General features: G+C 58.7%; 62 protein-coding genes and 1 tRNA gene (1 of these 63 cut by a window edge). 14 read left to right on the top strand and 49 right to left on the bottom strand.

Features of this window, described 5'->3' with window-relative positions; translation table 11 throughout:
• Positions 1 to 75: 75 nt before the first annotated feature.
• Positions 76 to 1647 (bottom strand): sensor domain-containing diguanylate cyclase, encoded by a 1572-nt coding sequence (locus GN234_RS08320; protein WP_116831890.1) that lies wholly within the window; start codon positions 1645 to 1647, stop codon positions 76 to 78.
• A 211-nt stretch (positions 1648 to 1858) separates the two neighbouring features.
• Positions 1859 to 2518: a ribonuclease T2 family protein gene (locus GN234_RS08325; protein ID WP_176688257.1), complete on the bottom strand. Its 660-nt coding sequence runs from the start codon at positions 2516 to 2518 to the stop codon at positions 1859 to 1861.
• 178 nt (positions 2519 to 2696) lie between these two features.
• On the opposite strand from GN234_RS08325, the gene chrA reads away from it, so the two are divergent.
• The gene (gene chrA, locus GN234_RS08330) at positions 2697 to 4055 is read left to right on the top strand and encodes a chromate efflux transporter (RefSeq protein ID WP_176688258.1); all 1359 of its coding nucleotides are present in this window, start codon (positions 2697 to 2699) and stop codon (positions 4053 to 4055) included.
• Here chrA and arsN2 read toward each other — a convergent pair.
• Positions 4052 to 4483 carry an arsenic resistance N-acetyltransferase ArsN2 gene (gene arsN2 / locus GN234_RS08335; protein WP_176688259.1) on the bottom strand — a complete coding sequence of 144 codons (432 nt, stop codon included), beginning with the start codon at positions 4481 to 4483 and terminating at the stop codon, positions 4052 to 4054. The two genes, chrA and arsN2, sit on opposite strands and share 4 nt — an antisense overlap.
• A 130-nt stretch (positions 4484 to 4613) precedes the next feature.
• On the opposite strand from arsN2, the gene GN234_RS08340 reads away from it, so the two are divergent.
• The 3 genes from GN234_RS08340 (at position 4614) to GN234_RS08350 (ending at position 5847) form a co-directional block, all read left to right on the top strand.
• Positions 4614 to 4928: a type II toxin-antitoxin system RelE/ParE family toxin gene (locus tag GN234_RS08340; RefSeq protein ID WP_116831887.1), complete on the top strand. Its 315-nt coding sequence runs from the start codon at positions 4614 to 4616 to the stop codon at positions 4926 to 4928.
• A gap of 2 nt (positions 4929 to 4930) precedes the next feature.
• Positions 4931 to 5218, top strand: a complete 288-nt coding sequence (locus GN234_RS08345) for a helix-turn-helix domain-containing protein (RefSeq protein WP_058545613.1) — start codon at positions 4931 to 4933, stop codon at positions 5216 to 5218.
• A 143-nt stretch (positions 5219 to 5361) separates the two neighbouring features.
• Positions 5362 to 5847, top strand: a complete 486-nt coding sequence (locus GN234_RS08350; RefSeq protein WP_176688260.1) for a hypothetical protein — start codon at positions 5362 to 5364, stop codon at positions 5845 to 5847.
• A gap of 15 nt (positions 5848 to 5862) precedes the next feature.
• Here GN234_RS08350 and GN234_RS08355 read toward each other — a convergent pair whose 3' ends face one another.
• Positions 5863 to 6291 carry a winged helix-turn-helix transcriptional regulator gene (locus GN234_RS08355; RefSeq protein ID WP_233459536.1) on the bottom strand — a complete coding sequence of 143 codons (429 nt, stop codon included), beginning with the start codon at positions 6289 to 6291 and terminating at the stop codon, positions 5863 to 5865.
• A 57-nt stretch (positions 6292 to 6348) separates the two neighbouring features.
• Between GN234_RS08355 and GN234_RS08360 the strand changes: the two genes are divergently transcribed.
• Positions 6349 to 6756: a DoxX family protein gene (locus tag GN234_RS08360; protein ID WP_163854612.1), complete on the top strand. Its 408-nt coding sequence runs from the start codon at positions 6349 to 6351 to the stop codon at positions 6754 to 6756.
• Positions 6757 to 6767: 11 nt separating this feature from the next.
• Here GN234_RS08360 and GN234_RS08365 read toward each other — a convergent pair whose 3' ends face one another.
• Together GN234_RS08365 and GN234_RS08370 are read right to left on the bottom strand one after the other, a co-directional pair.
• Positions 6768 to 7985, bottom strand: a complete 1218-nt coding sequence (locus tag GN234_RS08365; protein WP_176688261.1) for an MFS transporter — start codon at positions 7983 to 7985, stop codon at positions 6768 to 6770.
• Between the two features lie 126 nt (positions 7986 to 8111).
• The gene (locus GN234_RS08370; RefSeq protein WP_176688262.1) at positions 8112 to 9161 is read right to left on the bottom strand and encodes an NAD(P)-dependent alcohol dehydrogenase; all 1050 of its coding nucleotides are present in this window, start codon (positions 9159 to 9161) and stop codon (positions 8112 to 8114) included.
• A gap of 186 nt (positions 9162 to 9347) precedes the next feature.
• On the opposite strand from GN234_RS08370, the gene GN234_RS08375 reads away from it, so the two are divergent.
• On the top strand, positions 9348 to 10256 hold the full coding sequence (locus GN234_RS08375; RefSeq protein WP_176688263.1) for an AraC family transcriptional regulator: 909 nt from the start codon (positions 9348 to 9350) through the stop codon (positions 10254 to 10256).
• Positions 10257 to 10322: 66 nt separating this feature from the next.
• Here GN234_RS08375 and cuyB read toward each other — a convergent pair whose 3' ends face one another.
• Positions 10323 to 11822, bottom strand: coding sequence for a cysteate racemase (gene cuyB / locus GN234_RS08380; protein WP_176688264.1), 1500 nt, complete (start codon positions 11820 to 11822; stop codon positions 10323 to 10325).
• A 10-nt stretch (positions 11823 to 11832) separates the two neighbouring features.
• Complete coding sequence (locus GN234_RS08385; RefSeq protein ID WP_176688265.1) at positions 11833 to 13128, bottom strand: dicarboxylate/amino acid:cation symporter; 1296 nt, start codon at positions 13126 to 13128, stop codon at positions 11833 to 11835.
• 227 nt (positions 13129 to 13355) lie between these two features.
• Here GN234_RS08385 and GN234_RS08390 point away from each other — a divergent pair, with 227 nt between their 5' ends.
• Complete coding sequence (locus tag GN234_RS08390; protein ID WP_109751610.1) at positions 13356 to 14303, top strand: LysR substrate-binding domain-containing protein; 948 nt, start codon at positions 13356 to 13358, stop codon at positions 14301 to 14303.
• 10 nt (positions 14304 to 14313) lie between these two features.
• On the opposite strand, the gene GN234_RS08395 is transcribed toward GN234_RS08390, so the two are convergent.
• From GN234_RS08395 to GN234_RS08410, 4 genes are all read right to left on the bottom strand, one after another.
• Positions 14314 to 15144: a nickel/cobalt efflux protein RcnA gene (locus GN234_RS08395; RefSeq protein WP_109751609.1), complete on the bottom strand. Its 831-nt coding sequence runs from the start codon at positions 15142 to 15144 to the stop codon at positions 14314 to 14316.
• Positions 15145 to 15151: 7 nt separating this feature from the next.
• Positions 15152 to 15439, bottom strand: a complete 288-nt coding sequence (locus GN234_RS08400; protein ID WP_109751608.1) for a metal-sensing transcriptional repressor — start codon at positions 15437 to 15439, stop codon at positions 15152 to 15154.
• Positions 15440 to 16520: 1081 nt separating this feature from the next.
• The gene (locus GN234_RS08405; protein ID WP_176688266.1) at positions 16521 to 17366 is read right to left on the bottom strand and encodes a TIGR03915 family putative DNA repair protein; all 846 of its coding nucleotides are present in this window, start codon (positions 17364 to 17366) and stop codon (positions 16521 to 16523) included.
• Complete coding sequence (locus tag GN234_RS08410) at positions 17366 to 18583, bottom strand: putative DNA modification/repair radical SAM protein (protein WP_116831880.1); 1218 nt, start codon at positions 18581 to 18583, stop codon at positions 17366 to 17368. The genes GN234_RS08405 and GN234_RS08410 overlap by 1 nt, the downstream gene beginning before the upstream one ends.
• Positions 18584 to 18749: 166 nt before the next feature.
• Here GN234_RS08410 and GN234_RS08415 point away from each other — a divergent pair, with 166 nt between their 5' ends.
• The 5 genes from GN234_RS08415 to GN234_RS08435 all read left to right on the top strand — a co-directional run bounded on the left by GN234_RS08415 (position 18750) and on the right by GN234_RS08435 (position 23777).
• Positions 18750 to 18920: a YhfG family protein gene (locus tag GN234_RS08415; RefSeq protein ID WP_109751605.1), complete on the top strand. Its 171-nt coding sequence runs from the start codon at positions 18750 to 18752 to the stop codon at positions 18918 to 18920.
• Positions 18920 to 19519, top strand: coding sequence for a putative adenosine monophosphate-protein transferase Fic (locus tag GN234_RS08420; protein ID WP_176688267.1), 600 nt, complete (start codon positions 18920 to 18922; stop codon positions 19517 to 19519). Before GN234_RS08415 ends, GN234_RS08420 begins: the two co-directional genes overlap by 1 nt.
• A 138-nt stretch (positions 19520 to 19657) precedes the next feature.
• Positions 19658 to 20329: a metallophosphoesterase gene (locus GN234_RS08425; RefSeq protein ID WP_233459537.1), complete on the top strand. Its 672-nt coding sequence runs from the start codon at positions 19658 to 19660 to the stop codon at positions 20327 to 20329.
• 929 nt (positions 20330 to 21258) lie between these two features.
• Positions 21259 to 22359 (top strand): DUF3800 domain-containing protein, encoded by a 1101-nt coding sequence (locus GN234_RS08430; protein ID WP_176688269.1) that lies wholly within the window; start codon positions 21259 to 21261, stop codon positions 22357 to 22359.
• Positions 22360 to 22463: 104 nt separating this feature from the next.
• Positions 22464 to 23777, top strand: a complete 1314-nt coding sequence (locus tag GN234_RS08435) for a KAP family P-loop NTPase fold protein (RefSeq protein WP_176688270.1) — start codon at positions 22464 to 22466, stop codon at positions 23775 to 23777.
• A 112-nt stretch (positions 23778 to 23889) separates the two neighbouring features.
• Here the strand turns inward: GN234_RS08435 and umuC are convergent, their stop codons facing one another.
• Positions 23890 to 25164, bottom strand: a complete 1275-nt coding sequence (gene umuC / locus GN234_RS08440; RefSeq protein WP_176688271.1) for a translesion error-prone DNA polymerase V subunit UmuC — start codon at positions 25162 to 25164, stop codon at positions 23890 to 23892.
• Entirely contained in the window at positions 25157 to 25582 is a 426-nt protein-coding gene (locus GN234_RS08445) for a LexA family protein (RefSeq protein ID WP_043041970.1), read from the bottom strand. The genes umuC and GN234_RS08445 overlap by 8 nt, the downstream gene beginning before the upstream one ends.
• A 98-nt stretch (positions 25583 to 25680) precedes the next feature.
• Here GN234_RS08445 and GN234_RS08450 point away from each other — a divergent pair, with 98 nt between their 5' ends.
• Positions 25681 to 26382 (top strand): SOS response-associated peptidase family protein, encoded by a 702-nt coding sequence (locus tag GN234_RS08450; protein WP_176688272.1) that lies wholly within the window; start codon positions 25681 to 25683, stop codon positions 26380 to 26382.
• On the opposite strand, the gene GN234_RS08455 is transcribed toward GN234_RS08450, so the two are convergent.
• The 35 genes from GN234_RS08455 to GN234_RS08625 all read right to left on the bottom strand — a co-directional run bounded on the left by GN234_RS08455 (position 26379) and on the right by GN234_RS08625 (position 54163).
• Entirely contained in the window at positions 26379 to 26570 is a 192-nt protein-coding gene (locus GN234_RS08455) for a hypothetical protein (RefSeq protein ID WP_176688273.1), read from the bottom strand. The two genes, GN234_RS08450 and GN234_RS08455, sit on opposite strands and share 4 nt — an antisense overlap.
• Before the next feature lie 83 nt (positions 26571 to 26653).
• Positions 26654 to 27448, bottom strand: coding sequence for a DNA adenine methylase (locus tag GN234_RS08460; RefSeq protein WP_176688274.1), 795 nt, complete (start codon positions 27446 to 27448; stop codon positions 26654 to 26656).
• A 281-nt stretch (positions 27449 to 27729) separates the two neighbouring features.
• Positions 27730 to 27811, bottom strand: a tRNA-Gly gene (locus GN234_RS08465).
• Positions 27812 to 27862: 51 nt separating this feature from the next.
• Positions 27863 to 28414 carry a lysis system i-spanin subunit Rz gene (locus GN234_RS08470; protein ID WP_176688275.1) on the bottom strand — a complete coding sequence of 184 codons (552 nt, stop codon included), beginning with the start codon at positions 28412 to 28414 and terminating at the stop codon, positions 27863 to 27865.
• Positions 28396 to 28959 (bottom strand): glycoside hydrolase family 19 protein, encoded by a 564-nt coding sequence (locus GN234_RS08475; protein WP_176688276.1) that lies wholly within the window; start codon positions 28957 to 28959, stop codon positions 28396 to 28398. Before GN234_RS08475 ends, GN234_RS08470 begins: the two co-directional genes overlap by 19 nt.
• 68 nt (positions 28960 to 29027) lie before the next feature.
• A complete protein-coding gene (locus GN234_RS08480; RefSeq protein ID WP_123351339.1) occupies positions 29028 to 30074 on the bottom strand; it encodes a phage late control D family protein in 1047 nt (348 codons plus the stop codon).
• Between the two features lie 63 nt (positions 30075 to 30137).
• Positions 30138 to 30344: a tail protein X gene (locus tag GN234_RS08485; protein WP_135846590.1), complete on the bottom strand. Its 207-nt coding sequence runs from the start codon at positions 30342 to 30344 to the stop codon at positions 30138 to 30140.
• Positions 30319 to 31164, bottom strand: a complete 846-nt coding sequence (locus GN234_RS08490; RefSeq protein WP_176688277.1) for a phage tail protein — start codon at positions 31162 to 31164, stop codon at positions 30319 to 30321. The genes GN234_RS08485 and GN234_RS08490 overlap by 26 nt, the downstream gene beginning before the upstream one ends.
• Positions 31165 to 31173: 9 nt before the next feature.
• Positions 31174 to 33753, bottom strand: a complete 2580-nt coding sequence (locus tag GN234_RS08495) for a phage tail tape measure protein (RefSeq protein WP_176688278.1) — start codon at positions 33751 to 33753, stop codon at positions 31174 to 31176.
• 99 nt (positions 33754 to 33852) lie between these two features.
• The gene (locus tag GN234_RS08500; RefSeq protein ID WP_176688279.1) at positions 33853 to 34179 is read right to left on the bottom strand and encodes a phage tail assembly protein; all 327 of its coding nucleotides are present in this window, start codon (positions 34177 to 34179) and stop codon (positions 33853 to 33855) included.
• A gap of 66 nt (positions 34180 to 34245) precedes the next feature.
• Positions 34246 to 34755, bottom strand: coding sequence for a phage major tail tube protein (locus GN234_RS08505; protein ID WP_176688280.1), 510 nt, complete (start codon positions 34753 to 34755; stop codon positions 34246 to 34248).
• A 12-nt stretch (positions 34756 to 34767) separates the two neighbouring features.
• Positions 34768 to 35931, bottom strand: a complete 1164-nt coding sequence (locus tag GN234_RS08510; protein WP_176688281.1) for a phage tail sheath subtilisin-like domain-containing protein — start codon at positions 35929 to 35931, stop codon at positions 34768 to 34770.
• Between the two features lie 87 nt (positions 35932 to 36018).
• Entirely contained in the window at positions 36019 to 36423 is a 405-nt protein-coding gene (locus GN234_RS08515; RefSeq protein WP_176688282.1) for a phage tail assembly chaperone, read from the bottom strand.
• An 11-nt stretch (positions 36424 to 36434) separates the two neighbouring features.
• Positions 36435 to 38597 carry a phage tail protein gene (locus GN234_RS30030; RefSeq protein WP_233459538.1) on the bottom strand — a complete coding sequence of 721 codons (2163 nt, stop codon included), beginning with the start codon at positions 38595 to 38597 and terminating at the stop codon, positions 36435 to 36437.
• On the bottom strand, positions 38597 to 39199 hold the full coding sequence (locus tag GN234_RS08525; protein WP_123351335.1) for a phage tail protein I: 603 nt from the start codon (positions 39197 to 39199) through the stop codon (positions 38597 to 38599). Before GN234_RS08525 ends, GN234_RS30030 begins: the two co-directional genes overlap by 1 nt.
• Entirely contained in the window at positions 39196 to 40080 is an 885-nt protein-coding gene (locus tag GN234_RS08530; protein ID WP_176688283.1) for a baseplate assembly protein, read from the bottom strand. The genes GN234_RS08525 and GN234_RS08530 overlap by 4 nt, the downstream gene beginning before the upstream one ends.
• On the bottom strand, positions 40077 to 40403 hold the full coding sequence (locus GN234_RS08535) for a GPW/gp25 family protein (protein WP_069971005.1): 327 nt from the start codon (positions 40401 to 40403) through the stop codon (positions 40077 to 40079). Before GN234_RS08535 ends, GN234_RS08530 begins: the two co-directional genes overlap by 4 nt.
• A gap of 4 nt (positions 40404 to 40407) precedes the next feature.
• Complete coding sequence (locus GN234_RS08540) at positions 40408 to 40656, bottom strand: hypothetical protein (RefSeq protein ID WP_176687556.1); 249 nt, start codon at positions 40654 to 40656, stop codon at positions 40408 to 40410.
• Between the two features lie 59 nt (positions 40657 to 40715).
• Positions 40716 to 41279 (bottom strand): phage baseplate assembly protein V, encoded by a 564-nt coding sequence (locus GN234_RS08545; protein ID WP_176688284.1) that lies wholly within the window; start codon positions 41277 to 41279, stop codon positions 40716 to 40718.
• On the bottom strand, positions 41276 to 41806 hold the full coding sequence (locus GN234_RS08550; RefSeq protein WP_176688285.1) for a hypothetical protein: 531 nt from the start codon (positions 41804 to 41806) through the stop codon (positions 41276 to 41278). The genes GN234_RS08545 and GN234_RS08550 overlap by 4 nt, the downstream gene beginning before the upstream one ends.
• The gene (locus tag GN234_RS08555) at positions 41799 to 42461 is read right to left on the bottom strand and encodes a hypothetical protein (RefSeq protein WP_176688286.1); all 663 of its coding nucleotides are present in this window, start codon (positions 42459 to 42461) and stop codon (positions 41799 to 41801) included. Before GN234_RS08555 ends, GN234_RS08550 begins: the two co-directional genes overlap by 8 nt.
• Positions 42458 to 42778 (bottom strand): head-tail joining protein, encoded by a 321-nt coding sequence (locus GN234_RS08560; RefSeq protein ID WP_176688287.1) that lies wholly within the window; start codon positions 42776 to 42778, stop codon positions 42458 to 42460. The genes GN234_RS08555 and GN234_RS08560 overlap by 4 nt, the downstream gene beginning before the upstream one ends.
• A complete protein-coding gene (locus tag GN234_RS08565) occupies positions 42778 to 42966 on the bottom strand; it encodes a hypothetical protein (RefSeq protein WP_176688288.1) in 189 nt (62 codons plus the stop codon). The genes GN234_RS08560 and GN234_RS08565 overlap by 1 nt, the downstream gene beginning before the upstream one ends.
• Position 42967: 1 nt before the next feature.
• A complete protein-coding gene (locus GN234_RS08570) occupies positions 42968 to 43999 on the bottom strand; it encodes a major capsid protein (RefSeq protein WP_176688289.1) in 1032 nt (343 codons plus the stop codon).
• Between the two features lie 12 nt (positions 44000 to 44011).
• Positions 44012 to 44362, bottom strand: coding sequence for a head decoration protein (locus GN234_RS08575; protein WP_176688290.1), 351 nt, complete (start codon positions 44360 to 44362; stop codon positions 44012 to 44014).
• A gap of 12 nt (positions 44363 to 44374) precedes the next feature.
• Positions 44375 to 45595 carry a S49 family peptidase gene (locus tag GN234_RS08580; protein ID WP_176688291.1) on the bottom strand — a complete coding sequence of 407 codons (1221 nt, stop codon included), beginning with the start codon at positions 45593 to 45595 and terminating at the stop codon, positions 44375 to 44377.
• 2 nt (positions 45596 to 45597) lie between these two features.
• Positions 45598 to 47205, bottom strand: a complete 1608-nt coding sequence (locus tag GN234_RS08585) for a phage portal protein (RefSeq protein WP_176688292.1) — start codon at positions 47203 to 47205, stop codon at positions 45598 to 45600.
• A 2-nt stretch (positions 47206 to 47207) separates the two neighbouring features.
• Positions 47208 to 47423 (bottom strand): hypothetical protein, encoded by a 216-nt coding sequence (locus tag GN234_RS08590; protein ID WP_135846607.1) that lies wholly within the window; start codon positions 47421 to 47423, stop codon positions 47208 to 47210.
• A gap of 11 nt (positions 47424 to 47434) precedes the next feature.
• Positions 47435 to 49387 (bottom strand): phage terminase large subunit family protein, encoded by a 1953-nt coding sequence (locus tag GN234_RS08595; RefSeq protein ID WP_325073141.1) that lies wholly within the window; start codon positions 49385 to 49387, stop codon positions 47435 to 47437.
• Positions 49368 to 49892, bottom strand: coding sequence for a terminase small subunit (locus GN234_RS08600; protein ID WP_176688293.1), 525 nt, complete (start codon positions 49890 to 49892; stop codon positions 49368 to 49370). The genes GN234_RS08595 and GN234_RS08600 overlap by 20 nt, the downstream gene beginning before the upstream one ends.
• 117 nt (positions 49893 to 50009) lie before the next feature.
• On the bottom strand, positions 50010 to 50351 hold the full coding sequence (locus GN234_RS08605) for a phage holin family protein (protein ID WP_149632524.1): 342 nt from the start codon (positions 50349 to 50351) through the stop codon (positions 50010 to 50012).
• 512 nt (positions 50352 to 50863) lie between these two features.
• Positions 50864 to 51223, bottom strand: coding sequence for a PA0613 family protein (locus GN234_RS08610; protein ID WP_134923546.1), 360 nt, complete (start codon positions 51221 to 51223; stop codon positions 50864 to 50866).
• On the bottom strand, positions 51216 to 53435 hold the full coding sequence (locus GN234_RS08615) for a VapE domain-containing protein (protein WP_176688294.1): 2220 nt from the start codon (positions 53433 to 53435) through the stop codon (positions 51216 to 51218). Before GN234_RS08615 ends, GN234_RS08610 begins: the two co-directional genes overlap by 8 nt.
• On the bottom strand, positions 53425 to 53652 hold the full coding sequence (locus GN234_RS08620) for a TraR/DksA family transcriptional regulator (protein ID WP_014339657.1): 228 nt from the start codon (positions 53650 to 53652) through the stop codon (positions 53425 to 53427). Before GN234_RS08620 ends, GN234_RS08615 begins: the two co-directional genes overlap by 11 nt.
• Entirely contained in the window at positions 53645 to 54163 is a 519-nt protein-coding gene (locus GN234_RS08625; RefSeq protein ID WP_072348342.1) for a phage regulatory CII family protein, read from the bottom strand. Before GN234_RS08625 ends, GN234_RS08620 begins: the two co-directional genes overlap by 8 nt.
• A gap of 675 nt (positions 54164 to 54838) precedes the next feature.
• Between GN234_RS08625 and GN234_RS08630 the strand changes: the two genes are divergently transcribed.
• Positions 54839 to 55015, top strand: the 5' portion of a protein-coding gene (locus tag GN234_RS08630; RefSeq protein WP_176689571.1) for a LexA family protein. The gene runs 555 nt beyond the window's last position; 177 of the gene's 732 nt are visible here — the first part of the coding sequence; its start codon is at positions 54839 to 54841; its stop codon lies beyond the right edge, outside the window.

Raw genomic sequence — 55015 nt, forward strand, 5'->3', positions numbered from 1 at the left:
GTGACCGACAACCGGACGCAGTGGTTGCACAGGTCTTCAGGAACCCGCGCCCCATCATCGAGATTCCAACCGATCTCAACGATCCGAGCGCGCCAGCGTATCGAGCCCACCTTCCGTCGATAGCACCGCCACGCGGTTGCGGCCGCTGTGCTTGGCCTGGTAAAGCGCCGCATCGGCCCGCTGGATGAAGATTTCGATGCTGTCCAGGCTGCTGGGGACAAAGGCATAGCAGCCCAGGCTTACCGTGAGGTAGCCGGTCGGGGAGCCGGAATGGGTGATGTGCCTGTCGATGACGCTGCGGCGAATCTGCTCGGCCAACGCCATGGCCCCCGAGAGATTGGTGTCGGGCAACAGCACCGCAAACTCTTCGCCACCATAACGTACCGCCAGATCGGCCTTGCGATGGCAACTGCTCTTGAGCACCTTGGCCACTTCCGCCAGGCAATGATCCCCGGCCACGTGTCCATAGGCGTCGTTGTAGCGTTTGAAAAAATCGATATCGAGCATGATCAGGCTCAAGGGGCTGCGCTGACGGGCGCCCCGGCCGAACTCGATGTCCAGGGCCCGCTCGAACAGGCGGCGGTTCGCCAGCCCGGTAAGGCTGTCGTGCGTGGCAATCAGCTCCAACGCTTCCTGGGCCTTGCGCAAGTCCGCCTCGATCCGTTCGCTATTACGTACCTGGCGCACGAATACCCAGCCGAACAAGCAAATGCCCAGCACCACCAGGCCGACAATGAGGCTGGACTGGAAAGCCCTGTCATGCCAGCCCGCCAGGATCGCCTCTTCGGATATCGCCGCGGTGACCACCAGTGGATAAGCCTGTAGATGTTGATGTCCATAAAGTCTGACGACACCATCGATGGCGGAACGGATGAGTGCATCGCCAGCCATGCCGCTGGCCAGGGCATGGTTGTAGATATGTTCCTCGGACAGCGGATGACCGATCCGTCCCTCATCGAAGGGACGCCGGGCCAAAAGCGTCCCGTCGGACAAAGCCAGGGCCATCTCGCCTTGATCATCCAGATTGAAGCTTTTGAAGAATCGGTCGAAGTACGACATTTTGACGCCGGCCATCAACACGCCCAGGAAGTTGCCATCCTGATCATTCAAGCGTCGGGAAACCGGGATGATCCAGTCGCCGTTTTGCCGACTGCGGATTGCCGGGCCGATATGGGCGACCAGGGAGGCGTTCTGTTGGTGGAAAGCAAAGTACTCCCGATCTGCCACCCCTGGCCCCCTGTGCAGGTTGTCAAAGGAGGTCACGACCCAGTGACCGTGCTTGTCGAACAGGAACAGGCCATGCAATTGCTCAAGCGACTGCACGCGTCGGGCAAAAGTTTGCTGCAAGCGTGGTTGTACCGCGGGGCCGAAGCCGTCGACTTGGATCCAATCCGTCAAACTGGCCAACACCAGATCAGCCTGGAGAAAGGTGTCCTGGGCCTGCTGGGCCATGGCCCGGGCAAGAGTGGCCGAGGCGATGCGGGCCGACTCCAGATCCTGGCTGCGAGACTGCTCCAATTGCAGGTAAAGCAAACCGCACAGGCACAGGCACACCGCCGCGATAAACGTCACCGCTGCCTTGAGCAACGGCAGGCGTTTCAAGGCACCGCCAGGGGCATGGAAAGGATCGAGAATAGGGATAGGCAAGCGAGTTCCTGAAGAGGGCAAAACATGAGCGAATTCGCTCAAAGCCCCCAATATTCGAGAGCTTAGCCTACCGCTTGTGAGGCGGCAATTTGCCTGTGCAGCGGCGCCGATGGGTGGCTTGAGTGGATCCAAAAACCAGCCTGACAGCCGATAAAAATGCCCTCTCCAGGGCCCAGAGTTTCCCGCACCAAAGGCCAGTGGTTTGGGGTGCTCACCGCACAGGCGGCACTCGGATTTCCCCAGCCCGGCACTGTGTCCTGACACCCTTGCCACACGCGGCGAACGCCAGGTCCTTGTCCATGCAAACCCGCACTTCCGACAGCTGCGGTCCGCTACAAATCACCGCAATGCCATCAGGCGCGATGCCTGGATTGTTTTGGCGGAACAGCCGGATGATCTCCTCGGCTTCAAAATAGTACGAGGAATTGAACGGTTGCAGCTGTGGTGGGATTTTCACTGCCCCCAGGGCTTTGTCGGCAACCTCCAGGTAGCCCATGGCGCCGAGGCCGCTGCAAGTACCATGCTTGGACCACTCATGCGCCATCAACTTGCGGGTAGGAAACAAGGTCAGGCCCTTCTTCTGCTCCTCTCTCGTCAAAGGCACCTGAGGCGCACAGGATTGCGGCCAGCCGCCCTTGATGTATTGCGGCCAGAGGCCATGGAGTACAAAGCCGTAGCCTTTACCGGAGCACTGTGCGTCATTCTGGTGAGTCAGGCAGAACGTCGGTGACCAGGACAGCGCCAGCAGGTAGTAATCGAACACTCCGGCCACGGATTGCGCCCGTGCATTGCCAGATTCGCGGGCATTGCCCACTCCCATGCAGCCCAGTGTCAATACGATCAGCACGGCCACGGCAAGACGTTGTTTCATTGACCCACTCCTTGGGGCGATTGTGCGAAGGCGGGATGATCCGGCGATGACTGTTTCAATTTGGTGTTTCAACTCTCTGGAGGGTTGTTTTTTTACAAGCAAACCTCGCCGGGGGCTATCTAAATTGCGTAACGCCCCATAACGTAGATCGCCTTTGACTTTTAAGTGCCCGTCGCCCATGAGCAAACCGATCCGCCCCCATGACGAACAGCCCCTGAGCAGACCCGACACCGTCAGCCTGCGCGAGGCCTTCTGGTTCTGGCTCAAGCTGGGCTTCATCAGTTTCGGCGGCCCGGCGGGGCAGATCTCGATCATGCACCAGGAGTTGGTGGAGCGCCGACGCTGGATTTCCGAGCGACGATTCCTGCATGCCCTTAATTACTGCATGTTGCTGCCGGGGCCAGAGGCCCAGCAACTGGCGACGTACCTGGGCTGGCTGATGCACCGAAGCTGGGGCGGGGTGATTGCCGGGGCGCTGTTCGTGCTGCCCTCGCTGTTCATCCTCATCGCGTTGTCCTGGCTGTACGTCGCCTTTGGCGAGGTGCCGATAGTGGCGGGCATTTTCTATGGCATCAAGCCGGCCGTGACAGCAATCGTGGCGCATGCAGCCCACCGGATCGGCTCCCGCGCACTGAAGAACAATTGGTTGTGGGCGATCGCCGCGGCATCGTTCACCGCGATATTCGCCTTTGATCTCCCCTTCCCTCTGATCGTCCTGGGTGCGGCTGTCATCGGTTATTTCGGTGGCCGCTGGGCACCGGGGAAATTCAGCCTGGGCGGTCACGATTCCCAGCACCAATCCTTCGGCCCCGCATTGATCGACAACGATACGCCGCCCCCGGAACACGCCCGGTTCAGCGCCGCCAGGTTGACCCGTCTGGCCGTCATCGGTGCCCTGCTATGGCTATTGCCGATGGGCCTGCTGACCGCCGTGTTTGGCTGGGGCGGCACGCTTACGCAAATGGCCTGGTTCTTTACCAAGGCCGCGTTGTTGACCTTCGGCGGCGCCTACGCGGTTTTGCCCTACGTGTACCAAGGGGCCGTCGGACACTTCGGCTGGCTGACGCCGACACAAATGATCGACGGCCTGGCCTTGGGCGAAACCACTCCCGGGCCGCTGATCATGGTCGTGGCCTTTGTCGGTTTCGTCGGCGGTTATGTGATGCAGGTGTTCGGTCCCGAACAGGCCTTTCTCGCCGGGGCCGTCGCCGCCACGCTGGTGACCTGGTTCACGTTCCTGCCTTCGTTCCTGTTCATCCTGGCCGGCGGCCCGCTAGTGGAATCGACGCACAACACGCTGAAATTCACCGCGCCGCTGACGGCGATTACCGCAGCGGTGGTCGGAGTGATCCTCAACCTGGCGTGCTTCTTCGGTTACCACGTGCTCTGGCCCAACGGTTTTGCAGGTGCCCTGGACTGGCCGTCGGCAATCATCGCCCTCTTGGCGGCCATTGCGCTGTTTCGCTACAAGCGCGGGGTGATCCAGGTGTTGCTGGCGTGCGGTCTGGCCGGGCTGGCGGTGCATTTGCTGCGCTAGACCAGGTGTTTGCTCAGGTACGTCGCCGAGGCCGGACACAAGGTCTTGAACTGGGCCGTCGCCCTGATCGGAGCGGGCGCCAACGAGCGATCCTGCACCTGATAGCCCTGGTCGGTAAAAAACGCGGCGGCGCTGTCGGTCAACAGGTGCAGCCGTTCTGCCCCCTCACGTTGCGCAAATGCTTCGATAGCGGCCAGCACCGCCGCACCAGTGCCCTTTCCCCGTTGCCCCTCAAGGACAACCAGCGAACGCAGCAACCGGTCGGCGCCCTCCCCCTCGATGCCACCAAACGCCACATCAACGCCTTGTTGGCTGAAGCTGAAGAACTGTCGACCGGGATACGTCAGGTCATCCACGGGTAGACCGGCCTGGGCGAGCGCATCGCGCAATGGTCCCAGGTCGTTATTGCTCAAAGCTGTCATTCGCATGGTTGATGCTCGCTGCAGTGTCCTGCCCTGATCATCGGGCACGCCCGAATTTGGTTACAACTCACCGGGTGCATCGGGGGACGGGGTTCAATAGGATTGCTCGAAAGTAAGCCACTGGCGTACATTAGCAATGATTTTTATTGAAACTCCAATTTTTACCCGTCGGGTCAAAGAACTGATGGATGACGATGATTTCGCTGTCCTACAGAAAATACTGGTCTGCAATCCTTCCGCTGGTGATGTCATGGAAGCCACCGGAGGGATCCGAAAGATTCGTATCGCAGCCAAAGGCCATGGCAAACGGGGTGGGGCCAGGGTGATCTACTACCACTTCGTCCATGCTTCGCGGATCGCATTACTGATGATATATCCGAAAAATGAACAGCAAGACTTGACCGTCGATCAACGCAAAGCATTGAAATTGATTGTCGAGCACTGGAGATAACCATGAGCAAATTTTTCGATGAGCTGATGGAAAGCGTACAACAGATGGATGAAATCGTCCGAGGCGAACGCCAGCCGTCACGGGAGTTCATCGTCGATGCGTTGCAAGTGAAGGAAATACGCAAGGCTACCGGCCTGACCCAAGCCAAGTTCGCAGCACTGATCGATGTCCAACTGGGCACGCTTCGCAACTGGGAGCAGGGACGACGCGAGCCTACCGGCCCCGCTAAAGCACTGCTGCGGGCGATTCATAATGATCCGAAACACGTGATCAGCGCCCTAGCCGTTTAAGCATTGCCGAAATGAACAGAACCTCTCAAGCACTGCTTCCATGGGCGAAGGTGCTCGCTCCCGACACCACCCCATGACCCAGCGCAAATGAACACCCCGCCCCATCAGCTAAGCTCAACCTATCATCACGACAGGGAATCGACATGAGCAAGGCAGACGAGCTAGCGGCCAAACTACGGAGAACCCAGCAAACCCGCGCCGATACCGACAACTGCGCCGACCTGGCGATCGAGCATTGGCCCGCCCAAGTCTACGAACTGTATCGCCAGATCGAAATCTGGCTGGCGCCGGTGTGCGAGGCTGGCCTGGACATTCGGCGCAATCCCACCCACGTGTTTGAAAGTCATTCCAGCGGTTCGACGTACAACTACGCCATCGATCAACTGGTGATCGAAGGCAATCATCGCCGCATTTCATTCGATCCGATTGCGCGTTTTTCTCCCCAGGGAGAAGGATGCATCGAGGTCCATATGAAGGGACAGGAGCACTGCATCGTGCGCACACTCGGCGAGCATGGGGAATCGCTATGGCATCTCCAGCCGCTTCGGTTGACCGGGCAACAACCTGACCCAGTGACACTGAACGAGGACGCCCTGCTCTCCCTGATAGAGGAAGGTCTCGGGCTATAACGCCAATGGGCGACCTTAAGGTCGCCCATTGTTGACGGGTTTACGCCCGCGTGGATTCGCCTTCACGGGCACGCTTTTCCCGTATTCATTCCACCACGCCGTCAGCGCCTCCATCGTCGGCCCGAGCCCACGGGCCTTTTGCGTGATCTCGTATTCAACCCGCGGCGGTACTTCGGCGAAGACAGTGCGCGACACCAGGCCATCCCTCTCCAGTTCACGAAGTTGCGCCGTCAGCATGTGCTGAGTAACGCCGGGAATGGCCTTGCGCAGCTCCCCGAAGCGATAGATCCGCTGATGCAGCAACCACATGATTTCCAGCTTCCACTTGCCCGAGAGCAACGCAAACGCACGGCGCATTTCCTCGTGCATGTTGACCTCGGCCTTTTCATTAGTCTGGTTTTCCATACTAACCATCACTTTTTCATCCTTCTTGCGGGCTTTCATGTTAGGCGACATTCTCGCTCTATGTCGATTCAACCCAGCCCACTCAGGAAAATACTCATGATTGAACACTCCCTCTATTGGATCAGTACGACGGCGCTGGCCCTGCTTTACCTGGCGTCCGCAACGCTATACGTCACCAAGAAGGCATGGGTAGGCCAGGCGCTGGCCGACCTCGGTTACCCCAGCTACCTGGTACCGATGCTCACCGTCCTGAAAATCCTCGGAGTAGTTGCCATTCTGTCGCGCACAAGCGTAGCGCTCAGCGACCTGGCCTATGCAGGCATGCTCTATCATTTGCTGCTGTCGGCGTCCGCGCACCTGAGTGTGCGCAAACCGCGCGGCGCCCTTCCGGCGGCAATAGGCATTCTGTTGCTGATCGCCTCCTTCCTGACCCAGAACACTGTCCGCGAAGTGCCGTCGCCCTATGCTCCTGGCGCGGCGCAGCACCAGGTCCTCCCCGACTGACGGACTTTGCCTCAACCCATCGTGCTATAGGGCGTTGCGTGCGAAGTCGATGAAGACTCCCGAACCGCTGACCGAGCGGCCAGCGCAGTAAGGACAGCGGCAACGCCCAGCACGGCCGCACTGGTTTCGAAGGTCGCACGATAGCCACTCAGATCAAACAGAACACCGCCCACTGTCGCGCCCGCCGCGATGGCGAGCTGGACGATCGCCACCATCAAGCCACCCCCGGCTTCGGCATCGTCCGGTAGCGTACGCGCCAGCCAGGTCCACCAGCCTACGGGAGCCGCGGTGGCCACCAGGCCCCAGAGGCCGAGCAACAGGGCCGTGATCGTCACTGAACCGCCGAACCAAACAAGGGCAATGGCGATGACGGCCATCAACAGGGGAATGACGACGAGCGTCCGATACAGACCGTTTTTCAGGAATGCGCCGATCAGGAATGTTCCCAGGAAGCCTGCCACCCCGATCACCAGCAACAGGATGGAAAGCATGGACACACTCACCTGTGTCACCGTTTCAAGGAACGGTCGCAGATACGTGAACAGCATGAACTGGCCCATGAAAAATGTGCTGACCGCCAGCATGCCCAGCGCGACCGGAGCCCGGGTCATCAACCTGAAGACATTGGTACTGCCCTGCTTCGCCTGCGAAGGCATGGCCGGCAGGCGTAACAGCAGCCAGACCAGAGCGACGGCAGCAACGGGCACAATGCAGAAAAACGCGCCACGCCAACCGATGATCGCCCCAAGGAAGCTGCCCAGCGGCGCAGCAATCACGGTTGCCAGGGCATTGCCACCATTGACGACGGCCAGTGCCTGCGGAACCTGGTTGTCCGGCACCAACCGCATGGCCGTGGCCGCCGACAGCGACCAGAAGCCACCAATCGCAACACCGATCAACGCGCGCGCCACCATGAATGTGGCGTAGTTGGGCGCCAGTGCGGCCACCGTTCCAGAAACGATCATCAACAGGGTCAATCCTGACAGTAACCACTTACGGTCGACCCGGGCGGCAATCGAAGCAATGAACAGACTGGTGATCAGGGCAAAGGCACCAGAGACGGCAATGCCTTGGCCGGCCTGCCCTTCGCTGACCTGCAGAGCAGCCGCGACCGGCGTCAGCAGGCTGACTGGCATGAACTCCGAAGCAACGAGCACGAACGCGGCAAGGGCCATGGCAAATACCGCGCCCCAGGCGGGCTGGCCTTGTGGCAATGAGTTATCGGTCATTGGGAGAAAATCCTGTGTTTCTTGTGTGGTAGCGAGCCTGCTCGCGATGACGAGGGGCACAACCGACATCACCGTCTCAGGCAGGCCGCTTTCGCAAGCAGTTGGCGAGCGGTCCGGCGGCTGTCTTCAGCCGGCCAAGGTCGCGTTATCGATCACGAAGCGATACTGGACGTCGCCCTTGAGCATGCGCTCGTAGGACTCGTTGATCTGGTCGGCGCGCACCAACTCAATGTCGGCGACGATGCCGTGTTGCGCGCAAAAATCGAGCATCTCCTGGGTCTCGGGGATGCCGCCGATCATCGACCCCGCGAGGGTGCGTCGCTTCATGATCAGGTTGAAGACATTCGGCGAAGGATGCGCAGTGGCCGGGGCGCCCACCAGGGTCATCGTGCCGTCACGCTTGAGCAACACCAGCAACGCGTCGAGATCGTGAGGAGCCGCCACGGTGTTCAGGATGAGATCGAAGCTCTTGGTGTGCGCGGCCATTTCTTCGACATTGCGCGACATGACAACTTCGTCAGCCCCCAACTGTTTGGCCGCCTCGCGCTTGGACTCGGAAGTGGTGAACGCCACGACATAAGCGCCCATCGCATGAGCAATCTTGATGCCCATGTGACCTAGCCCACCGATGCCGACCACACCGATCTTCTTGCCCGGCCCTGCGTTCCAATGGCGCAGCGGCGAATAGGTGGTGATGCCGGCGCAGAGCAGTGGCGCAACGGCGGCCAGTTGCTCTTCGGGGTGACGAATGCGCAACACATAGCGCTCATGCACCACGATATTTTGCGAATAGCCCCCCAGCGTCCAGCCGGGCTCATCCGGGGTCGGAAAATTGTAGGTCCCGATCATCCCGTCACAGTAGTTTTCCAGGCCGCTGTCGCAGTCGTCGCAGTGCTTGCAACTGTCGACGATGCAGCCGACGCCGACCAGGTCGCCGGTCTTGAAGCCGGACACGTGGGCACCGACCGCTGCTACCCGGCCGACGATCTCGTGGCCCGGCACGCAAGGGAATTGGGTACCCGCCCACTCGGCACGCACCTGGTGCAGGTCCGAATGGCAGATGCCACAGAACGCGATATCGATCTGGATGTCGTGCGCGCCCGGCGTGCGACGAGTGATCTGCAGGGGTTCAAGGGGCTTGTCGCCCGCGTGGGCGCCATAGGCTTGTACACGCATCATAAGACTCCATGCTGGATTGAGTGAGGTTCCATCTTCAGGGCCCAGCCTGGCCAACCAGTAGTGCATTACGCTGAGATGCTTGCCTGATCCTATGAGTTCTTCCTTCGCGCGTAGGCAGCGCTTCGTTTGGCAGGTTAATGTTCTGCCTATAGCGCTTGAACCGAGATGACACCCGGACCCGACATGGCCACCCAACGCAGATCCGTACAAGAGACACTGGCGGCCATCATTGGCGCTCGGACCCCACACCCGGGCGACGTTGAAACGCCCATCGCCGGCCTCGCCTTCTTTCGACGGGAAGCGCCGGCCGCACCGGTCATTTGCATGATCGAACCGAGCATCGTGCTGGTGGCCCAGGGCGTGAAGCAGGTATGGATCGGTGGCGAGGCCTATGGCTACGACCCCGGACGATTCCTCATGACCTCCCTGGACATCCCGGCCAATTCCGAAGTGCTGCAGGCAAGCGCGGAACAGCCTTGCCTGGGTCTGGTCCTGAGACTCGACCTGCGCATGGTGGCCGATCTGATCGCCCAGGGCGGCCTGTCGCCGCCCCGTGATCGAGCGGTGGGGATCGGCGCAGGGATCGGCACCGCGACGCCTGACCTGCTGGCGCCGTTCGCGCGCCTGCTGGCGTTGCTGGATGAACCCGAAGCGATTCCCATACTGGCACCGTTGATCCAGCGTGAGATTCACTACCGACTGTTGCTCAGCGACCAGGCGGCCCGGCTGCGGCAGATTTCCTCGGTCGATAGCCAGGGTTACCGGATCGCCAAGGCTATCGACTGGTTGAAATTGAACTACACCGAGCCCGTGCGCGTAGACGACCTCGCGGCGCGGGTGCAAATGAGCACGCCGACGTTTCACCACCACTTCCGTCAGCTCACGGCGATGAGCCCGCTGCAATACCAGAAGTGGCTGCGGTTGAACGAAGCCAAGCGCCTGATGCTCAACGAGCATGTGGACGTGGCGAGTGCAGCCTACAAAGTGGGCTATGAAAGCCCTTCCCAGTTCAGCCGCGAATACGCCCGTTTGTTTGGCCTGTCGCCCAAACGGGACATCGCCGCGTTGCGCGAGCCAGCCAAGGCTGTTTGATTCATCAGTGGGAGCAAAGCTTGCTCGCGATGCAGGCACCTTGGCCTTCGGGAGACCGCGTCGGCTTCATCGCGGGCAAGCCTTGCTCCCACAGAGCTGTGCCTTCTGCGCCAACGCCACACACTTCAACGCCAGGATCATCGTCGGGTCAACAAGCGCCACCGTGTGCCCATTGATATCGAACGCCTCGCAATGCGCCAGTACCAGCGGCAACTCTGTACACCCCAGGATCAATACCCCCGCCCCCAACTCGCACAGGTGCTCAGCCGCCAGCAACAATTGCTCCCTGCAGAGCCCTTGCGTGAAGCCAGCCTTGATACCCCTCGGCCCGTAGATAACGTCCATCACCATCGCCTGGTAATCGACACCTGGCGTAAGGAGCTGGAGCCCGGCGTGGCGCGCCGCCTGATGATAGACCTGGCTCTGCACCGTACCGGAAGTCGCCAGCAGGCCAATCGCCTTGCCCGAACCGTACTTGTGCACAATCCACTCCACCGTCTCACTCAACATGTTCACGATGGGCACCCTCAGGTGCGCCTGGATACGCTCGACGAAGGCGTGGGCGGTGTTGCAAGGAATCGCGATGGCATTGGCACCGGCGCTTTCAAGGCGCTTGCAGGTGGCGTACATCGCCATTGTCGGATCGGTTTCATCCCGTAGCAGGTTCGCCGTCCGGTCCGGTATCTGCGGGTTTTGCTCGACCACCATCTTGATGTGATCCTGGTCCTTTCCCGCTGGTGTATTGGCCACTACCTTGGCCATGAAATCTACCGTAGCGGCAGGACCGACACCGCCGACGATGCCCAATTTGAACGGCGGGCGCCTGGGCTGCTGCTGATCCAGCGTCGCGAAATCGGCGTAGATCTCGTTGATGTCCAGCACGGTTATCCCGCGGCGCTGCAAGTCGGCACAGACCAGGGAAAGCTCGGTCATGCCGGGCAGGATCAACGTCGCCCCCTGGGCCTGCAACGAGAGGCATGCCTGGTAGACCGCTTCAAGCGGCATGCCTTCGAGATGGCCGTCCTTGATGCCGTTGACGCCGTACATCGCCTCCATCAATCCTGCTTGAGCTTCTGGGTCGGGATAAACAATCTGGAAGTGCTGCCCAAAATGTTGTTCGAACAATCCGCAGTGGCGCACGAAGTCGGAGGCAATCACCCCCAACGTCGTCCGGGGCAGCACCGTTTGGCTGACGTACCGGGTCAAGGCGGCCATCATGTCCAGCACGGGAATGCCCAATTCCTCCTCGATTTCAGCGCGAAAGGTATGGCTGGCGAAGCATGGGAGCATCACCGCATCGAAGCCACTTTCCTCGAACGACTTGCACACCTGGAACACATAAAACTTGCGCGACGTCATGCTCGCCCCCTGGTCCAGTGGCAGCAGCACATCCTTGAACGGGTGCTGCTCGAACAGGAAGTGATAGCGGCCCTGGTCCTCGAGCACCGCCCGGGACTTGATCAACTTGTAGAACAGATCGCCTCCGGCCAGTGAGCCAAGCCCACCGACGATGCCCAATTTGCGCACAACAGAAGCCTTGTGGCTCGACTTCACTTTAGCCTTCATGACCCTCTCCTCAAGCCACCGGCACCGGCTCGGATCGCGACCGAACGGGGGAATGTGCCCCCTCGTCCTCGGCGGCTTCTTCGTGTGGTTCGGACTTGGCGACAACCGCCGTCGCAATGCTGTTCCCCACCACGTTGGTGGCCGTGCGGGCCATGTCGAGGAACTGGTCGATACCGATGATCAACAGCAGCCCCGCCTCGGGAAGATTGAACATCGGCAACGTGGCCGCGACCACGACCACCGAGGCCCGCGCGACACCGGCCATGCCCTTGCTAGTGATCATCAACGTCAGAAGAATCAGAATCTGCTGCGTGAAACTCAAATCAATGTTGTAGGCCTGGGCGATGAACAGGATGGCGAACGCCTGGTACATCATGGAGCCGTCGAGGTTGAACGAGTAACCCAGGGGCAACACGAAGCTGGACACCCGTTTTGGCGCACCGAACTTCTCCAGCGCCTCAATGGTTTTCGGGTAGGCGGACTCGCTGCTGGCGGTGGAAAAGGCCAGGAGAATCGGTTCGCGAATAAGCTTGCCGAGCTGGAAAACAGAGCGACCGAGAAACAGGTAGCCGGCGCCGAACAGCAGCGCCCAGAGGATCAGGATCCCCAGGTAGAACTCGGCAATCAGCTTGCCGTAATCCACCAGCAAGCCAAGCCCCTGGGTGGTAATGGCCGAGGCGATAGCGGCAAAAACCCCAATCGGCGCGAAGGCCATGACGTAGTCGGTGATCTTGAACATCACCTTTGCCAGTTCTTCGATGGAATCGGTGATCCGCGTGTAACCCGCCCGTTTCACGCCCGCCAGCGCAAAGCCGAAAAACAATGAAAACACCACGATCTGCAGGATCTCGTTGTTGGCCATCGCTTCGGCAATGCTGCGCGGAAACACGTGGCCGATGAACGCCTTGAGACTGAAATCGCCGGTATTGACCGGCACAGCCGCCGTTGCGTGCTGGGCCACGTCCATATTCAGCCCGGCACCGGGTTGAAACAGGTTGACCAAGCCCATTCCGATCAGCAGCGATACCACCGAAGCGGTAACGAACCAGGCCATCGCCCGAGCACCAATCCTGCCTACGGAACGGGAGTTACCCATGCTGGCGATACCACCGACCAGCGTCGCAAAGACCAGCGGCGCGATGATCATCTTGATCATGCGCAGGAAAATATCAGTGACCATCGAGAAGTAACCGGCGATCTCTTTGGCACTTTGCTCGCTCCCTGCGAAATGGTGACACGCCCAACCCACCAGCACGCCCAGGGCGATACCCATTGCAATTCGACGTGGGAGCTTATTCTTCTTCACGGTGCTGTCCTCAAGTAGTTATTGGAGTTTTTTACTTGGCAGGGATCAAGTGGATGTACCGATACTCTTGGCGGCATGGGTACTACGGTAATGATTCTAAGGAGCGGATCCGGGGAGATGATGAGTAATCCTGCTAGCTCCATGCGCTTTTGGAATAGTTAACGAAAAGCCGCGCTGGGCCGGGGAGTTGCGACATAAAATGGCGCTCTCACAGCGGGGATCCTGATATGCAACTCAAGTGGCTGGACGATCTACTGGCGATCGCCGAATGGAAAAACTTCTCCCGCGCCGCCGAAGTCCGCTGCGTGACGCAATCGGCCTTGTCGCGCCGAATCCAGTGCCTCGAGGAATGGGTGGGGGTCAAGTTGGTGGACCGGGGCACTTATCCCGTCCAGCTCACTGCCGCAGGCATCACCTTCTGCGACGAAAGCAGAGAAGCCCTCGCCGGCTTACTGAGATTGCGCTCGATGCTGCGTGACGTAGAACGGATGCCGGGACGCTCCATCCAGATCACCGCAGGTCACAGTCTCTCGATGACCTTTCTGCCGAAATGGCTCTCGCAGTTCCAGCAAAACACCGAGCAGTTCAACGCTCGAGTGGTCGCCGCCAATATTCATGACGCCGTTATCGCGCTGGAGGAAGGCAGTTGCGATTTGATGATGGTCTACCACCATCCGCTGGCACCGATCCTGCTGGACGCCGAGCGCTTCGGCAGCCTGACCCTCGGCCACGACGCGTTCATCCCCCTATGTGCACCCAACCCTAAAGGCGAACCGCTGTTCCCCTTGCCGGGCCGCTCCGGCAAACCCGTCCCTTACCTGGCCTACACGGCCACGACATTCCTGGGCCGCGTGGCCGATATCGTCATCAAGAACGGCCCGGCACCGACTGCGCTGGAGCGTTGCTATGAAGCCGACATGGCGATGCTGCTGATGCGCATGGCCATCGAGGGCTACGGCGTGGCCTGGCTGCCGCAAAGCGCGGTGGCCGATGAGTTGGAGCGTGGGTTGCTGGTTCGGGCTGGCAGCGAGGAATGGAGCACGCGGCTGGAGATTCGCTCGTATTGTGCGATTGCCAATCGGAATCCGACGATGCGCAAGCTGTGGAAGACGTTGGAGGGGGCTTCGTTGCATCGCTCGGGCAGCGTACCCGCTGCGCCAGAAGGTACGAACTGATCTTTGAAGGCTATGCGTACAAACCGATCCAGCCGTGGATACCCACGTAGAGACCGACGCCGATGATCAACACGCTGGACAAATAAGGTGCCCGACGCGCCACAGTGCTCAGCCAAGGCCAGCGATTGGAAGCCTGCCTTGCACCCATGGCCGCCGCAGCCCCCACGGTCACCAGGGTAATCGCCAGGCCGATGCTGAAGCACAGGACAAGCAGGCCGCCCAGCGCGACCTCTTTGACCTGCAGGCACAACAGCAGGACGGTAATGGCCGCAGGACAAGGAATCAGCCCGCCCGTCAGGCCGAACAGGATGATCTGGCCCGTGGAGACCTCCCGATTGGTGAAGCGCTTGCGGATGTCGTCGGCATGCGCCTGTTCGTGGGCATCCTGATAGCCCTCCAGCGACAGGCCTTTGGATTCGGGATGCTCGTGGTCGTGTTTGTGGTGATGATCGTGATGATGGTGGTGGTCATGACCTTGCGCGAATCTGAACATCTGCTCGCCACGCCAGGTACGCCACAGCATCCACAGCGCGATGGCAATGATCAGCGCGGAAGACGCCAGTTGGAAATAAGGCTCGGTGGTTTCGGCGTCCAACCCCTGGCCCAGATACATGCCACCCACGGCGACGAGCCACACCACGGCGGTGTGGGAAAGGGTCGCCGCCAAACCCAGCAACACCGCTTGTTTGACCGATCCCCGAATCGCCACGATAAACGCCGCCATCATGGTTTTTGAATGGCCCGGTTCAAGGCCATGCAAGGCGCCCAGCAAGATAGCGCTGGGGAAATACAGCCAGGCGTGAGCGCCACCCTGTTGCAGCAATTCAGCAAAATTGGGCATGTCTGGCCTAGAGGTACTTGGTGATTTGTTTGAAGGCTTCCAGCGGCGCGCGCTCACCCTTGTCCAGCGCCGAAACGGTGTCTTCCAGGCAGTGATCGATATGATCCTGGATCAACGTGCGCTTGGCCTGGCACACCGCTTTCTCCACCGCATGCAACTGCTGGGCGATATCCACGCACTCACGCCCTTCTTCAATCATGGCGATGATGCTGCGCAAATGGCCGTCCGCGCGCTTGAGACGCTTGATGATCGCCACATGGCTTTGGTGGGGATGTTCGTGGTCGTGCTCACTCATGACTTGAGCCCTGGATTTCGGTGAATCAACACCGCCATCCTATCCCCCCAGAGGGGATACAAGCAAACCCATCGAAACGCTGATTAACCTGTGGGAGCGAGCCTGCTCGCGATGACCGCAGCACATCCGACATTTTCATCAAATGACCCACCGCTATCGCGAGCAGGCTCACTCCCACAGAGGATTGAGGGTGTACGCAACATTTGTGTACCCACCAAACCCTGTGGGAGCGGGCTTGCTCGCGAAGGCGTCGGCACGGCCAGCATCCTGCAAACTGACACACCGCTTTCGCGAGCAAGCCCGCTCCCACAAATCGCTGCCTGCAAGGGATGGTGAGTCAGGCAGGAGACCTTATGAGATCACCCACTTCCCTTACGACGCCAAAACCTGTGCCTGCAATCGCCGCCCGATCACATCCAGCAAATCACACCCGTCGCGCAGGGGGATCGCTAGCACTTGGGCGAAATCATGGAGTACCACCGCGTCCGTACTGTGTCGATCAGGAGCGCGTGGAAATTATTTTCGATACCGGTGATGGGCATGTAGCGAGACATGAGGGGTTACTCCTGCGGGGATGGAAAGTCAGTGGCGGATTGAAGGACCGCTGATGGAGGGGCCGAATCCGGATTCGGAGCTCGAGGATTGAGCAGGAGGTTGGAATTGATAGATTGGGTGAGGCTGGACGAGAGCCGCTTTTGATTGACTGCGGTACTCGGAGGATTAGGTGTGATCTTCTTCATTGGCAAACTTCCTGAGTTATAGAACGATCTGCCGACATCACTTCCACATGATGGGTGGCAGCTGCACGCGGGTGTGGAAGACCAGCACTCAGGATACCGGCGCGCCCTAGGACGCCCCGCGTACAGCCGCCATAATTTAACAGCAGACATAAGAAAAGCGCCTGCTTTAAATTTTGCGGCGCTACGCGCCTGAGAAGATAAGGGCTTCCACACCCTGTCGCTGAATTTGCAGCGACGGAGAGAACTTAGCGCACGGGTGATTGGGTGGATAGTCAGCGGGGAACGACACAGCGTGAGGGAAACTTCCGATGGGAATGTCCGGCGATGGATTCAGAACTTGTTTAATCCTCAACAACAGCACCAACAACTATCCGCTTACCCACTTGCGCCCCTACCTCCAACGCCTGCCCATCCCGCTGCTTGCCCCGCCGCGCCAAACCCACCAGTCGAGGAATCAATTCTCCCTCCGGCAAGTGCTGCCAGAATCGCCCCGGCATGTGCTGACGCAACGCCAGGGGATTGAGCCGCGCCGGGTTGAAGATGTGCTTGTAATAAGTTCGCCACAGCTCAGCGCCAGGATCTTCGGCGTGACGTGCCCAGTGCTGCCATTGCTCGGGACAACGTCGCTGGTAATCCAGCGACTGTCCATCAAAACGGATGCCGTCGCGCGGCGTTGCGATCAGCCAGCGTTGCTGTCCCAACCGCTCGGCAAAATGGCCACTGGCGCTTTCGAGGATGTCATGGGCCGGCTGGTGAAAGGCGACCAGGTCCAGCTGCAATCGCTCGGCCAATGCTCGCGGCAGAGGAATGAAGCGCACGAAGGCATGCAGGTGATGAGCCTCGCGTTGGACCTGCTTGATCCGCCGCTGCAACTCACTGCCGAGTCGGTCGCCCGCAAGCATGGCCGTGCGGTCGCCATGGGCAACCCGCCAAAGCACTTCGTACAGCAGGTTCCAACGCTGTTCGCCCTGGTAACGGCCAGCCTGTTCGAGCAGGGTCAGCAAGGCCGCGGGGACCCGTGTACGAAACGGACCCGGCCCTTGAGGCAGCGGCGTCGGCATGGCCAACAGGTCGGCCATCGGACCTTGGGCCCAGGTGACATCGCTCGGGTCGATGCCGTGGCCAAGCAGCGTTCGAGCCTGATCGCGCCAGGTGGAGAAATCATCCTCACAATCCAGGGCAATCATCACCAAAGCCCCATTTGCACCGGACGTTGGGGATCACGCAACCGCGCCCGCAGCAGGCCACTGCGCACCTGATCGTCGGCCGGCCGGTAATCGCTGGTGACAATAAACGGTCGCGCCTTCTCCAGCACGCACCGCAACTGCACCAGGTCGTCATAACGCACCCGCCGCTCTCGGCGCAGTGCAACCAGACGTTGCACGCTACGCAGGCCGATACCCGGAATACGCGCCAGCAATGCGGGTTCGGCGCGATTGACGTCCAGCGGGAATACCTCACGATTGGCCAACGCCCACGCCAGCTTGGGGTCGATGTCCAAGTCCAGGTTGTGGGTTTCGCTCAACAGCTCGCCTGCCTTGTAGCCGTATCCACGCATGAGAAAATCGGCCTGATAGAGCCGGTGCTCGCGCAGCAACGGCGGTGCCGCCAGGGGCACGCTGGCGGGGCTGTCGGGAATCGGGCTGAACGCTGAATAGTAAACCCGTCGCAAACCGTACCCCAGGTAGAGCGACTCGGCGTTGCTCAGGATGGCGTGATCATCAGTTGCATCGGCCCCCACAATCACCTGCGTGCTCTGCCCGGCCGGGGCGAAGCGAGGCGCCCGCGGCTCACCGGCCACCGCCTGTTGCCCCTGGTGGATGGTGCCCATGGCCTGGCGGATGGTCGACAACTGCTTTTCCGGTGCCAGACGCTTGAGGCTGATGTCGGAGGACAACTCGATATTCACACTCAAGCGATCAGCCAACCGCCCCGCCTCCTCGATCAACAGCGGATCGGCATCGGGAATGGTCTTGAGGTGAATATAGCCACGAAACTGGTGCTCCTCGCGCAACAACCGCGCCACCCGTATCAACTGCTCCATGGTGTAATCGGCCGAGCGAATGATGCCGGAACTCAAAAACAGCCCACTGATGCAGTTGCGACGATAGAAATCCAAAGTCAGCCGCACCACCTCCTCCGGCGTAAAACGCGCCCTTGGCACATTGCTGGAACGACGGTTGACGCAATACTGGCAGTCGTACAGGCAAAAGTTGGTCAGCAGCACCTTCAGCAACGAGACGCAACGCCCATCCGGCGTATAGCTATGGCAAATGCCCATGCCATCGGTGGCCCCCAGCCCCTCACGGCCTCGGGAGCTACGCTTGGGCGCACCGCTGCTGGCGCAGGAGGCGTCATACTTGGCAGCGTCGGCAAGAATGCCGAGCTTGGCGATAAGCTGCATGAAGTGATCTCGAGTACTGGATATAAACACAGTATTTTGAGACGCGCCGCGATGCAAGCGCCATTGGTCAAATTCAATGCCTTATATGAGTCGCCAGGCCACGACGTAGGCCATGCCAACGGGATGGGCTATAATCGGCCAATCAACGCGATTGAGGTCCAGCCCCATGGGCAATGTCAGCCTTGAAACCAAAAAGGCCTATGCCGCCAGGACGCGCAGATCCAACTACGCGGCCAGCCTTCGCCTGGAAGGCTTCAAAGTGACCTTCGCGGACGGCGAACGCAAAATGCCAACCCGTGAGGAGGTCTTGAAGGCCTTCACCCAGACCCGAACCTGATGCCTGACAAATATGGGGTCGGCGAGGACGCTTATTGCTATCCCGGCTCCACGGTCCTTCACAACAAACTCGACATCCATGACGAAGCGACCCTAAGCGAAGCCGAACAACAACTCTCGGCCATCGCAGCGGACAACGTCGAATTCAGCCCTCCCCCCTACAGCCTGGCTTACCTTCAAAACATTCATCGAATTCTCTTTTCTGACCTGTTCGAATGGGCCGGAGAGCTGCGCACCGTCGGCATGTCCAAACAAGCCACCCGTTTTTGCCAACCCGAATACATGGAGAAAGAAGCCAGCAAGATCTTCACGGCCATGGCCGCGGCAAACTGGTTCGAGGGCATGGAACGGGCTGAGCTGATAGCTGCTGTGGCAGAGGCCTATTCCGACATCAACGTCGTATACCCCTTCCGCGAAGGCAATGGCCGTGCGCAACGCATCCTGTTTGAACACCTCATCATGAATGCCGGGTTTGAAATCAGCTGGTGGGGGATTGAGAAAGACGAGTGGATTTTTGCCAACATTGCGGCTTACAACTGCGTCATGGAACCTATGGAACAGGTTTTTGAGAAGTGCATCGGGCAGATGATTCAACCTTGACCCCATGACGGCACGCTCAGCGCCTTACGGTTTATTTCGCCAAGTGATACAGTCGCCGTCAATTAACGTCTGCTAAAGCCGCTGAAAATGTACAGGACGAAATCATTCCCATCTAACAAGGAAGGTCGAGACTTTGTGGTGGGCGACATTCATGGGCATTTCAAACTTCTAACAACGGCCTTATACAAACTAGACTTTAACACCGAACTGGATCGTATTTTTTCCGTGGGAGACCTCATCGACCGAGGCCCTGACTCCATAGACGTATTGAGTTGGCTTGAGAAGCCGTGGTTCCACGCCGTGCGCGGTAATCATGAGCAGATGCTTATTGACTGTCTCTCCGGCCATGGGGACATACCTCGACATATCCGAAACGGTGGAGCCTGGCTCTACGACTTACAACCACCCATCCAACACGAACTTTTGAAAGCCTTGCAAGCACTCCCATTGATCATTGAAATCAATTTATCAAGCGATCAAACAATTGGAATAGTCCATGCCGAAGCCCCTGTCATCAGGAGTGACGATGGCTGGCAGGAAGCCAAAGACGCTATCACTGGAAGTTTTGGAGAGCAACATCAGCGGCAAGCCTTGAAAACTGCACTGTATTCAAGAGAGAAAATCGAGCAACAAGATCACACTTCCATTAAAGGAATAGACCGACTCTATGTAGGGCACTCTTCAGTACCCGGTGTTATACGCTTGGGCAATGTTGTCTATATCGACACCGGCTGCTCATTTTCTGATGGTGCGTTAAGCTTGGTAGAAATTCAAACCGAAACCATTATTAGTTTAAGCATGAGCCAGTGACGTAAGGACCAGTTTGTTATTTTGCCTCCCGACGCGAGATCAGTCGCGTTCACTCCATCCCATACCTGATAAACTGTGCCCCCTCCGCAATTTGCATCCCTGATCTCCCATGCCTCTACAAAAAACTCCACCTCAGCCCATCTCTCGACGTTTCTCCGTCGCGCCGATGATGGATTGGACGGATTAACCGCTGCGCCTCCCGCTTTGCTTGTTTACAAGCGCTTTTTAAGTCTCTCTTGTAGCAAATATTCAGCAAACCGATTTGGCTTCCTTAACCGTTGCGCCGTAGGGCGAGAATCACACCGCTATGTGGGGTGGGTTCTGCTTGGTGTTTAGAGGTAATAAAGTCGGTTTTTTTGTGCTCAGCGCTACCTGATTTCTCTCATCACGACGCAACCATTGATACGGAAATTGGTACTAGAATGCATGCACCCTAGAGCCCCATGTCGGCTGCAACGACCCGGGGCTTTTTCGTAGCTGGAGCCCCCTTCTCCCTCACTCGGTAGCCTTTCGGTCGATGCTGTCGAAACCAGTTGACCATGGCATCCATGGCAGTGGCGATCAAAAATGGGAGCAGTACGCAGGATAATGTCCGAACAAAAATACGGAGAACCATGTCATGGCAATGCGCACATACGACTACTTTGCTTGCCCAAACGGCCACCAGGGCGAAGAGAAAACAACCGAGAACGACCAGCCGTATTCCAAATCCTGGGAACGCGTATCGACCAAGGGCCTCAGAAGCGGTCCAAATGGCACCTATTTTGTGTGAAGTTTGTGGCTTGCCAATGTCCCGAGTGCCAAAGCCACAGCCCTAGACCATCTCGGCTAGTCAACAGCCTCACTCACGTCTCCATTTTTGAAGTACTTGACGTAACCTCTTTCACACCGTATTGATGGCAGTAAGCCATGGAGAGGGAGCCTTGTCGATGAACCTACAAGTCGAGTTCGAGGGAGATGAAGGGCAAGAAGACGCTGTCCTAGCTGTCAAAGCACGGAACGAAGCCGAGAAAATCCGCATCCTTTCTGCAATCGCGGGCAATAGCCCCAGCAGATTAATCGATAGAGTCGCGTGGATTCTGAATCACTACCCACAAGCACGAGACTCCGACGTTAAATGCCAGCTGCTTTATTGGAAAACCTTCCAACAAGATTTGTACAGCGGCGGTGACATTTCAATTGATAATTACCCCAACCTCGAACGCCTTCCTTCCATTGCCCGTGCTCGAGCCTTTATTCAGAATACGCACGGATTATTCATTGCCTCCCCCGAAGTTAGGCGCACCCGAGGAAAACTTGAGGAGGAAGAAAAACAAAGAATCCTGGATGCTAGGCCTGCTCATCCTGTGTATTGTATTTATGCAGATGAAAGTGGCAAAACCAGCAAATATCTTTTAGTTGGGAGTTTATGGGTTCTACGAAGCTATGACACCATGAAAATTACCCGTGCCATCAACCAAAGGAAGGACGAATTAAACTTTAAAGGTGAAATGCACTTCAAGGATATAAATAATGGAAACCTTGAAACCTACCTCGAATTACTTGGATCCATTGTAAAAAACTCTGAAGCCGTTTCCTTCAAAGGCTTAGCCGTCGAGCGCCGGGGCCTTAAAAACATTGACGACACTCTCGACAAGCTTTTTTATCACATGATAATTCAGGGAATTCATGAGGAAAACAAGTCAGGTCGAGCCGTACTTCCTAGAAATTTACAATTCCGAAAGGACTCAGAGGAAGAATCTAAAGATAAGCTCTCAATAATGGAGATTGAGCTTCAGTTAAAAAATGCTGCAAAAAATATTTTTAATGACAACGTTTATATTGACATTGTTGAATCCGAAGACTCTTCGATATCGCCCCTCATGCAAATAGCGGACTTATTTGTAAGCTCCATTTCGCGAGTGTTAAACAAAGAAGAAGGAAAAGAGGGACCTAAAGATATCTTCGCCAAGAAGTTTCTAGCATCGTTCGGAGTTAGCACTTTGAACACCGAGCTCGATATCTTTGGTGACTGTGTACGTTTCTCTTGAGCGCGAGACTGTCCCACGTCGACCTTCAGCATACATACTTTCATACACCCATTGTGCTGGGGTATGGGGTACCCATAGAAACCGCACAGAGCGTTGATATAATCATGAAGTTACTGGTAGAACCTCATCAAATTTCGGAAGATGGATTCGGCTCGGACTTGTTCGGTCGAAAAAATTTTGGTATTGCGCTCAGAAATATCGTAAAAAACTCGGCGGACCCTTTGGTAATAAGTCTTGACGGAAACTGGGGGGAAGGAAAATCAACCTTTGTCAAAATGTGGCAAAAAATATTATCCGACGAGAAAATCCCAAGCATTTATATAGATGCATTTGCTTCTGACTATGTTGATGATGCGTTCATGGTAGTTGCCGGAGCAATAACCGACTTTGTTTCAGCGAATGCGACTCCCAAGCACTCAAAAGCATTCATCGACAAAGCTAAAAACGTTGGAGCAAATGTTTTATCCCTAGGTGCAAAAATTGGCATTCGCGCCGTTTCTGCTGGCCTGATAAAAGAAACTGACTTTGAAGACCTAGGAAATATTGGAGAGGACATTACTAAAGACATAAGCAACAGCGCTGAAAAGTATATAAAGGAGCGGCTTATCAACCATAAAGCCGAGCGTCTATCTATAGAAAACTTTAGAAGCTTTCTTTCAACCATCCCATCAAAACTGAAAGCCCCGTCAGAATTCCCGCTCACCATCATAATTGATGAACTGGATCGATGCCGCCCTTCTTTTGCTGTAGAAATGTTAGAAAAAATAAAACACCTATTCTCAGTACCCAACATAAATTTCTTGTTAGTAATCAACAAAACACAACTACAAGAATCAATTAGATCCACTTATGGATTAAACATAGACTCGCACGCTTACTTACAAAAATTTATCAACATCGAGGCAACGCTACCTAAAAGAACCGGACGCAACAACGACGTTGAAAAATATTGCAAACATCTATCAAACTTATACAAACTTAAAGATAGTGACTGGGCAGATTGCTTCACTGCTCTTGGCACCCAGTTAAATTGCTCTCTACGAGAGCTCGAAAGAATTTACTCGAATTTAGCTATAATGCTACTAACTGAACGAGAAGATGCGCAACTCAATTCAGCGCTCATCTCAGCGATATGCGTTTTCAAAGTCATGCGCCCGGCACTATTTTCTCGTCTCAGCGACGAAGACTTAAGAATAGATGACTTTTACGAAGCACTTAAACACAAGCCAAACCCAAAGAGCGAAAAGTACACCCTAGATCACATCATTGAGTGGCTACACATTTGCTTGATGCCTGAGGCGGAGTTTGCGTCACTTGATCATAACGATGAATTCAGGCGAAAAGCTCGATACTTCCAACAGCGAAATAAAGTTATCGGCATACTAGCACAAAAACTCAACAGCTTTTCTGTTGGTTAGTGCTCCGCTCCGGAACATTATAGAAACACCCAAATTAACAACATCGATTCATTAAGAAGCCTAAGCCCCCTGTAGGTTGGGCTTCTTAAGTTGTAGGAATGAAATCCATATATTAAGAATAAACCCTCCACAGCTGATCTAGCCTCGTAGTGTAGCTATGGCTCATCAATTCTCGCCGCATACCCCAATCTGGATCTTCAGGCACGCTGGCTGATCGGAGTGTTCCCCTTCCCCATCGCCCGTTGATCTGGTCCAGCACTGCCATCAGCTTCGTGGCGTCGGCTGACTGAGAGGTAGCGAATAGATCGTCGGTGTATTCCCCTTGCTGACAGAGGCTCATCAATAGCACCTCAGCCTTGCTGTATTTGAAGCCAGGCCGGAAGACCCGGTCGAGCGCGTCCACCGCAGCCTTAGTCAGCAACCGCACATCGTCGGTAGGGTACGGCATGTCAATCAGCACGCCATTGGCATACTTCGCCTCCTCCGGATTGAACATGCCCGTGCGGATGCTGACGCGAATCTTCTTGCACAGCGACTTCTGCGCCCTGAGCTTTTCCGAGGCACGCATCATGTAGGTGGCCACCGCTTCCTTGATTGGTGCGAGCTCCGTGAGCCGCTTACCGAACATCCGGCTACAGCAAATCTCTTGCTTCGGCGGGTCCGGCTCGTCCAGCTCCAGGCACGGCGTGCCACCCAACTCGCGGGCGGTCTTCTCGATCACCACGCTGAATTTATTGCGTAGCGTCCACGGGTCGGCCTGCGCCAGGTCCATAGCTGTCTTGATGCCCATGGCGTCCAGGTGAAGTTTCATCTTGCGACCGACTCCCCAGACTTCGGACACGTCGGTATTACGCAGCACCCAGTCGCGCTTGAACGGGTCGCAGATGTCGACCACGCCGCCCGTTTGCACCTGGAGCCGCTTGGCGGTGTGATTCGCCAGCTTCGCCAGGGTCTTGGTGTGAGCAATCCCTACCCCGACGGGAATGCCGGTGCAGCGCAGCACATGGCTGCGGATCTTGCGGCCGAGGGCATCCCGACCGTCGATACCGGTCAGATCCGCGAAGGCTTCGTCGATGCTGTAGACCTCGACGGCAGGGACCATTGATTCAATGAGGGTCATCACGCGTTCGCTCATGTCACCGTAGAGCGCGTAATTCGACGAGAACGGGACGATGCCGTGTTTCTTCAGCTTGTGCTTAATCTGGAAATACGGCTCACCCATTTTCACGTAGGGTTTGGCGTCGTAGCTGCGAGCGATCACACAGCCGTCGTTGTTGCTCAGCACCACAATGGGCACGCGGCCTAGGTCCGGGCGGAACACTCTTTCGCAACTGGCGTAGAAGCTGTTGCAGTCGATCAGGGCGAAAACGGGCTGGGCTTTAGACATGGCTGCGCACGCTGCAGGTGATGACGCCCCAGATGACCAGCTCGTCGCCCTCGAGCACGTACCTCGGTGGGTACTTTGGGTTCTCCGACAGGAGAATCACCTCCTTCCCACGAATGCAAAGGCGTTTGCATACGGGTTCGTTGTTCAGCAGCGCCACGACGATGTGGCCATGTGCAGGTTCCATCGCACGATCCACAACGGCTAGATCCCCTTCAAAGATCCCAGCGCCTTGCATGCTCTCCCCGGCGATGGAAACCAGGTAGACATGCGGGGCGCGAATGTTCAGAACCTCATCCAATGAGATGTGCGCTTCGATGTGGTCCGCCGCCGGGGACGGAAACCCGGCGGGGACTCGAAACGAACACAAGGGCAGCTTCAAGCCACCCTCAGCAATAGGGCCTAGAATTGAAAAGCTCATGACGCACGACTTCCAAAACACTGTACGAACGTACAGTTAACTTTGTACAAGTTTCTCGGTCAATTTGTATAGGAAAAATCTGACAGGCGGGACAGCCCATGTGTGGAAGATTCGTGCAATACGAGGGGATGGCGGTGTTTATGGAGGAGCTTGGACCTCAGCTGCCATTGTTCGGCGGGTACGACGCGGAGCCAATCAGCCGGTACAACGTGACTCCGACGACCCGTGTGCAGATCCTGCACAGCACAGAGGCAGGCATTCACATCACGCCAGTGAGGTGGGGATGGGCGCCCTTTTGGGCGAAGGGGAAACGTCCGGATCCGATTAATGCCAGGATCGAGACTGTTACGACGGGAAAGTTTTTCAAGCAGCTTTGGCCCGCCGGGCGCGCACTGGTGCCCAGCGAAGGCTGGTATGAGTGGGTTAAAGATCCAAATGATCCGAAGAAAAAACAACCCTATTTCATCCGGCTGAAGGATCAGAAGCCAATGTTCTTCGGGGCGCTCGCACAGGCCCGCCCAGGTCTGGACGAGCAAGACGGCGATGGCTTCGTAATCATTACCGCATCCTGCGATCAGGGTATGGTGGATATCCATGATCGCCGCCCGCTGGTGTTATCACCTGAAGAAGCCAGGCAATGGCTGGATCCAGATCTCAGTCCAGCGCAGGCAGAGGAAATAGCTAGAAACCGTTCCCGGCCGGAAACGGATTTCGAATGGTATGCCGTGGGCAAAGAGGTGGGGAACGTCAAAAACCAGGGAGCACAGTTGTTGCTCCCCTGGAGTTCGGAAGAAAATTAAGCCTGACTACGTTGGTCCTGCAGGCGGGCCGCCTCTGGGAATCCCACCCAGCGTGCATCCTGGTCCAACCCCCGCCCAGCCAGCACCACGCCGGCCCAGTGATTCAGATCTACCGCTCCGCGTGCTACCGCTGCAAGCAGAGCGGAGGGAAAGATATTCAAGTATTTGTCAGCGGTTTCGGTTTCCATGGTCTTGGTCCTTCGTTTGTGTGACCACAGTAACGCTCCAGCGTAATCACATAGCAAGCGGATCTGATCGAGCGCGACAACCATTAAAACAGCCCTCCCAACGCTGCCGGCTCCCAGTTCATGATCACCAGTTCACCACTGACCTCGGCCTTGCCCTGACGCTGGTTCGTGTTGCTGTACCGAATGTCCAGCATCTCGAAGTGAAAGCCTTCGAACGCACGCCGAATGTCCGGATGGTCGTTGATGCTGACCATGACCTTGCCCTTGCAGCGACGCATAAAGTCCGCCATCCGTTCGTAATTCTCGAACGGGAAATCCACGCCATATCCAGCGGTCTGCCAGTACGGCGGGTCCATGTAGTGGAAGGTATGAGCGCGGTCGTAGCGCTCAGCACAATCAAGCCAGGGGAGGTTTTCGACGTAAGTGCCGGACAGTCGCTGCCACGCGGCCGAGAGGTTCTCCTCGATCCGCAGCAGGTTGATGGCCGGGCCAGTGGTCGCGGTGCCGAACGTCTGCCCGGTGACCTTGCCGGCGAAGGCATGGTGCTGCAGGTAGAAGAACCGGGCGGCGCGCTGGATGTCGGTAAGGGTTTCGGGACGGGTCATTTTCTGCCACTCAAACACCTGGCGGGAGCTGAGCGCCCACTTGAACTGGCGCACGAATTCTTCCAGGTGGTTCTGCACGACACGATAGAGCGTCACCAAGTCGCCGTTGATGTCGTTCAGGACTTCAACGGGAGCGGCCTGGGGTCGCATGAAGTAAAGCGCGGCACCGCCGGCAAAGACTTCGACATAGCATTCGTGAGGCGGAAAAAGCGGAATGAGGCGGTCGGCTAGGCGGCGCTTGCCGCCCATCCAAGGAATGATGGGTGAAGTCATTAGAGCAAGACCTTTACTGTATGGATAAACAGGTGCTAGGCTCGCCGCGCTTTGTGCACGGAGCAGGAGCCTTGGCTGGACTTGCAGGGATGTTCTGCAGGGACGGCGACCGGGGTGGATGTTGGCGCATCCGCCACGGTCGCTCCTTTATTTCGACGGATTTTTCTAACGTGGTAAGACGAAGCCTCCCCCAAGAAGGATCGCTATGAGTTGAGCAGATATTTGATGCTTAATTTTTGGCGAAAAAAAACCTTCGCAATGCGAAGGTTTTTTATGAGGGATAGGGGGGACGGGACTCGAACCCGCACGCCTTTCGGCACCGATTTGGTAAAACGGCGTGTCTACCAATTCCACCACCCCATTGATGACCTCATAAAAACATGGCACAAAGCCACCCGTCAATATTTTTAATGCTTAATCAGCGTGTCCGCCGGAACGCAGCTCATCAACGTACGACTGGCACGCCTTCAATGCGATCAGTCCTCTGTCCCCATCGACGGTGATGCCGATAATTCGTTGAGCATGCGCCGGGTCAAGTCGGGCGCGTGTGGCTCCATGAACCACGCCGCTGGGGCTGGTGGCGGCTGGCACTGCACAGCCGTTGGTGGTATCGGTGGCGTCGAGTAGGACTGACAGCCGGACATCAGCAGTAGCGAGGCGATCACGTAGGCGATCCTGATCACGTTGGGCATCGGTAAGGGCTCGATAGTGGGTTTGATCATTGACGGCCAGCCGCTGCTCTAGGGCCAGGCGCTTGTCCTGCTCGGTGCGCTGCAGCGCGGTCGAGGCCAGGGTTATTTGGTTGAGGGTTTCGGTGTGGAGCCGGGCTTGTTTTTCCAGCTGCTGACCGTATCGCCAGCCTTGGACGGTCCAGGCGATGGCCGCCGAAGCGGCGACCAAAGCGCACAGTAGAAACCCGGCGACCAGCACGCGGTATTGCAGCGGGATCAGGTCGACGAGACGCATAACACCGCCCTCGCCCGCTCCCACAACTGCAGACGATCTGCCAAGCCGTTGAGCCCGCCGTTGATTTTCCGGGTGATCGTTTCAAACTCATCACGATCAGCCAGCACGTTCAGTTCCCTGACCCACCAGAACCATGCAGCCGACTCGGCCGCCCATTGGGGCAGCTCCAGCAGTTCGGGCGTGCGCAACAGGCGCTCGTCACCGAACAGCGCCAAGCTGCAGCGTAGGTAGTTGTGGGCACCGGTAACCTGGATTAAGCCGCGACCACGATAGCGCTGACCATCGCCGTCGGGCTCGGGAGTGTTGCCGAGTTTCGAAGCCAGCGAACCGGTGTCGTATTTGCTGAGGTACTGATCGCCGCCCAGCTCCCGCACGTACTGCAGTTGGCCGGACTCATGCCCAACCTGGGCCAGGAATGCCGCCTGCCGCTTGGGCGTATCGATCTGTCGGTGTGCCATGGCGGCGTTCAGGGCCGATACGAAAACGCCCGCTTGGCGGCGGGCGTTGGGCATGATGCGCTGTAGTTGCTGCTCAGTGAGTGGCATGGGGGCTCCAAAAAAAATCCCGCTCGATGGCGGGTTGCGGTTGTGTTTGAGAGTGGTGCTTGGCGCGTCTAAAGCTGGACAACCTTGACCGGCTTGGCTTCCTTCTTCTTTTTCTTACCCTTGGCGTTGGCCTTGCCCTTCTTGCCGCCGTTGCACTCGACGGTGGTGGTCCAGCCGCTGGAGGTGAACAACTGCTCCACCGCCTCTGCCAGGTATTCACCGTCAAGCCCGGGCTTGATGCCCTGGACAATGATGGAGCGCTCGGCAAATACATCGGTACGCCCGGCCATTTCCAGGCGAACCCCGGCGCTGCTGCGATTGAACGCAGCCAAGCGCGCCTTGGCGGCCTGCTCTGCGGCTGACTTGTTGGGGTAGATATGCCGGTCGGTATGGACCGCTGGTAGGCCGTTCGGCAGGTCGTCGTTGTCCAGCTCGACCACCTTAAGCGCGCCGGATTTTTTATCCTGATGCTTGGTGCGTACGGCCTTTTGCGTATTGCGGTCGCCGAGGCGGAATTGATAGCGGCTCAGATCCGCACGCCTCAAAACTACAGGGCTCAGGTTCTTGCCGCTCGCGGTCTGGCCGCCCTGCCGAGGCATGACCAACAGCTTGCCGTCGGCCAGCTTGGCCGTGCAGTCATATTGTTTGGCAAGGCGAGTGATGAAGTTGTAATCCGACTCGTTGAGTTGGTCGACTCGAGGCACTTTTGTTTGCACCGGACACACCGGCTGCCAACCATTGCGGGCTGCCACGTCGCGGACAATCTGCTGCAGGGGCACGTTTTCCCAGGACCCGCTGCGCACGGTCTTGCCGCTGCCACGCATGTCACTGGCTTTACCCCGGATCACCATCGTGTCAGGCGGCCCCGACAACTCGATCTCGTCGACGGTGTAGCGCCCAAGGCGGGTCAGGGCCTGGCCGGTATATCCCAGGTAAACCTCGATACCCGCCCCACGCGTAGGCAGCGCAACCGCTTGATCACGATCATCGATCCTCAACTCAAAGTCGTCCGAATCCATGCCCGGCTTATCCGAGGTGCGCAGACTCAATAACCGGTCATTGATCAACGCGGTGATGTCCTTGCCGTCCGCAACGATGCGATAGGTCGGCTTCATGGTGACACTCCAGAAAAAAGAAACCCCGCACGGGGCGGGGCTTATGAGGTGTAACGGTGTTGTTTAATCCCACAGCTGGATATCCTCCAGCGTCTGCGCCGGCAGATCCGGCAGCACGATGATCACCCCAGCGCGAAACGGTTGAGGCTCATCGGCTAGGCCTTGATTGGCGGCAAGCACAGCCTCCACCGTGCCATTCAGATGGCCGTAGTAGTGATGACAGACGGTGTCCAACAAATCCCCGTCAGACGTTCTGCAGGTCGTCGCCATAGCTCACAAACTCCAGTGAAAAGGACTGCTTACGCGGAATGCCACCCGCGAGCAGGTTGCTTTGATCTTCCTCGATGTTGAGCAGGCACCAGGTGCCGAGCACTTCGCCGTAGCCGGTGGTCAGGTTCACCGGCTGCAGACGTCGCCCGATGGTGCGCAAGGTGTCCATTTGTTTGAGCCCACCTTTGAAGCCCGGAAAAATCACGCCCTTGAGGCTGATTTTGTCCTCTCCCTGGCCGACTGCCTGCTGGGCGATGCTACGTGTCAGACGTTCCTGACCAGCCCAACGAAACGACGTCTGCCGACGTAGTTCCTCGAAAGCCGCCGTATCCAGGTTGAAGTAGTACGGCTGCGCGTTCGGCTCCAGAGGCTGCATGATCAGCAGATGCGGGAACGGCTTCACCGCCTCGGCCGCTGGTGTCAGCTGTGGAGCAAATGAACCCGTGGGCATGATGTTGCTCAGCGAGGGGCTCACCTGGCCGGCGATGCGATTAATCGCTGCTCCCGCCTTGCCTGCCTGTTCCTTGAGCGAACCCAGCCGCTCCTGGACTTGGCCGGCAGCGGTGACCGCTTGGTTGTACTTCGCCGCCACCTGGCCCACGGTGGACTGCGCCGCGTTGATTGCCCGCATGGTCCGTTGCATCTTGGCGCCGATGGCCGGCCCAATGAAGGGCACCCCCTCCAGCTCCGAGGCGGCGCCCGTCATGTCGCTGATTGCGCCATTAAGCGGGCCCAGCATACCGTCGAGACTGGTACGGCCAGCCTCCCCCGCTGCGAGCAGTGATTTGAACACCGATTGCAGTTGCTCCATGTAGGCCATGGCACCTCCTTAAACGTGAGGGGAATCGAACAGCTGACTCGACGCCTGGCGGGCAGCCACCTCGCGGGAAAAGGCTTCCATTTGCTGACGTAGGTGCGGCTCCAGCTCCCGTGCCAACTGCGCAGGATCCTTCACATCGCCTTGAACGGTAATCGAGACACTTGGCGCGAAACTGAAAGCCTGCTCAACCTTGGGTGGCACTGGCGGCGTTGGTTCTGCTGGCTTGGTAACTTCGGGAGGCTTGGCCTCTTCGGCCTTACCATCACTGCCAAACCAGGACTTACCCAAGAAGCCGCCGATACTCTCGCCACCCAGGCCGCCCAAAGCGGCACCAATTGCTCCCCCGATGGCGGTCCCAATGATCGGCACCACCGAACCAATAGCCGCACCGGCCGCACCGCCAGCCAGGGCGCCTGCCAAACCACCGGCGGCGCCGCCATAGCCCTCGGCTTTTTCGTCTTGGGTCGTGGCGTTGAGCGCGGTATCCAAGACCCCCACCCCTGCATCAAGTACGTTACCGCCGGGGATACGTTTGGTGGCTCGGGTGACGCCCCTGATCGACTGAACCGCACGGCCGAGCGAGCCACCGGACGCTGCCTCCGCCGCAGCAGCCATAGGCGCAGCAGCCAACAGCCCCACCTTTGGCATGACAGACACAGCGGCAGGGGGTGACACGGCCGGAGGGCTGGGCACCCGGACGGGTAATCGCCGACGCGGGGTGGTCCCAATACCGGTACGGCGACCTCGTCGGCCACGCTGACGCCTGCCGGAACCGCCGCCAGGATCTGCACCTGGACCAGAACCAGCCCGGCCTATTGCATCAGCATTGACGACAAACACACGTTGCGGCTCATTGCTGCTCCCTGCTGCCGGATCGTTGCCGGCCCCCATCAACTTACCGAGGACTCCCAGCCCCTTGTCCACCGTTTTGATACCGGTTTTCGGAGCCTTGGCAGCGGCATCACCCAGGGCACCCACGCCTCGTTCCATCGCCCGGCCACGCGATATGTTGTACAGCCCCTTGCCAATCTTCACCGCGCTGGCAGCTGTCTTGAGGGCCAACAGGCCGGCGGTGATGCCAGCAATGCCAAGCACCACCGGTTGCGAGCCATCCGAAAGCTTGGTCAGCCCACGTACAATTGAGGTCAGGCCCTGGGCGACCGCGTCGGTCGCCGGGCGGATGGCGTCCCCCACGCTGCGCATGCCATCGCTAACCGCCTGGCCCAGCTCGTCCCACATCTGTTTCGACGTTTCGCGCCGCTCGGCCAGGTTCTTATCGAGGATCCCGCCAGAAGACTGCGAATCCTTTTTCAGTTGCTCATACAGCGACTTGTTTTGCGAGTAGGCAGTGAGCGCTGCCTTGACCTGCATGTCGGCGAAGAGGTCACCGGTACGCAGGGATTTCTCCAGCGCATCGAGCGCCGCCTTGGCCTTCTCCGGATCTGTCTCCTTGCTGATCTTGGCCTGGGCCTCGGCCATCTTCGCGGCTTTCGCCGGATCGGTGGCCTGGATGTATTTCATCGCCAGGGCGAAGCTGGATTCCAGGGTCGACATGCCCTTCTGAATGCCAGTGTTCAGGGAGCCTTGATAGTCAATGCCGGCGTCCTTGTACGCCTTGACCACGTCACCCGAACCGATTTTCTCCATCCAGTTTTTCAGGTTGTTGGCCGCTTCGTCCGAGCCGCCGGCCGTTTTCATCTGGACTTGAAGCATCGCGCCCAAGGAGCTGACCGCTTCCATGCCAGTGCTGCCGTTCTTCTCCATGCTGGCCAGCAATTGAGGGAACCACCGGGCCATATCGCTGGCCTCGAAGCTCCCCGCCTGCCCCTGATAGGCAATGGCTTCCAGGGCCTGCTGCATCACCTTGGGGTCGGTGATCTTGGCGTTCTGCTGCAGCGCCATGATCATGCTGGCCGTGTCGACGCCGGACGCACTCTGGCCGATGGAAAACTTCGCCGCCGTCGGTGCGTAGGCCATGGCCTGCTTGAGGTCCATGCCGGCACCGACCAGCTGGTTTACCAGATCTGCCACGTCGTTACGGGCCATACCCGCATCGCGAGAAGTCTGGATCACCGTCTGAGTAAGTTGCGTTTCTTGTGGCTTGTTAGCCACGTCCGCCTTGATCGCGATATCGCGGATAATCGCCTGATAGTCTGCACTGACTTTGGTTGGAATCGCCGCAAAACCGGTAGCGACAACACCTTGACCAATGCTCGACGTGAGTCCTTTCTTGCCGGCATCGAGCTGCTGGTGCCCCTTGAGCTGTAGATCGGCAGCCTTGGCCGCCCGACCGAGCCGCTGGTATTCCTGGCCGAGCCGGCCCACCTCCACACCTTGCTTGCGCAGGGCATCAAGGTTGCCGTTGAGCTTGCGCAACAGGCCATCCGCCGAAGCGGCGCCGCTGTCGTGCGCCCGCTTCCATTCATCGCGCAGGCGGATGGTTTCGCTAATGGTGCTCTTGAGCACCTTGGCCTTGTTGCCTTTGTCCTCCAGCTTTTTGATGTGGCCTTCGACCGTGCGGAAGGCAGACGCCATCGTCGAACTGACGGCGCCGCCAATCACTAGCGATAACGCCAGTTTGCTAGCCATCGTCTACCCCTTGTTCAGTCCGAGAGCCACCAGACCATGTCGGAGAACGGCATGGTCTGGATCTCTGCTGCGGAAAAGTTCAGCTCAGCGGCTAAACGCTTAGCGAGTTGTTTCTGCACTGTCGGGCTGAAGTTCATCTTCGCGCACCAGGCGAAAATAGCCGGCCTGTACACGGTAGTAGTCCTTCAAAGGCAAGCCATCCAGATCCTTGGGACTGACTTCAGCCAGGGAGGCGAACAAATTCAGGTCTTGCTGCTCTTCATCATTGGGCGCTGTTTGGCGAGCGATGCGAAGGTCACGCACGGTGGGTGTTCGCAAGCTAAGCGTGTCGACGCGTACGCTGTTGGCTTCAAACGGTACGGTCAATTTCACGGTGACGCGGTCAGCGGCCAGGGTCATCCAGCTTGGAATTGCGGTACTGCTCATAGAGGTGTGTCCTTAAAAAGAGGAAGCGCCGCCCGGGAGACTCGCCAGGCGGGGTATCAAAGGGAATTAGAGGCCCAATGCGGAACGCTGGGCGGCAAGTTGATCAACGCCATTGATGACGCGGCGCATGCCGATGGGGTCGATCTCGTAGACGGTTCGACCGTCCACTTCGAGCTTGTAGTACGTCAGCCCGATGGAGTGCTTGATCTCGGCCTTGTCGCCCGATTTCCAGTCGCCCATGTCGACCTCTTTCAGCGTGCCGCGCAGGGTGACGATGACCGGCGTGACTTTGCCTTTGAGCCCTTTGTAGGCCCCTCGGAACGTACCGTTAAACGCCGTGCCATCGGCCAAGCCAAAGAACTTCAACGACTCACGGCGTACCCCAGTGGTAGTAAAGTTCGCTTCCTGTTTTTCCATACCCATGTCCAGCTCGACCGGCGCATCCATGCCGCCGCCGCGATGCTCTTCCATCTTGAGCGTGAGCTTGGGGAGCGTCAGGCTCGGCACATCGCCCTGAAAGCTGACGCCGTCGGCGAACAAGTTCAGGTTCGCCAGGGTTTCGGGAATCATTGCCATTGGGGTCGCTCCTTAAGCGGCGGTGTCGAGGACTTCGGTCAGCCATTGGTTGGTGACTTCTACGCGAAAGTTGGGGTTTTCTGCCGGCGGAACGTCGGTGAAGCGGATGTTCCAATACACCTTGCCCTGCTCCAGCTGGCTGGCCGTGTTCAGCTCCGGGTCGGCAAACACCTCGAAGTTGATGATTGCGCCTTGGGCTTTCAGGTCGCGCATGAACGCTTGGAGGCCTTCGGTCACGTCCTTGATGTACGTCGCAGTGATGGAACGGTCGACTGCCCATTTGTGGCCGTAGAGGATCGCGTCCATGACGATGTCCATCGTCCGTACGCGAGTGACGAACGCCCACTTCGGATCGCTCGACAGGGTGCGGTTGCCCCACAGGCGGAAGCCGTCATCACGGATGATCGTGGTGATGTTGGCGTTGTTGAGCAGGTTGGCCCGGCAGGTTTCGTCACCGTCCAGAAATTCAATGGGCCGCGTGGTACCGGTGATGCCGACAAATTCCTTGTTCGAAGGCGAAGCCCAAAAGCCGTATTCGCTGTCGGTCCAGGCGAACAACCCCGCCACCCAGGCAGAGCCCGGTGCGTCGACCGTTGCATCCACCGTGGTGTCCCAATACTGCACGCCTGGATCAACCAGGTACGACCGCCTGGCGCCGAAGTTCTCGGCGTAGGCCATCACCGCCTCATCGGTGGTGTTCGGACCGTCGAGGATGGCGAGCCCTCGCAGTTTGTCCGCCAGCGCGACCAGCGCGGTACCGACAGCCAGGGTCGCGCTGTGCTTGGGAGTCACCAACAGCCGCGGCTGCGCGTTGAACCGGCTCTTGCCGTCCAGCAGCGCCTGCAGGCCGGTACGCTTGCCGTCAGCCAGAACGCCGCCGATGATTGCCGAGGTCTGTGCGGCCGGATCGGCCAACTGGGCCACACCACAGGCGACGATCACCGCCTTGGCCCGGGTGTAAATGGCCTTGCAGGCTTTGGTAATCGCCGAGTCGGCGCCGAAGGCAGCCACCGCCTCACGCTCATTGGTGATCACCACCAGGTCATTCGGCTGCGCGCTGTAGGCCGGCGCCGGTACAAAGGTGTCAACCAGTCCAATGATTGATGACGAAGGCAACGCAATGACACGAGCGCCGGTGTCGACGTTCGTGGTGGTAACGCCGTGAAAGAAGCTCATAGGTTCTCCAGATACGAAAAAGCCCCGCAGTGCGGGGCCTTGTTTGTGGTGAAGCAGAAAAGAAAACGCCCCTTCAATGCGGGGCGTTTATTGAGTTTGTTCGGCGATCCAGGGCGGCGCTAGGGGACGGTACTGGCTATCAGGAAAGCGCTCGGACTGAGGCCAGTCTCGAAGCGCTTTCCGATATCCCAACAGTTCGGAAAACTGCTCCATCGTCAACGTGGTGTCTTGGGCCAAATCCTGCTCATCACGATGGCGGGTGATCAGCCACTCGGTGGATAGCAACTCAGTGTTGCGCCACACCCGCTCAGCGTCGGCTCGCTCAGAAGGCGGCGACTCCGAGAGAGCAACAAACTCACCATCTATTAATACCCAGCCTGGCCGGACGTCCACGGGGCAGCTTTGCCAAAATAGATCCGGATGGAAACGTTCGTCGGGGTCAATGTCGGTGGTTTCTACTACCGCTCCGTTCTCAACTCTTGCCCACTGCATAAAGTCCCCCCTCAGTACGTGATAAAGACACAGCCATCAGCCCCGGCCTGCGATCTACTTGCGATTCGTCCGCCTCCGCCCATCCCGGGCTGTGTGAGCGGGGTAGTGTCGTTGGCTGCGAAAATGCTCTCGCCACCTCCACCTGCCCCACCATTTGCACCGTTGGAAGCCGCGTTGCGCACTGGAGGGTTGCCGGCTCCTAAAGTCCCGTTGAAATCCCCCCCTGAACCATAACCTCCGCCGGCGCCACCGGAAACCAACCCGCCGCCGCCACCAGTGGCTGAGCAGTGAGTGCCGAATGAAGAGGTACCGCCCGCGTTACCTGCTGCGTTGACAGTTGTCACATACGCACCACCTGCACCCACGGTCACCGTAATTACAGAGCCAGGCGTAACAGAAACCAGTCGTGTACTAAGTCCACCAGCTCCTCCCCCACCGGCACCAGTCTCCAAGGCTCCGAAAGCCCCACTACCGCCCCCGCCCCGCACCTCAACAAATACCTTCCAAACATTCGCCGGAACTGTCCATTGGTAAACACCAGCGGTTCTGTAGAGGGCCTTGCCGCGATAGGGCAAATGGGCTGTTTGACCCAGCTCGCTCCAATACGGCTGTGTTCCCGTTGCAGTCTTGTGTCCGATGTAAACCCGCGTTGGACTGTTCGCCGTGTTGTTGATGATCGCCAGAAAAGTCTTGTACCCGGCGGTGATGTACCCACCGCCGACAAGAACAGTCATTGAAGTGCCGCCTTGTGTGCCGGAGTCTGGCGGCCCACCAATAGCCGCATTCGGATGCTCCAACGTAAACGCTCGATAAAGACCAGGTTTGATGTCAGTCGAAAAGTCCGCGATCAGGGGGATTTTCGCAGCGTCCGTTCCAAGTCCGAAAATATCAAGGATTGAACGTACCCCTCCGTTGAAGGCAGTAGACAGCACGTTGGGAATCGATCCGTTTTCGGCATACCAAGTGATGCCTGCACCGGTCGATAGAGTGATGGTGTCCAATGTTTTGAGCACGAGCTGATTCGCGGCGATGCCCGCCACATAATCAGTGCCCTGTAGGATGATTGTCGCGGTTCCGGTCGAGACGTTCACCAGCGTGATGGTGCCGCCGTTGAATCCGGTACTTGCCTTGGGCAAGGTGATATTGACCGGGTTAACGGAGTTGATAATGAAAGCTTTCCCGAAAGCATCGGCCGTCAGCACAGTGCTGACGTCCAGGCCGCCAACGCTTGAATGGTTGCCGAGGGCTCGCTGAACAAACGCAGTATTGGCGAGCAGTTGGCTACTGTTATTGAGCGGCGCAGTTGGGGCTGTTGGGCTTCCCAGAAAGGCCGGGGAATTGATGGTTGCAAACCCCTGGGTGATGTTCTGAAAAGTCAGCGACGTGGTGCCCAGGACAATTGCCCCATCCGTCACCAACTGCCAGCGAGTGTCAGCCAGCGTAGCGCCTTGCTCGACGGACAAGATCATCGCCGAGGTGACTTCAGCACTGCTATCAGCATCCGGCGCACGCTGCCAAGCCGCTACACCAACGATGTAGATGCCGTTGTCTTTAGAGGCTGCTTGATTCTTTACCAACACCCGGTCGCCCGCGAGCAGGCTTACACCATCGATGGTCTGAACCCCAGTCAACGCGATATTGGCCGTAGTCGCTGCTCGCACTGACTGCTTGCTGTCGAACTTGAACAGTTCTTCAAGAATCCGCCGCTCGACGTATTCCCGTGTTGCTAACACCACTGACGGGTCAATCTTAAGCGTGATGTTGCCCGTGCTACTAACAATGAAGTTCATCCGAACAACTTGGGTCCTGCCCGAGCCCTGCGACATGATCGGCTTAAAACTCGGCGGGCAGTTCGCGACCGCCACCAGGTCCCCGTCAGCGTCGTACAGACCGATTTCACGAATCCAGTATCCACCCTCATCGGCCGGAATCACTTGCTCGGCGACAATCACCGCCGGATTGACTGGGTCAATAAAAAGCTGATTCAGCGGTCGGCGGCGCCATTCGTTGATAAGAGACGTTTGCGCAGCGCTTGGAACCGGGTCGGTGCCGTTGGCGTCACCCACGCCCATTTCGGTAAGTTTCCACGGAACGCCAAGGGCATCGGCGTTCGCCTGTTTCGCCGTTCCCACGTTCGTGAGAATCGCGAAAAATTGCGAGGTCTGATCAATCATTAATAAACGTCCAAGGTGTCTATGGTGTGTTCGCGCCCTACCACGCCGATGGATCCGGTGACTTCAATGTCACGCATGATCGGCGGGTACACGTCGATTTCGTCGCCCTCATACAGGGCAACACCGATGTTCAATTTCCCTCGGGTTTCGAGGCTGATCGCCAATCCGGTCATGTGGCGACTGACCGGCCGGGCGTCATCGATCAGCCACGTCAGTTCCTGATAGGTTTCTTCGCTGATGCCTTCATCGGAAACACCGATCTTCAAGGCGAACGTTCCCGGCACCCCCATAGGTTGAGTCTTGAACCACTCCACTACCTCGATGAGATAGCCGAACGGCTCCACCACACGGCGCAAGGCGCCTATGGTGCCCTTGTGGGCATGGACGTAGAACGAAGAGCGAATCACCGAGCGCTTGACCTCTTCGGGCCAGGCCTCGTCCCAGCGGTCCACGGACCAAGCCCAAGCCAATTGGTAAAGCAGGTGCGCCGGGCAGGTGTCCGGGTTGTATAGGGTTCTGAGCGGTATCTCCGTTGTTTCGTCGATAGCCGCCTCAATGGCCCGCTCAAGCTGAGTGCTGTTGAGGGGAAGCAAACTTTTCATTTACCACCCCGCTTTATGGTGAACCCCGTGCACCACGCTGCCTGGGCCTTGGTTGGACGGATGTCTACCCATCCAGGGATCTCCACTCGGGCCACACCGCTGACGTGGATCTGTGCATCAATCGCCGAACGGGCCACCTCAACGCCCAAGCGGCGCCGGGGGTTAATCCAGGCCTGCAAGCGCGCATTGCACTCTGCAAGTGCTGCCTCGTTTTCTGGTCCAGTACCGGCCATGTACACCACGGCATCGATTCGATAAGGCAGGATCTCGGCGCCCTGCACTGTCAGCCGATCAGCAACAGGCCGCCGATCTTCGTCATTGAGGTGAGTGTCCACTTCGGCCAACAACTCGGGGCTGGCCGTACCATCGCCCTCCAGGGACAGCACCGTCACGACCACCTCGGCCGGCGCCGGGCTTTCGGCCGTGGCGTCTGCCACCAGGCCCGAGGCGTTACGGGCATGCAGGATGTAGCTGTTTCGTGGCCCGGCTGTGGTCAGCCCCTCATACCTAAGTTGCACCCGCTCGCGCAGCGCGTCGTAACTCTCCAGCACCGCCGGTACTGGGGGCACGGCGGTTGAGTCTTCAGCCTGGATGACCAAGCGTTGCAGGTTCACGTTGGCGGCCAACTGCTCCAGGTCGGCACCCGTGGCATGAGCCAGAAATAGTGCCTTGGCCGCGTCGTTGACCCTCGCCCGATTCTGCATGCGTCGATAAGCACCCAACTCCAGCAGCTTGGTCACCGGGTCGCTTTCAAGGAAAGCGGTCCAGTTATCGCCCATGTACTCGCGGAACGTTGCCAGCTCGCCCTGATACAACTCTTCAAAATCCAGACTCTCCAGCACCTGTGGAGCCGGCAACGCCGAAAGGTCGATAGTGCTCATGCGTTCACCTCCAGCACCACGCCATCGCCAATGTAGGAGCCCGTCAGTTGCAAGGTGATTTGTCCATCCACCACCGCAATGACCCGAACACGCTCCAGCTTCAAACGGGGTTCCCAACGACCGAGGGCACGAGCGACTTCAGCCTGCACCGCGCTTTTCCAACCTTCGTTAACTGGCAGGTCGACATAGCGACGCATTTGGCTGCCGTACTCCGGCCGCATGCGGCGGCTGCCGACAGGCGTGCTCAGAATGTCCTCAATGGACTGCCGCAAATGCGCCTGGCCGGACAGCGGCTGCCCCGTGCGACGGTCCACTCCGATCATGGAATTACTCCGTCAGCAGTTGCATATCCGGGTGCGCCTTGAGGAAGGCGTACTGATCATCGCCGCACGCTGTGACCTGGCCGGCGATGACCGGCAAGGTGCTGCCGTCTGGCATGATCAGCGTGCGTGAGGTGTACCGGGTGTCGCGGAACATTCGCGCCGGTCCGATGGGTGCCGGCGACTCGGTTTGGACTGGCTCAGGCAGCGCCGCGACGGCCGTTGGCCGCTCGGTGTCTGTTCGCGTTTTGCTCATTTGGGTTGCTCCAGAAATGCAAAAGCCCGCACGCGGCGGGCTGTGAATAAATGTTGGAGTCAGTGTTTATGGTTCGGCGTGTTGCCGGTTGTGTCGATGATGCGGCCGCCGCCGTGGATATCGCCCGTTACCTTTAACGGGCCGTTGATCTGCACATTGCCGGTCAGGGTGATATCGCCTGCCGTGGCGTTGATCGCACTGTCGGTAACAACCACTTCGGTTCCGCCGACTTTGATAGTCACGGTACCGCTTGGCACGGTGATGGTGTAGGTGCTGGCCTGCCAGTCGTAGACCAGCGAGCCACCATCATCGAAACGCCACACCTCGACGTGGTCGCGGTTGTCTGGCGGCGCCCCGGCATTGCCATACAGACCGGGGATGAACGTGCCTTGCGCCACTTCCCCGCTGGCACTGACCAGGGTTCCTTGCTCGCCGAGGCTAGGCGCTCGCCAATGACGTGCCTTGCCGGCCGCGATACTGTGCCATCGTACCCAGGCACTGACCCAGTCCCCATCCGACACCCGACATACGGGCGGCGAAGCGGTCAGATCCAACGCCACCACATAACAATCCTTGACCAAGCCGGCCAGCATGCGGTCATGCTGCGCACTGGGGTAGCTCATGCCATCTCCTCCGGAGGCAGGTAGCTACCTTCGCTACCAGGCCCCGTATCAGGGCTGAAGCCCCAGAGTAAGGTACCCGGTGGCTGGTTCGGCCACGGCCACTCTTCCTTGCCCAAGTAAATACCCTGGGTCCATTCGACAACCCACACCGCGTAGCTGTCGAGCTCCGGCCGGGTCCAGTCCTGTGACGCCTGGATAAACTCAGCAGGCTCGACCGCCAATCCCCACGTCTGCATGCGCAGCAAAATAATCAACTGAGCCGCGATGAATGCGGCCACCTGCTGACAGCGTTCGTGATCGCTGCCGACAATGATGCGCGCTTCGAAACGTGCCTCGACTCCAACTTCGCCAGTGCCAGGATCACGGCCGGGCTCTAGCTCGACCAGCTCAAGTACAACAGCAGGAATGGGCACGTGCTGCAACATGTCGGGCATGGTGCAGATGTAAGCCAAGCCGGGGATGGCCTGGGCGATCTGCTCTTCAATGGCTGAGTAAAGCTGGTCAAGAGGAATGATGGGCTCAGACATGGGCTGATTTCCTCAAGTATTTTTGCAGCTCGAAATTCATCTCCTGCTCCAGGATCTCAAGCAATCGCTGATGCGCACGACGCGACCATTCCTCAAAGTGAGGACGCACGTCGTCGAGCGATATCTTGGCCTTGGCCAGTGGATAGCGGCTACCGTTCTCGGCAATCCAGCCCGAACTTGGCCCACCGCCGCCTGACACATCACTGTCGGGATAGTCGCTTGCTCTGAAGTGTTTACTGGCGGTACGAATCCAGATGTCAGGCGCGCTGCCATACACGGTCTTGTAGAACGCCCCCTGATACTTGCGACCCGCGACAGAGACGCCAGAGCGGCCCTGTCGTACTCGACCTGCGCGACTGGCCTCAATGGGATTGACGCCAAACCACAACTTGGCTTGCTCGTTGGAGTTGACCGGGTAAGCCTTTAACCGTTGACGCACGGCAGCGATAGCGATTCGAGCTTGCCGGCCTACCGCTCGTGCAATGTGCGTGCGCAACCAACGCAGCGTCTTATTCAGGGCTCGCCGTTGAGCTGCACGGGCGGCTTGTGGAACAAGAGCGGCAAAGTCGGAGAACGCATCCTTATCGGTTTGAGCCAATTGCAGCGTGAACAGACCGGAACTGGCCGAGGATTTGACATGACCGCCGACACTCATCGCACCTCCCGAAGGATCAAATTGACCCAGCCTGTGCCATCCGGCTCACGTCTGACGATGACATAACGCCCGCCACCGTCTTCTGGCGTGAGCTGGACAGTGATTAACTGGCCATCAGAAATGAGATGGGCCTCAACAATACGGACGGCGAACACTGGTTCGCGTATACCGGTGTTGATCCTTCCCACCTTTGGCTGCAACCAGGGCGCCGAGAAAAATCCCGGCACCGGCAAGTCACGACCGTCGACCAGAGCCTCGTCGCCCAGGACATCCAGCAACTGCGCATCCATCGCTGCCACCTGGTCACGAAAAGCCATCAGCTATCACCGTCATCCGAGGCGTCGGATCCAGACTCCAGCTTGCCGCGCTTGGCGATGACACCTTCTTCGAGCAACAGATCCCGAATCTCAGTGCTAGGCGGAACATACACTTTGCCTTTTCGCACCAGGTTGACACCGTCTTGCACACAGCCTTCGATCACTACGTACTCAACTTTGGCAGCCATATCACACCACCTTTGCAAAGACGAAAGCGTTAGGCTCCAGCATCCCGGCCAGGGCAGCGCTTTGCAGCTTCAACCACCGTGCGCTTGGATCCTGAGTCACCCAACTTTTTGGAAAACGGGCAGCTTCGACCAGGCCGCTTTCAATCGCCTCGATGTCCTTGATCGCGCCGTAAAGCATCGCGTTTCGAGTCGAAGTCGAGCCCAACATCAAGCCGCCGCTTGGCACCATCTGCTGCTCGTCACCGTCATCGTCCAGGTACCACTCGTCGTAGACGTACAGGTCGATGCCGGGGTCGTTCAGATAGCCAAGATAGGTCACGCCATCTGGCAGCTCTTCAGGCTTGATTACGCCCATGTCCACCCGGCGAGAGTTGAGCTGCTTCAACACTGTCTCGTTGCGCTGGAAAGCATCCTGGGCTTCACCACTGAGCACAGCGACGTTGCCGGTGCGCCCGGAATCCTTAGCAATCTGGCGCTTCCACTGCCGCAAGTTGGCAATAGGGTCGGAGTCCGCCGTGTTCCAACGCCCTGCCCCCAGCACGATTTTGTGGCTGTCCTCCATCAGAAAATCGATGGTGTCATCGACGCCATCGCCCAGCACCCGAACGCGCCCAGTGCTCAGCGCCTGAGCGCACATCCACTCTTCGCGGCGAGTGATCTCGTCGTCCAGGTCGATCAGGTCGCGTCCCAACTGCTCGCCCGCTCGCTCCAGCGGAGTTCGCGAGGAGAATGGGTTATCGCCGGCTGCACGCTTGAGGATTTGTTCTGCCCGCGTCTCGCGCTTGGGCTGGATGTAGGGTGGCTTGTACGTTTCAGAACTGAAGCCGTTGCGCAGCGAGACACTGCCGGGCAGCGATGGGTGTACGAAAGGCGCCATCTTGCGCTGGCCCTTGATGATGTCGATGGTCACCGCCTCGGTGCCGAAGGTAACGGGGTTGCCGCCGTTGAAGAAAGTGTTCATCAGGAAGCGACGAGGCGTGTTCATCTGCTCGACGGCTTCGAGCATGGTGAGGGTGTCAAAAATGTCGGTCATCAGGTGCTCCGGTCAGCGGATGAAAATGCAGAAAGGTCGTAGGGCGGCTTTGGCTGCAGCCAAGGTCAAGCCTTCACCGAGGTGGAGCTGGGAGCCCAGCACTTGGCCTGTCAAACGTATGGGCGCGCTCTTGGCCCCTCCTGTGGTGTCTACGTCCTCGTCGAGGATGGCCGTGGGCACCTGGGAGCCGTCTTCAGCTGCGGCTTTGCACAGCACGAACTCTTTCGAACTGGTGACCTGCCCCAAGACAGCCCCCCGGGGGAGGGTCTGGCCAGCGGCGATGAAGCCGGTGTCCATTGCAATGGGAAAGTCACCGGCAGAAAGGTGGCTCGGCTGGTAGGTTTTACGTTCCGGGTTGCTCATGAATGTCTCCTGTCAGCGGCGCGAAGCGCCAGCAACGATTGCGCTGACGGCGGCTTGGCGTTCGCCTTGCTTGCCATCACCGGTTGGGGTTGTAGCCGTCACACCCTGGGCATCGCTCTTGATGGCCGACAGGGAGATCCCGCGATCCTGGGCAGCCTTGAACAGTTGCAGGGCAGTAGCCTCGACCGTGGTGCCTGCATCGATAGCCGCTTCTATTTCCTTCTCGAAGCCTTTGCTGGCCAGCGCGTTAATGCCCTTGATGCGATCACGTTCTGCGGCGGCGCCTTCGGCTCGAATGGCACCGAGGTCAGGCTGTTGTGCCTGGGCGATTTCAATGGTGTTTGGATCAGTGCCGGCGGCCAGCGCAGTACGCAGCTCCGCCGTGGTGTGTACGGTGGTCATGGTGGTTTTCCTTGGGACAGTGATGGCCGGTTTGGCCAGTTCGGTGATAAGGGATTCAAGCGAGCCCAACCGATGGGCCAGACCCGACTCAACAGCGGCGGCTCCGACACGTAATCCGCCGAAGTCACCCATGGCGGGGACCTTGGCGGCGTCGGTGCCCAGGTTTCGCGCCACTTTGCCGACGAAGACTTCACCGAGGGCATTCACGGTTTCGCCGATCTTGGCGCGCCCCTCTTCGGTTGCGAGATCGGGCCGCTTGTTCGGGGCGTTGCTGCTAACGATCTGATAGCGTTTGCGGCCGTTGGCAGCGTCACTTTCAACGACAGCCTCAACGACAACGCCGATGCTCCCGGCCAGACTGGCTTCGTCGATGACGATCTCGTGTGCTGCTGATGCGATCCAGTACGCAGCGCTCGCCCCGATGCCACCGATGTACGCCACGATCCGCTTACGCTCTCGACCCGCGAATATCATCTCGGCCAGTTCGTTGATGCCGGAGGCCACACCGCCAGGGCTGTCGATGTTGAGCACAATCGAACGGACTTTGGGATCGTCCAGCGCTCGCTGGATGTCCGTGCCCAGGACTTGAGTGCTGGTAGCGCCACTGATTTCGGTGAACATGTTTGCGTAGCGAAAGATCGGCCCAATTACGGGTATCACTGCCACGCCGTTTCGCATTGTGACTTTGCGGGTATCTTCCAGCCGCTCGCCGCGTCGGGTCGCCAGGGCCATCGGATCGCCCATACGGTCGGCGATGGTCAGCAAGTTTTCCAGGGCGTCAGGCAGCATTAGCCAAGGCTGCGACGCAGCCAGCTCAAGTGCTCGAGGCATATTCAGTCCTCTTCGGATTTGGGGTCAGGCGGGTTTTCCAGACCGCCCTTGGGCAGGGCCTGCAGGTTTTTAGCGCGGCGTTGCTCCACTTCCCGCACACGCTGACGGAACACCTGCTGCCAGGGCTCGCCGGTCATGGCCGCTGTTTCGAGGGTTTCGTTGCTCACGCCGATTTCGATGCGCTTACCGGCCGCGTTGGCTTCCTTCAGCTCATCAATCGCCCCACGGGCCGGCCCGATCCAAATGGCCTGACAGTAGGCCTTGCGCTTGGCTGGGTCGCCGTAGCCCGGCAGGTCGATCAGCCCCCTAGCCACGGCTTCGTCGATGATCAGCTCACGGCTCGGCTGGCAGAAATCACAGGCGAGCCACCAACGACGCAGACTGTAGAAACGCCAGGCCTGAAGCATGGCAGCGCGGGCAGCGCTGTAGCTGCTACTGTAATGGAGCAAAAGCTCTTCTAGTGGCAGCTCCAGGGCGGCGCCGATCTCTTTCACCACGGCGGTGAAGAAGGGATCGAACTGGGCGTTGGGTCGGCCAGGGTTTGCCACGACTGGCTCTTCCCCGACGCCGAGGTCAATCACGGCCCCCTCGCCTAGGGCCAGCTCGCCATCGGTGGTGTCATCGCCTTCAGGACGCTCGTCCGCCAGCGCAGTCATCGGCAGGTTGCCGGTTGGGAAATCAGAGCTTTTTTTGATGAACACCGTGAACATTGCGGAGATCACAGCGGCCATAAGCTCCGCGCTGCTGTAGCGCTCCAGCTTTTGCAGTGGCTCCAGCACAGGCGCCAGATAGGGAGCCCCGCGCTTCTGACCTGGACGTTCCTTGTCCGCCAGGACGTGCAACACCCGCCGTCGGCCCGTCTCCGCACCGAACGCGGTAAGTCGCTCCCAGCTCAGTGGCTTGCCGGCCAGATGCTCGCCGGGGTAGCCGGTGCAGACGTGATAGGCCACGGGCGCGCCCAGCGAATCGAACTCAACGCCGTCAACCAGGTCGACCCGGTCCATACCGCCGTTCGGATTGCCGACCCGATCCGACTCGATCAACTGCAGTCGCGTGCTGAAGACACAGCCCGGGCGTTCCTGATCCGGGCTGGCAACCAACACATCGCCAGCGACCAGCGACGACACCAAGACCAGGGCTTGCAACTGGTAATGATTGAGGGTCGCTTCGGCATCACACTCCCTCGGATCATCGGCATACAACGACCAGAGCCGGTCCAACCGGCCGTTCAGTTTGTCTGCCTGCTCTTCGGTAAGGCCCAGGGCCTCATGGTCAACCTGGGCGCGGCAGACCAGCCCGGTGCCCACGACGTTGGTGCGCAACCGGGTGATGGCTGCGCGGGCTATCAGGTGGTTACGCATGGCGTCCCTGGACCTGGCCACCAGCATTCGCCGCTCGCTCTGATTGAAGTCTCGTCGCGGGCTACCGAGGCCTGGAATCCAGCTGGCCATGCTGCGCAGCATGCGCGAAGCGCCCCGCCAGCGAGTTTCGACACCGCCGCCACCGCCCTGAGCCACAATCTGCTGGCCGTCCACCGAAGCCCTGGCTACCCTGATGGCCTCGCGCATCAGCAGATCCGTCGGGCCTTCACGCTTACTGAATGGCCACATGATCAGATCCCCAGGTACGAGACGCGATTGCGGCCTCGCCCACGTAGCGCCGCCTGTTCGTTGGCGACTTCCTGGGCATACTGTTTCTCCAGCAGGCGCAAGCTGTTGAGCTCTGCCAGCTGTACCTCACGATCAGCCCGGCGCAGGCGCTGACCTTTTTTCAGGACGTCAGAAATTGCCGCCCTAACTTCAGCTAGGCGCTGTTGTGCGTCAGTCATGGTTAATTTCCTTAGTAGCCCGCTCGACTGCGGGTGCCCCGCCCACGAGCGACTACTCGGCGCGGTACCGGTGCGACCGGTTGTTCGGTGTTGAACAGCGTCGGCTGCATCAGTTGCTGTTCCAACTGGTCCCACTCGTGGTCACGTAGCAGATGCGTTTTCAGGCTGCGTGCGGCGTGCAAGGCATACACCTCACAGTCCAGGGCTTCGTTGCGGCGCCCGGCTTTTTTCTGCCAGACCATCTTGCTGGGGTTACGCGCATGCGGCGCTAGCACTTCGTTGGTGAGCTGTTCGTAGTAATCCGAACGGATCTCGCTGTACCAGTGCATGCGCCCCGGCCCGACACCCTTCAAGCGAAGACGGCCATCGATCAGCGTCTTGGCCTTGTGCGTGCCGACGATGTGCACCCGCAGGCCATATTTCGCCGCTTTGGTGTTGTCCTGCGAGGTGTCCACAGACTGCGGAGGCTTGGTGAAGATTTCCTTATCGCGGCTGTCAATCGACGCGCCCTTGATCGCCATGATGTTGAAGCGCTGCCGATCACGGACATAGCTGTAAACGGCATCGCTGGTATTACCGTCCGAGCTGTCGATGCTGACTGCCGACACAGCGAGGTGCGCGCCTCCCTCGGTGGGGATTGGCTGAGCGATAACCCGATCCAACTCCTGCCAGACGCTGTCATGAGGATCGATTGGGTTGCCGTGTAACTCACCCCAATAGAGTCGCCAGGACTCTTCGCCGCGCCCCCATCCGGTGATGACCAACGCCAGACGATCACCTTGCACGTCCACACCCACGGTGACCAACAACACGCCCCTTGGCGCTGTCAGCTCGGCGTAAGGCTCGGCCCGTTTCTCCAGCTCATCAGTTTTCGGGGCGTCGCTCTGATACTCGTAGCTTTCGCCCTTGGAGCTGTTCACAAAGGCAATCATCGGACCGATGTTGCCTTGAGCCGCAGCATGTTCGGCCTGGAGCTTTTTCTCCATCAACGCCTGGAAACGCGAGCCCCAAAAGGTGGCGTACAGCTCGTTGAGGATGTAACCGGCAATGCCGCGAAACTCAGCCGTTGCCTGCCAGCGTCCATGCTTGAGGTTGGCGTTCTTTTGATTGTCGTCCCAAATCGCGCCGCAATGTGGACATGAGTAGAACGCCCTCTCCGGCCGCTTTTTGCCGTAGACCTCGTGGTGATACTCCGGGTCCTCATCGCAGTGAAGGTTGTCGAAGCTCAGCGCATGTTCCTGGCCGCATTCATGGCACGTCACCAAGCCGATGCGCTTGTCCGACAGTTCCAGCTCCGCATCAATGGCCGACAGACCTTTGATCGTTGGGGTGCCGCCGATAATGATCTTGGAACGGCGAAAGGTTTTCAGACGTTCCTTGGCCAGCTTGATGCTGTCGCCCTGCCCGCGCAGGTTGAGGTTACAGTCGTCGGGCTCCTCGATGGCTACACGCGGTACCGGTGTAGATTTCACACTGGCCGGGCTGTTCGAGCCCACCATCTTGAGGAAGCCGCCGGGGAAGCGCTTAAAGTCCTGACGCTGCTGCAGCTTGCGGCTGCGTAGATCGACCTTCTTGCGAAGCCGTGGCGTCGCCTCAATCATCGGTTCGAGCTTCTCACCCACGTACTGCTTAGCGGCTTCGGCCTTGGGAAACAGCACCAGGATCGGCGACGGATCAATGTCGATCCACTTGCCCAGGGCGTTGCCAAGAACGCCCGAGGTCCAGGCAACTTGCGCCGACTTGCGGCCTACGATCTCGGTGACCGCTGGATCGTCCAGCGCCTCCAACGGGCCGCCGGGCCAGATAAGGTGGGGCGTGACGTTAAAGCGGTACTTGCCGGGGCGGGCTGCCTCTTCTGGCGCCAGCCAGCGGTATTTTTCGGCCCACTCGATGATGCTCATACGCGGTGGCGGTGCCCACTTGCGGCAGGCGCCGCGCAGCGCGTTAATCGCCGTTTTCTTCAAGGCCCTCCGGATCGTCCGGTTCGTCAGAATCTCCATCTGACTGGGCATCATCCTTGTCATAGTCTGACAGCCTCCTCAGGATGGTTTCGATGGGATCGGCGATCAGGCGCTCGTCAACTTCAACGCCGTAGCGCGCCGACAGTTGTTCGGCCAGCTCATCCGGAAAGGAATTGAGCAGCTCGACTTTGGCGGCGGTGATCATTGCCTCAAAGCGTCCGACCAGGTCGGAAGCGATAACGACCTCGCCCAAATCCTTGGCCAGCGCCAGCTCTTCACGATTGGCCCTGACCCGGTCGAGCCGGTCACGAGAGGATTCTTTTTTGCCGTTGAGCGCGGCCTGTTGCATCAGCCACTGGATCACCGCTTCGGTGTCGTACTGGTTTTCGTTGCCCCGCCCCAGGCCGAACTCGATTACCGGCATGCCGTCGTTCTGCCACCGGGTCAGCGTGCGTTCATCGCGCCCGACAATCTCGCTCAAGTCGGCTTTGCTGACTCTCATTCCCATAGCTAACCCCTTGAAAAGACGGACATCCCTGCAAAAAACTCAGCTGCAGGGAATCCGCGAGTTCGGTAACCCGTGTAGGGGGCGGGCCAAGGGGAGGACCCAGAAAATCCCCTTCCCCTACCCCTGCCCCGCGTTGCTTGATGCCTCGGTGACACCCAATCGTTTCGCTACCCAGCGTTCGTACAGGCCAATCGCAACATCAGCACCGGCCATCGCCGTCAGGCTTCCCAAGGCGCCTGCTGTCCAGAGCGACATACCGGCGGCGATCATCAACATCATCGCCGACACCCCGCAAACAACGCAGCCACCGGACCGCAGTGCCAGGCGCCTCAACAACACCCAGCCTCGCGCCCCATCCTTGTCGGCCCGCCACATCTCCCCTGATACGCCGCCAACCAAGGCCAGGAGAATTACTAACCAGATCGGCATCTCTGCCAGTGCTTGCTGCTCGTTCGTCATTGCCCCGCCCCTTAAACGCAAAAACCCGGCGCAAGGGCCGGGTTTGGTGTGTGGTGCCTGCCGCTTTATGCGGTCGCACCTATCGAAGATGAGTACTTTTTACAGGTCGATTCCGGTGGCAGCAAGCCTGTTTTAATGCCACCCGGTGAATGTCTGGTGAACGCCTAGGCAATGTCGGCGAATATCTTTATTTCGGCTTCCAGCGCCTGAGGCGCTGTCCTTCCTGTCCCACTATCCTTAGTCGAAGTAGGACAGCTACAGGCGCCTAGAATCGGGGCCTGCCCCACTGTCCTACTTTATTTACCCTTCTCTCCCGTAAAGAGAAAAAGCTAAGAGCACGCGTGCGCGCCATGGGCGCGTATGCACTCCCGCTGCGCTCACACATGGGCGGGACGTGCGGGAAGGTTGGACAGTAGGACACGCCAACAACAACGCGGCCCGCGCTTGTCCAACTGCATCAAACGGCAGTGGGACAAGGCGAGCCGGTTGGACAGCCACGGACGCAGAAAGGATCAAGCAGCAATCCCCATCAACAACCAATAGATGCACAGATGCGCGTCATGCAGACGCTGGTAGTAGGTGTCCCGCCCGCAGCCGCAGTGGGCATACTTCAAGCGCATGTCGGAGTCCTGGTTGCAGTAGTGCTCTCGCACGATTTGCACATGCAGAGGATCGAGGTGTTTGGTCACGATCAGCTCAATATCCAGCGAACCCTCCAACGGCGCCCGGAACGCCCGCCGGCCACGAATCAACTGCCCATTGCTCTCCATCATCATGGCAACCATGTTCCCACCGGCCAGCCCGCCGGCACTGAGGTCGCTGTGCAGCTCTTCAGCCCATTTGCGCAGCCGCGCATCGATCTCCTTAATCATCGAAACAAGGCTCCTCAACCGGCTGCTGCTCCAGGTTCGATGCCCCGCCCCAGTTTTCTGGCTTCTTGTAAGCCCAAGGTCTGATACCGCTCTTACGCAGAGCCGGTTGCCGGACTTTGCGCCAACCCAACCGGTGCATGATCGCCCCGACCCGCATCTGTTCCGGTTTACCCCAGTGACCGAAGTCCAGCTTCAAAGCACCCTGCAGAATGTCGGTACCGGTCGCGGTCTCGCCAATTTGAGACTCTTCGAGCCAAGCCAGGATCGGGCCTTCCCACTCATCCACCACAAAGCGCTCTTCCTGGGCCTCGGCGAACAACGGAGCCTCCTCCCGATTGACCCACCAGATATCGCCGGACTGATAGCAAAACATCGCCTCGGCCCACAGCTGGTCGCGGATCTCACGCAACTTATCCAGCTCCACCTTGGTACAAGCCACCGGCCAATAACGCCGGTTGCCGGTGGCGTCCTTCAGGTATTCGTCCTGGTTCGTCGTACCCACGAAAACACACTGGCGTGGCACGTCCATCGTTCTGCGGCCATAGCTCTCGCGGTAGGTGTCAGTCGAGGCGGAAAAGAACTGCTTCGCCTTGGTGGACTCGGCCTTGTTGAAGCTGTCCAGCTCCCCCAGCTCAACGATCCACTTGCCTCGAATGGCCTGGAACCCATCCTTGTCGCCGAGGGCAAAGGGAGTATCCATAAACCAGTCACCACCCAACACCGACATGGCGGTGGATTTACCAGCGCCCTGCGCGCCCTCAAGGATCATCACCGAGTCAGCCTTGCAGCCCGGCTGCATCACCCGGCCGACCGCCGACACCATCCAGCGCTTACCGACCTTTGAGCTGTAGTCCGAAGGGGCAACCCCCATGATGTCCGTCAACCAGGTATCGAGCCGTGGCACTCGGTCCCACTCCAGGCCATTGAGGTAATTGCGTACCGGATGAAATGCGTTGTCATGAGCAACCACGCTAACTGCTTCGATCACGCTGCTGGCCTTGACCCGCAAGTTGTACTGCTGAGCAAGCCACTTCATCACCAGCATGTCGTCAATGTCAGCCCAATCGCCGACGCCGCCGCCATACGGGGCAGCACGCAGCTTGACGATCTTGGAGCTGAAGGCACTGAAGCCAATCACACCGGACCAGCGCTGATCGTTGCTCAGGATCAGCTCGACGTTTTGCATGTGCGCAATCAACATGCCGTTTTCGGTCCGGGCCAACCAGTCTTTCCAGCCACCCGCTGCAGGAGGCTTGACCACCGCCAGCACCTGACGACGCACCGCCTCCAAACCTTCCGCACAGTGCAGGTCGTTGAAGTCGGTCCACTTGTCCTCCCGCTCACCCGAAAAGATCGGGCCGACTACCTGGCCACCCACAACCGTAGCCGCGTTGTTGGCCTTCTCTTCACCAGGGTTCCAGGGCTCGCCATTCGGGCGTTTGGTTTTCCAGTCATCGTCACGACAGAGGATGATCGGGCGCCCCGGGAAACGCTCACGCATGATCTTGGCAACAGCCAGCAAATTCCCCGCATCAAAGGCCACCGCGACCGTGAGCGAGGTCGCCATATGCAGGCTTATGCCGGTGGCATACCCCTCGCATTCAAGAATCGGCTCGCCCGGCTCCGGGTGCGGACCGATCAAAAGAAAAGCCCCCTCCTTCGCCATACCGTAGGGCCAGTAAGACTTGTCGCGGCCGGTGTCCTCTTGCTTCTCGGGGAATATCACTTGTAACCCAACGATCTGGTCCCGAGCGTTTTGCATGGGCACCAAAACCGCGCCGGAGCGCGGAGCATAACGAACGCCCAGGCCTACGATCTGCTTTCGATCCAGATAGGCGCTACGACCTTTCTCGGGCATCCGCTTGAACAACCCAGCAGCACGGTTAGCCGCTCGACGGGCAGCGTTGGCAGCCTTCTCAGCAGCCTTGCGCTTGGCTTCCTCCTGACGAGCGCGCATGACTTCACGCTCTTCAGGAGTCATCCGGCCGGGCTTTACCTTGATCTTGTGCGTTTCCCCTGTACGCCAATCGCCGAACGCACCGAAGATCAGGGTTTCGCCCTTCTCGGTGTGGTGCTCGTGTAGAACGTACCAGCCGTTTTTCTCTTTGCCCTTATCCAGGGCGGTCTTGCATCGAGTCAGCTTGCCGTAAATCAGCGGCTGCGCGGGATCCAGACCAAAGTCCGCAAATTGATTCAGCACGTCATCGAGCATGACGAGCCTCCCGCATCTCGTCGATGGACTGACAGTTCACACACTGCGTACAGCCCTGCTGGGCCAGTCGCCGTGCCTCGGGGATCGGATCGTCGCAGCTTTCACAGAACAACAACGAATGCCCAGGCAATGCCGGCTTGAACGCACTGCGAGCAGCAAGCGCCTGATCGATGCGCTCCTGCACCAGATCATTGGCGAAATCAGCAATGTCAGCCACGGCCGTCACCCCGCGTTGTGTGGTTGACGTACGTGGCGCGGTTGAACAATCCCAGCAGCCCCTGGATACCTCGAAACACCTGCAGGCGGATCGCGGCCAACTCATGATCGCTGACCACCCCATCACCAATGCTCTTGGCCCAGGTGTCGGCCAGATCTGCCACCTGCCGAAAGTACTCAGCGAGGCCGACGGTCAGGGTTTCCGGCATGTCAGTGGTGTACACCTCAGACAGCTCATGCCAGATCGTATCGCCGACCAAGGCATGCACCGCATCTAAAATGCGCCTGTCTTTGGTCAGCTCGAGGATCTCGCCAAACTCTTGAATGTTCACCGAGTGACTAGGGTGCGTGGGGGACAGCTTGTGCTGCAGCGTGGTGGGGTTTCGGCCGGTGGTGGCGGCGATTGCAGCGGCGCCGCCTGGGTAGTCCCGTGCGGCATGGTAAAGCGCCAGATCGAGCGGCAGGACTTCCCGCTGTGCTCGTTCGACGCAACTCAGAGCGATTCGGCTCATGGCATTAATCCTTATAAGTTGCCAGTGCCGCGCGACATGCAGTGGTGATACATTTGCCGCGTGGCTTGAAAGGGCCCAAACGCCGGCTAGATCTTAGGGATCAACACCGGCACCGTGCCGGGGCGAACAATCCGTTGTTCACCCCTGGCGCAACAGCTGCCCAATCTGTGGTGGAAAAGGCAGCAACACCAAGGCTTCCGAGCCCTGGGAAAGCGCGATAAAGAGAGGTGGTTTGCATGTGGTGTGCCCGCCTTCCTTTATCGCGACCCGGCAGCGCTGTGGTGGTGCGTGTCGGGAGGAACTGGGCGACCGTTAGGTCGCCTTTTTTCTATCTATCGAGTAACCGTTTTGTGCGGGGCGGACGCTTCAAGCAACCATGAGGCATCTAATAAAATGCCCCTTTTCTGCGCTTCCGATGCAAGAAGAGCTGCGTACTGTGTCTCCCCGGTGTACTCCGTACGCGGAAGGCTCGCCGCTAGCCGCCATTTATTCAGAGCCTGATAGCTCCGTTTGCAGATCTTCGCAGCGGACCCTATCCCGCCAACGGCCTCAAAAGCGAATGCGATAGCGCTTGGAAAATCGTCAGGATTCAACATGGGAACCTCAGAATATCAACCCGCAGTTGATATTAAACATCAACTGACTATTGCGCAAGCTTTCTGTCAAGCTCAACCCATGGTTGATAAGAATGAACAACGCGTGGCATTCAGTTCACGCTTACATCAAGCTTTAGATGAAGCTGGCGTCCGCACCCGGGGACGAGGGGTGGACGTTCACAAGCATCTAAAATCGATGGGGGTGAGCAAGACAACTCAAGCCATCAGCAAATGGCTAAATGGTGAGGCGTTGGCC

Source organism: Pseudomonas bijieensis (genome assembly GCF_013347965.1).
Lineage (GTDB): Bacteria > Pseudomonadota > Gammaproteobacteria > Pseudomonadales > Pseudomonadaceae > Aquipseudomonas > Aquipseudomonas bijieensis.

What these genes read in the sequence shown, in the direction of transcription:
- GN234_RS08325 (WP_176688257.1), bottom strand. Translation starts at nt 2,518, where the DNA reads ATGAAACAACGTCTTGCCGTGGCCGTGCTGATCGTATTGACACTGGGC.
- chrA (WP_176688258.1), top strand. Translation starts at nt 2,697, where the DNA reads ATGAGCAAACCGATCCGCCCCCATGACGAACAGCCCCTGAGCAGACCC.
- arsN2 (WP_176688259.1), bottom strand. Translation starts at nt 4,483, where the DNA reads ATGCGAATGACAGCTTTGAGCAATAACGACCTGGGACCATTGCGCGAT.
- GN234_RS08340 (WP_116831887.1), top strand. Translation starts at nt 4,614, where the DNA reads ATGATTTTTATTGAAACTCCAATTTTTACCCGTCGGGTCAAAGAACTG.
- GN234_RS08345 (WP_058545613.1), top strand. Translation starts at nt 4,931, where the DNA reads ATGAGCAAATTTTTCGATGAGCTGATGGAAAGCGTACAACAGATGGAT.
- GN234_RS08350 (WP_176688260.1), top strand. Translation starts at nt 5,362, where the DNA reads ATGAGCAAGGCAGACGAGCTAGCGGCCAAACTACGGAGAACCCAGCAA.
- GN234_RS08355 (WP_233459536.1), bottom strand. Translation starts at nt 6,291, where the DNA reads ATGAAAGCCCGCAAGAAGGATGAAAAAGTGATGGTTAGTATGGAAAAC.
- GN234_RS08360 (WP_163854612.1), top strand. Translation starts at nt 6,349, where the DNA reads ATGATTGAACACTCCCTCTATTGGATCAGTACGACGGCGCTGGCCCTG.
- GN234_RS08365 (WP_176688261.1), bottom strand. Translation starts at nt 7,985, where the DNA reads ATGACCGATAACTCATTGCCACAAGGCCAGCCCGCCTGGGGCGCGGTA.
- GN234_RS08370 (WP_176688262.1), bottom strand. Translation starts at nt 9,161, where the DNA reads ATGCGTGTACAAGCCTATGGCGCCCACGCGGGCGACAAGCCCCTTGAA.
- GN234_RS08375 (WP_176688263.1), top strand. Translation starts at nt 9,348, where the DNA reads ATGGCCACCCAACGCAGATCCGTACAAGAGACACTGGCGGCCATCATT.
- cuyB (WP_176688264.1), bottom strand. Translation starts at nt 11,822, where the DNA reads ATGAAGGCTAAAGTGAAGTCGAGCCACAAGGCTTCTGTTGTGCGCAAA.
- GN234_RS08390 (WP_109751610.1), top strand. Translation starts at nt 13,356, where the DNA reads ATGCAACTCAAGTGGCTGGACGATCTACTGGCGATCGCCGAATGGAAA.
- GN234_RS08395 (WP_109751609.1), bottom strand. Translation starts at nt 15,144, where the DNA reads ATGCCCAATTTTGCTGAATTGCTGCAACAGGGTGGCGCTCACGCCTGG.
- GN234_RS08400 (WP_109751608.1), bottom strand. Translation starts at nt 15,439, where the DNA reads ATGAGTGAGCACGACCACGAACATCCCCACCAAAGCCATGTGGCGATC.
- GN234_RS08405 (WP_176688266.1), bottom strand. Translation starts at nt 17,366, where the DNA reads ATGATTGCCCTGGATTGTGAGGATGATTTCTCCACCTGGCGCGATCAG.
- GN234_RS08410 (WP_116831880.1), bottom strand. Translation starts at nt 18,583, where the DNA reads ATGCAGCTTATCGCCAAGCTCGGCATTCTTGCCGACGCTGCCAAGTAT.
- GN234_RS08415 (WP_109751605.1), top strand. Translation starts at nt 18,750, where the DNA reads ATGGGCAATGTCAGCCTTGAAACCAAAAAGGCCTATGCCGCCAGGACG.
- GN234_RS08420 (WP_176688267.1), top strand. Translation starts at nt 18,920, where the DNA reads ATGCCTGACAAATATGGGGTCGGCGAGGACGCTTATTGCTATCCCGGC.
- GN234_RS08430 (WP_176688269.1), top strand. Translation starts at nt 21,259, where the DNA reads ATGAACCTACAAGTCGAGTTCGAGGGAGATGAAGGGCAAGAAGACGCT.
- GN234_RS08435 (WP_176688270.1), top strand. Translation starts at nt 22,464, where the DNA reads ATGAAGTTACTGGTAGAACCTCATCAAATTTCGGAAGATGGATTCGGC.
- umuC (WP_176688271.1), bottom strand. Translation starts at nt 25,164, where the DNA reads ATGTCTAAAGCCCAGCCCGTTTTCGCCCTGATCGACTGCAACAGCTTC.
- GN234_RS08445 (WP_043041970.1), bottom strand. Translation starts at nt 25,582, where the DNA reads ATGAGCTTTTCAATTCTAGGCCCTATTGCTGAGGGTGGCTTGAAGCTG.
- GN234_RS08450 (WP_176688272.1), top strand. Translation starts at nt 25,681, where the DNA reads ATGTGTGGAAGATTCGTGCAATACGAGGGGATGGCGGTGTTTATGGAG.
- GN234_RS08455 (WP_176688273.1), bottom strand. Translation starts at nt 26,570, where the DNA reads ATGGAAACCGAAACCGCTGACAAATACTTGAATATCTTTCCCTCCGCT.
- GN234_RS08460 (WP_176688274.1), bottom strand. Translation starts at nt 27,448, where the DNA reads ATGACTTCACCCATCATTCCTTGGATGGGCGGCAAGCGCCGCCTAGCC.
- GN234_RS08470 (WP_176688275.1), bottom strand. Translation starts at nt 28,414, where the DNA reads ATGCGTCTCGTCGACCTGATCCCGCTGCAATACCGCGTGCTGGTCGCC.
- GN234_RS08475 (WP_176688276.1), bottom strand. Translation starts at nt 28,959, where the DNA reads ATGCCACTCACTGAGCAGCAACTACAGCGCATCATGCCCAACGCCCGC.
- GN234_RS08480 (WP_123351339.1), bottom strand. Translation starts at nt 30,074, where the DNA reads ATGAAGCCGACCTATCGCATCGTTGCGGACGGCAAGGACATCACCGCG.
- GN234_RS08485 (WP_135846590.1), bottom strand. Translation starts at nt 30,344, where the DNA reads ATGGCGACGACCTGCAGAACGTCTGACGGGGATTTGTTGGACACCGTC.
- GN234_RS08490 (WP_176688277.1), bottom strand. Translation starts at nt 31,164, where the DNA reads ATGGCCTACATGGAGCAACTGCAATCGGTGTTCAAATCACTGCTCGCA.
- GN234_RS08495 (WP_176688278.1), bottom strand. Translation starts at nt 33,753, where the DNA reads ATGGCTAGCAAACTGGCGTTATCGCTAGTGATTGGCGGCGCCGTCAGT.
- GN234_RS08500 (WP_176688279.1), bottom strand. Translation starts at nt 34,179, where the DNA reads ATGAGCAGTACCGCAATTCCAAGCTGGATGACCCTGGCCGCTGACCGC.
- GN234_RS08505 (WP_176688280.1), bottom strand. Translation starts at nt 34,755, where the DNA reads ATGGCAATGATTCCCGAAACCCTGGCGAACCTGAACTTGTTCGCCGAC.
- GN234_RS08510 (WP_176688281.1), bottom strand. Translation starts at nt 35,931, where the DNA reads ATGAGCTTCTTTCACGGCGTTACCACCACGAACGTCGACACCGGCGCT.
- GN234_RS08515 (WP_176688282.1), bottom strand. Translation starts at nt 36,423, where the DNA reads ATGCAGTGGGCAAGAGTTGAGAACGGAGCGGTAGTAGAAACCACCGAC.
- GN234_RS30030 (WP_233459538.1), bottom strand. Translation starts at nt 38,597, where the DNA reads ATGATTGATCAGACCTCGCAATTTTTCGCGATTCTCACGAACGTGGGA.
- GN234_RS08525 (WP_123351335.1), bottom strand. Translation starts at nt 39,199, where the DNA reads ATGAAAAGTTTGCTTCCCCTCAACAGCACTCAGCTTGAGCGGGCCATT.
- GN234_RS08530 (WP_176688283.1), bottom strand. Translation starts at nt 40,080, where the DNA reads ATGAGCACTATCGACCTTTCGGCGTTGCCGGCTCCACAGGTGCTGGAG.
- GN234_RS08535 (WP_069971005.1), bottom strand. Translation starts at nt 40,403, where the DNA reads ATGATCGGAGTGGACCGTCGCACGGGGCAGCCGCTGTCCGGCCAGGCG.
- GN234_RS08540 (WP_176687556.1), bottom strand. Translation starts at nt 40,656, where the DNA reads ATGAGCAAAACGCGAACAGACACCGAGCGGCCAACGGCCGTCGCGGCG.
- GN234_RS08545 (WP_176688284.1), bottom strand. Translation starts at nt 41,279, where the DNA reads ATGAGCTACCCCAGTGCGCAGCATGACCGCATGCTGGCCGGCTTGGTC.
- GN234_RS08550 (WP_176688285.1), bottom strand. Translation starts at nt 41,806, where the DNA reads ATGTCTGAGCCCATCATTCCTCTTGACCAGCTTTACTCAGCCATTGAA.
- GN234_RS08555 (WP_176688286.1), bottom strand. Translation starts at nt 42,461, where the DNA reads ATGAGTGTCGGCGGTCATGTCAAATCCTCGGCCAGTTCCGGTCTGTTC.
- GN234_RS08560 (WP_176688287.1), bottom strand. Translation starts at nt 42,778, where the DNA reads ATGGCTTTTCGTGACCAGGTGGCAGCGATGGATGCGCAGTTGCTGGAT.
- GN234_RS08565 (WP_176688288.1), bottom strand. Translation starts at nt 42,966, where the DNA reads ATGGCTGCCAAAGTTGAGTACGTAGTGATCGAAGGCTGTGTGCAAGAC.
- GN234_RS08570 (WP_176688289.1), bottom strand. Translation starts at nt 43,999, where the DNA reads ATGACCGACATTTTTGACACCCTCACCATGCTCGAAGCCGTCGAGCAG.
- GN234_RS08575 (WP_176688290.1), bottom strand. Translation starts at nt 44,362, where the DNA reads ATGAGCAACCCGGAACGTAAAACCTACCAGCCGAGCCACCTTTCTGCC.
- GN234_RS08580 (WP_176688291.1), bottom strand. Translation starts at nt 45,595, where the DNA reads ATGCCTCGAGCACTTGAGCTGGCTGCGTCGCAGCCTTGGCTAATGCTG.
- GN234_RS08585 (WP_176688292.1), bottom strand. Translation starts at nt 47,205, where the DNA reads ATGTGGCCATTCAGTAAGCGTGAAGGCCCGACGGATCTGCTGATGCGC.
- GN234_RS08590 (WP_135846607.1), bottom strand. Translation starts at nt 47,423, where the DNA reads ATGACTGACGCACAACAGCGCCTAGCTGAAGTTAGGGCGGCAATTTCT.
- GN234_RS08600 (WP_176688293.1), bottom strand. Translation starts at nt 49,892, where the DNA reads ATGGGAATGAGAGTCAGCAAAGCCGACTTGAGCGAGATTGTCGGGCGC.
- GN234_RS08605 (WP_149632524.1), bottom strand. Translation starts at nt 50,351, where the DNA reads ATGACGAACGAGCAGCAAGCACTGGCAGAGATGCCGATCTGGTTAGTA.
- GN234_RS08610 (WP_134923546.1), bottom strand. Translation starts at nt 51,223, where the DNA reads ATGATTAAGGAGATCGATGCGCGGCTGCGCAAATGGGCTGAAGAGCTG.
- GN234_RS08615 (WP_176688294.1), bottom strand. Translation starts at nt 53,435, where the DNA reads ATGCTCGATGACGTGCTGAATCAATTTGCGGACTTTGGTCTGGATCCC.
- GN234_RS08625 (WP_072348342.1), bottom strand. Translation starts at nt 54,163, where the DNA reads ATGAGCCGAATCGCTCTGAGTTGCGTCGAACGAGCACAGCGGGAAGTC.